The following is a 41,341-nucleotide window of genomic DNA, read 5'->3' on the forward strand; positions in this document are numbered from 1 at the left end:
CTTTTCTCTTATTAGTGGGTATTTCGTTATTCATCGTTACAAAACAACGGAAACCTGAACCACTTGAAATCCGTTATTTTGATGACGCTGTTGTTAAAGATCCATTAACAGGTTTGTATAATCACAGATCTTTTCACAATACGACTGAAAAACTCGTGCAGAACGAACGGAAATTCGCTCTTGTGTTAATGGATATTGATGACTTTAATGAAATCAATCAGAAATATGGTTATATCATTGGCGACCATGTCCTTACAGCATTGGGTCATACACTTAGGAATTCCATATCACGTAATGACGGTTATTGTTTTCGCTATCGCGGCGAAGACTTCGCCGTGCTTGCATTTTCAACTGATTTGCATGAGATCCAGAAAGCAATTACTTTCTGGAACAATGACTTCAACACGAACTTGGATTCCATTATAGAGCTTGAGGATGAATGGATTACACTCAGTTACGGCATAGCTTTCCATAGAAAAGACGAGTCGAAGGAAGAACTTCTGAACCGAGCAACTAACCATTTACGTCTTGCTAAAGAGAAAGGTAAGAACCAAATCGTTCATGATTGAATGCTGAAATCAATGTAGAAATACTACAAGACTAGGGAGATCGAGAAAATGAGCAAGCAAGTAAAGAATAAACCGAATTGGATTAACTTCGATCCATTGATGAATTTATTATCAAAAAGTGACCACCATCAACTCAGTGATAAAGTGATCGACTTATATGAAAAGTGGCAAAAAAAAGAAGTGACCATTGGGTTTACTGGCCATTTTTCAGCCGGTAAATCTTCAATGATCAATGCGTTGTTAGGTGAAACGATTTTACCTTCCAGTCCAATTCCTACGAGTGCGAATATTGTAGAGATCAGGGCAGGGAAAGATAAAGCGATTTATCAATTAAACGATGGCAGTTATACAGAAGACGACCATGTTGATGAGCAACGAATAAAGCAACTTTCTAAAAATGGGGAAGTCGTGCAAGCAGTTCAAATCTATAAGCAAAACGATTTTTTGCATCATCAAGTAACGATAATGGACACACCGGGAATTGACTCTTCAGACGATGCAGAATTTGATCGTACGTTAAATCAAATCCATTTAATTGATTTATTTGTTTACGTTATGGATTATAATCACGTTTTATCTGAGGTCAATTTTCGATTTCTAAAAGAATTACAGCGACGAGAAGTTCCATTCATCATTGTCATTAACCAAATTGATAAGCATCGTGAGAAAGAATTGCTGTTTGATTCTTATAAACAACGTTTACGCGTCAGTTATGAAGAATGGGACTTATATCCAGATGCTATGTTTTTCACCTCATTGAAGGATTCAGATTCCCCATTGAACCAATTCAATTTGTTCAAAAAAACTTTACAAAAACGGATGGAAGAGCTACCGAATCAATTGGATTCAAAAATCAAACGGGAACTGGACTTGGTTATTGAAAAATGGGAGAGCGACCAAACAGGCAATACAGGTCAAGAGCAATTGTTGAACCGGCTAGAGTTGATTGAAGAACAAAAAGAAAACATTCAGCAAAAAATTGGCTCTGTTAAACAATCGCTTCAGCAAGAATTGGGTGCCATTTTATCCAATGCGTATTTAATGACCTTTGAAACACGTGAGTTGGCAAAGGAATTTTTAACTTCACAACAACAAAATTTTAAAGTTGGTAGTCTTTTTACCAAGAAAAAAACAGAGGCAGCAAAACAAGAACGAATGACTAATTTCCTCCAACAATTAAATAGCCGAATTCAATCGGAAATGGTTTGGGCTGTGCGTTCTCATTTAGAAGAGCATGTTCGAGAAATGACCAATGAAAAAGAACTTTTACAACAAGTTCAAACGGTCTCTTTTCAAGCAGATAAAGAATTAATACAAAACAACGTAAATCCTTCTGCTCAGGTGACTGGTGATTATGTATTGATTTATACAAAATCATTACATCAATCCATTCAATCGAAGTTGATCCAAGAAATCTATCCGCTAATCGAAGCCATTAGCGATAAAAAGTCCATCGAATTAAAGCGTCAATTAGATGAGCTTGTCAAAGAAGAAGAAGCGATTCGGTCAGAGACCAACCAAGACTTCGCTGAAGAAATCAAACAAGTCATCCATCGATTGCGAAATCAAATGTTTAATCCTGCAGATGCACAGCAAATCAATCAGGAAATAGAACGTTCTTGGCAAGATAAGTCAATTCAACGAAAAAAGAAGAGTCTTGAGCAACTGATTCAAGCAGCAGATGAAAAAGAAAAAGATGAATCAATCACAAATGCTGACCCTTTTATGAAAGAAATCTCGGATCAATCATTAGATTACACACAGATTGAATCGGATGCTGAATTAGTCATCCGTCAAGCTGAACAATTACCGATCGTTGACCAACTGACGACTAAATTAAAAGCTCGCTATAAGCAAGTTCAAGAAAAAGAGTATACGGTTGCATTATTCGGAGCTTTCAGTGCAGGTAAATCATCGTTCGCCAATGTATTGCTCGGGAATCCATTATTGCCGGTTTCACCAAATCCGACAACCGCTGCAATCAATAAAATTAGACCTGTATCGGAAGAAAATGAGCATGGAAAAGTTATCGTACGGTTTAAATCGGATGAAATGCTTCAAGAGCAATTACAGTTAATTCTTGAACCATATACACGAAAGAAATTCACTAGCATTCCAGAAATTACAAAATACTTAAAAAAAGAATGGAATACATTAAGAGCTTACTTCGAACGGACGGAAGCTTCCTTTATTGATGCATTTTTGCAAGGAATTCAACAAGCTAAGACATGGCTCAGTCAAACAAAAGTAGAGACATTGAATACGTTTTCGGACTATGTGACGAAAGAACACATTTCTTGTTTCGTCAACGAAGTAGAAATTTTTTATGATTGTGCGTTAACACAAGAAGGGATCACTCTTGTGGACACGCCTGGAGCTGATTCGATCCATGCACGACATACGAACGTTTCACTTCAATACATTAAGCAAGCCGATGTTATTTTATATGTAAATTATTATAACCATGCTTTTTCACGTGCTGACCGTGAATTTTTAAGACAATTAGGTAGACTGAGCGAAACCATAACCGCTGGAAAAATGTTCTTTGTCTTAAATGCCGCCGATTTAGCTGATTCCGACCAAGAATTAGATGATGTGAAAGGTTATTTGCAAGCACAGCTAAAACAATACGGAATCCGCCAGCCAGCGATTTTTCCTATCTCCAGTAAAGAGCTTTTGACTGAACAACCAGCAGATCTCGCTATCAAACAGTTAGATCAGCTTCAAACCGTGTTTTATCAATTCATGGACTTAGGCGCGAAAGGAATTGTCTTTCAAAACCTGATTGGAGAGCTGAATCATTTAGAACAATTTATTGCAGGAACGATCCATGAAGCGAGCTTGAACGAAGAAGAAAAACAAGAAAAACTGTCGAAAGAGCTAGAAGAAAGAAACAAACTTGAAACGAAACTACGCAGTTTTGATGTTGGTGTATTAGAAAATCAGCTCACGCAAGAAGCAACTGAATTGACACACTATTTAGCAGAACGAATCGATATTCAGTCAATTGAATGGCTGAAGGCAACGATCAATCCAGCAGTTATCCAATCAAACGGCAAAAAAGGAAAAGAAGAGCTTGCGAATGCATTACAACAAACCGTCCAATCCATTCAACACAAGCTCTCAAAAGAATGGTATGAGATTGATTTATTATTGGATGATCAAATGAATCGAATCAAAAATCAACTGATTGATGAATTCAATGAATTCATTGAAGAAAGCTTTCCACAAGAAAAGCTATTTTTTGAAACAGAGGATTATACGGGGACAGAGCTGCCAGCTTTCTCGTTCCAAATGACGGATGATGAACAAAAACACTTCTTAAAATACTTTAAAAATAAAAAGGACTTTTTTGAAGAAAACACGCGGAGCGAACTGTTCGAAGAAATCACTCGGTGGATCGGTAACAAGAAAACAGATGTCATTAAACAATTTAACGATACATTGCACACTTCCTTTGTGAAGAAGTTACACACAACTAAAGATGCGTTGATGGATGAGATCTTGGCGAATATCGATTTAGAACGGAAACACAAACAATTGATTTTTGAAAGTAAAGAAGTCATCTCATCACTAGAACAGCTTCAGATAAAGCTGAATGAAATTCTTGCCGAACATCAGGTGAAATAATTTATAATCGACAAAAATTATCTTTTAATTTATAATAATCTTAATCTATCAAAGCTAGTAGAGATCATTCTACTAGCTTTTCACTTTCTAGGGGGGTACATATGGCTGAGAAAAAACTTATGCAAGCAGATGATCTGTTTCATATTTCGTCGATTTCCGATCCACGATTTTCACCAGACGGAAGTGAAGCACTCTTCATCCGAACAGAAATGGATAAAGAGAAGAATACGTATGTTTCAAACTTATATCATTGGGATCGAGCGACAAATAAAACAGGTGCTTGGACCCATGGTAAAGACAGAGTATCCGGTATCCAGTGGGCACCAAATGGAGAAGAATTTCTATTTTTATCAACTAGAAATGAGAAAAACCAAGTATTTTTGATGTCCAAGAATGGCGGGGAAGCGAAGCAGATCACCGACGAAGAAAAAGGTGTAAATAACGCGATCTTTTCTCCAGACGGAAAAAAAGTAATCTATCATGTTTCTGCAGACAAAGAAGAATATAAAAACGATGATGAAAAGGCGGAAGAAAAAGATGAAAAAGATCTTCCAAAGCCTAAAGTCATTGAACGGATGAAATATAAAGCAGATAGTGTTGGATTATTAGAAGAGAGCTTTCAACAGGTCAAACTAGTTAACCTTGAAGACGAAAAAGTTGAGACCTTATTAAGTGGCAAGCAAAATTTCAATGTCCTGGATTGGATACCTAATGGGCAATCTTTCTTCTATGTAACTGATGAAGAAGTCGATCAAGACTTTAATTTTAATATGAATCTTTATCGGTATGATCTGGACAGCAAGCAATCCAGTTTAATCGAAACAGAGGATGGATATGTATCAGGTTTACGGGTTTCCCCAGACGGAAAACAATTGTTATTTGTTGAAATGGGAAGAACCTATGAAAATGCAACCCATACAGAGTTATATCATTATGACCTTGAAACAGGGATTAAAACGTGCTTGACAGAAGGGTTAGACGCACCTGTTGGAGATTTTGTCGTGGCTGATATTCAACAGCAACCCGTCTTACAATTGGTAGTCTGGGCTAGCAATCGTGATTTTTATTTCCCAGTTTCGACACAAGGAAATATCGTTCTTTATTATGGAAATGTCGATGGTGAATTGTACCCAGCATTACAAGATGACTTTCATATCTATGGTTTTGATGTGAATGGCGAAAACCAACAAGCATTGTTGACGATCAGTACCCCGACAAGTCCAAGCGAGCTTTATTCCTTGGATATTCCATCGGGTGAGTTAACGCAAGTCACTCATTTCCATCAATCCTTTTTGGAAAATACGGAAGTAGTTAAACCTGAAGCCATATCTTATACAAGTAAAGATGATTGGACAGTTCATGGGTGGTTTATGAAGCCGGCTGGCTACGAAGAAGGAAAGAAATACCCGATGATCGTGAATATTCACGGTGGGCCACACGCTTTTTACGCCAATACATTCTTTCATGAAATGCAATTATTGGCTGCAAAAGGCTATGCTGTTCTCTATGTTAACCCGCGCGGCAGTCACAGTTATAGCCAAGAATTCGTCGATGCGGTAAGAGGCGATTATGGAAATGGTGATTATGAAGATATCATGAACGGTGTTGACTATATTACAAATCGATACGATTGGATTGATCAAGAACGATTAGGAGTGACTGGAGGCAGTTATGGTGGTTTCATGACAAACTGGATTGTTGGTCATACAAATCGCTTTAAAGCTGCTGTTACACAGCGAAGTATTTCCAACTGGATTAGTTTCCGTGGCGTCAGTGATATCGGTTACTATTTCAGCGATTGGCAAATCCAAGCGGAATTTTCGGATGTAGAAAAGTTATGGAAGCACTCACCGATTGCTTATGTCGACAAAATGGAAACTCCTTTATTGATTATTCATAACGAAAATGATTTTCGCTGTCCAATCGAACAAGCGGAACAGTTGTTCGTTGCATTAAAATATCGTCAGCAAAAAACGAAGTTCGTTCGTTTCCCTGAAGCTGATCACAACTTATCACGAACAGGAAAACCAAACCTCCGTCTGGAACGGTTAAATCACATTGTTGGTTGGTTTGATGAACATTTAGCGTAAGTCATTCAATAGAGGCTGGGACAAATAACATTTAGTTAAAGAAAAATCCAAACTACTATTCATAAATATCGAATCGGTTCGGATTTTCTATTAGCGTAGGAAAAACACGAAGACTCCTGCGGGATGAAAAGCCTAGGTGAGACCCCGCAGTACGATAGTACGAGGAGGCTCAACAGCGCCCGCGGAAAGCGTAGTGTTTTTCTGAAGCGGTGGATGACGATTCAAATATATCGTTCGTATTAAAGAGTGAATTTTAGTTATGTCCCAGCCTCTTTTTTAATTCCAATTTTGGTCGATAAATTCATCTCGACCCGATTTTTCTCGATCTTTCAAATAATATTCCTCATTTTTTTTATAAAAGTCTTGATGTTCATCTTCTGCAGGATAAAAGGTAGAGGCTTTTAAAATTTCTGTGACAATCGGTTGGCTAAAACGACCGGATTGCTCCAGCTCACGTTTCGATTGTTCAGCCAACCGTTTTTGTTGCTCGTTCTGGTAAAATATCGCAGTCCGATACTGTGGTCCACGGTCATGAAACTGACCACCTGGGTCCGTCGGATCAATTTGTTTCCAGTAGAGGTCCAAAATAAATTCATAAGAAACTTTACTTGGATCAAAGACAATCTCTACCGCTTCATAATGACCTGAATTTCCTTCTTTCACTTGTTCATATGTAGGATTTGTTACATGTCCACCTGTGTAGCCGGAAGTAACAGAATAAACACCATCCCATTGATCAAATGGCTTTACCATACACCAAAAACATCCGCCTGCAAACACGGCTTTTTCTTTATGTTCAGTCAATGCACTACACCCCTTTCACAATACACTGAATTATAACAGTTGAAGGGCTTTTGCAAAATAAAAAAGCCTTGAGTGTTGATGCACACCCAAGACTCATCAGTCATAATTTTCTTTTTCCCGTAATCAATTGGAAGACAAATACAATTCCTGCGACGATCAATAATAAGTGAATGAGTCCCCCAGCGATGTCCAATATAAAACCAATTAACCAGATCGCGAGTATAATCCCTATAATCCACCAGAGCATTTTCTTCACCTCTTCATTTTTCTATTTATTAGTAACGTACCCATGCGACACGGTATTCAAACTTCAGTTCTATCGAAACGTTGAATATTTGTTATAATGAAATAAGTAATAAATAATAGGGGATGATGAGATGAGAGAGACTTTACAAAAATTAGTTGATAAAATGAATGAAGATCCAAGTGGATTAGATCATTTGTCGGCTACTTACAATTTATTTGAGTGAAGGAGAACAATACTCCATTGAATTTTTTGACCAAGGTGTGGAATTGAGTGAAGAAGCAACCGATCATGCTAAATGTAGCTTGCGTTTGAAAAAAGAAAACTTACATAAGTTGATCGATGGGCAATTGAATGCCACCTCTGCTTTTATGATGGGGAAAATTAAAGTAGATGGAAACATTGGTCTCGCGTTAAAACTACAGAATGTGCTAAACAACTATCGTTAATCATTAAAATTTGAAGCTAATGAATTTGATTAGAGAAGCTAGGAGGTCAATAATGAAAAAAGCGGTTGTTTTATTTCTGGCGACAGTTTTATTTTTGACTGCGTGTTCAGAAGAGGAGACACAATATCCGAATCCAAACGATACAGCTGATGAATACATGGAACAATGGATGGAACATGACTTTGAAACGTTATATGAAAACTATTTGAGCGAGGAAACAAAATCAACTTTTTCTCATGAGGATTTTGTAGAACGTTATAATCATTTATATGAAGCTCTTTCTGTAGATCAAGTTTCCATTGAGCGTAAAGAGCCGGTAGAAGAGCTGAAAAATGAGGATCTCGAGACGATGACGGAATATGAGGTACCTATTCAAATCTCATTTAATACATTAGCTGGTGAAATTCAATATGAAAATACATTACAGTTAACACGCCCGTTGAATGAAAATGAAGAAAAAGAAGAAGAAAATGAAGAAGATCGCTGGTTTGTTGAATGGGATACAACTTTCATCATGCCTGGAATGCAAGCAGAAGATGAGGTGCGATATCAAACAACACTGGCATCACGGGGAGAGATTTTAGACCGAAATGGCAACCACATCGCAGCGAATGGTGAAGTATATGAAGTAGGAATAACACCTATGGACTTCAATGAAAATGCACTTTCAGAATTAGCGAATATCTTAAAAGTTTCACCAGAATCCATTAAAGAAAAGTATACACAAAGCTGGGTCGATGAAGATCATTTCGTACCCGTCAAGAAATTCATGTTAGACGATAAAGACATCGTTCAGAATGCTGTATCAATAGGAGGCGTATCCTCCCGAGTTGAGGTTGACCGAATATACCCATATAAAGATGTGTTAGGGCACTTAACAGGTTACATTGGCCAAGTAACAGCTGAAGACTTGGAAGAGCTTGAAGGAAAAGGATATTCATCAAGTGATGTTGTAGGGAAAAGAGGACTTGAACAGTTATATGAAGACCAACTACGGGGGATTAATGGTATTGAGCTTTATATAGAAAAGCCGGATGGCTCCAAAACACCTGTAGTTGAACAAGAGGCAAAAGATGGTGAAGATATAAAGATTACCATTGATGCTGAACTTCAATCGAAATTATACTCCGTTTTAGAAGGAGAGAAGGGAACTGCTACAACCATCGATCCTGAGACTGGAGAAGTAACGAGTTTAGTTAGTTTGCCTAGTTTTGACCCTAATTTATTCGTTCACGGAATCACCGATGAACAATATAGCCAGTTATCTGAAAATCCTGATCAACCATTAATTAATCGTTTCTCTTCTACTTATTCACCTGGTTCAACAATGAAGCTTCTAACGACGGTTGCGGGATTAAATGCAGGTACACTTGATCCAAATGAAGCATTGGAGATCGAAGGGAAACGCTGGCAAAAAGATGACTCATGGGGTGATTTCAAAGTAACCCGTGTCAGTACGAATCATACCAATGTTGACTTAGAAACAGGCTTCAAGCATTCTGATAATATTTACTTTGCGATGCAAGGATTAAAAATGGGTGGCGAAACATTCCAAGAAGAATTAGAAGCCTTAGGATTTGCAGAATCCATTCCATTCGCATATCCAATGGCTACATCTCAAGTATCTAACAGTGGAGAATTCAGCTCTGAAGGTCAATTAGCTGATTCAGCTTACGGTCAAGGAGAAGTTTTAATCAATATCGTTCATCTGTCATCCATGTATGGCGGAATTGCAAACGATGGAAACATCCAGAAACCATTATTGCTCGCATCAGAATCTCCAGAGGTGTGGCTGAGCGAAATCACTACGGGTGAGAACGTAGAACGATTACAAAACTTATTGCGAAAAGTTGTAACGGAAGGGACAGCAACATCTGCCGAAATCGAAGGAAGAGCGATTGCTGGAAAAACAGGAACAGCTGAGTTAAAAGCTAGTCATGAGGATGAAAATGATGAGCAGAATGGTCTATTCATTTCTTATGATCAAAATCAACCCGATTTCGTGTTAGGAATTCTTTTGGAAGGTGTGCAGAATCAAGGCGGCAGTGGATATGCTGTTAAGAAAGCGAAAATGTTTTATGAAAAAATGAGTCAATAATAGTAAAAGACTGCATGGAGGCGGATCACTTCCATGCAGTCTTTTTTGTTGTCAGTAACCTAATTGGTTTAATAATTCAATCAATAGATCAGGTCGATCGGTAATAATGCCATCAGCCCCGTTTTCGATCAATCTTCGCATATCATCCGGATCATTAATCGTCCAATAGTGAAGGTTCATGCCAATTCGTTCAGCACCTTCAACAATAGATTTTGTCGTTAAATCAAAGCCGCTTTCTGATTGAGGAATTTGCAGTGCTTCTACTTGAGGGCGATAGAAATTCTTTAAAAAGAATTTGTTCAAGATGACAAATTTCGTCACTTCACCTCTGCCGCCTGATGTAACTACTCCAGGACCTGCTTGACTTCGAAATTGATCGACTACTTCTTGATCAAATGATCCAATGAGTACTTTCTCTCTCATTCCATAAGTATCAATTAAGTGAACCAACTGATTGATGAGCGGGTCGATCTTCTCACTTGGATTTGTATTTTTAATTTCCAATATGAACCGCATATCAGGAAAATGTTGAAATAATTCTTCGATGGTAACCAATTGAATCCCTTGATTTCGATAAGGATGTTTACCGTTCTTCTCGAAATAATAGCCTGCATCTAATTGCTTCAACTCATCTAAGTTGAAATCAACAACCTTACCACTACCATCTGTCGTCCGGTCGACGGTCGGATCATGAATGGCGATTAAATAACCATCCTTGGATATATGGATATCCGTTTCTATTGCATCCACACCAAGTTCCTTTGCATGTTCAAAAGCAACCATTGTGTTTGAAGGTCTTAAATGCTCCCCACCCTGATGTGCAACAACCAATGGCTTGTCTCCATTTTCGAAAAAAGGATGAGCTTCTACGTGGTGAACCGGTAATATATTTAAGAATATGTAGATTGCACCTAAAATCAGTAACAGCGTACGTAATGCTCTAAATGGATTTCGCTTTCTTTTTCTCAAGTTAAAGGCCTCCTTTTCTTTTGAAATTATATCATTCTATTAAATCTATAAAAGGTGATTTTTATACCTTTAAAAAATTACCTTCTACTTAATTATGTGTTTAATAGCGGGACCAAATGTTTAGTCGGGTTTATGATAGGTAATATGTTTATTGAGTCATTATTTAATGATAAAGGAGAGTGGAGAAATGAATAACATTAGCGATTCTTTTCAATCAATGTTAACTCAATTGATCCAAGCCATTCCGAATGTCATTTATGCATTACTACTTCTTTTATTAGCTTGGATTATTGCCAAGGGTGTCAAAGCACTCATCACAAAGGGCTTTGTAAAGATGGGCTTCCATAAAGCTCTTAGCAAAGCACCGATTATTCAAAATAAAGAGCAAGGCGAAGATATTCTAAGTATAATCGGCAACATTGTTTACTACCTCATATTCATCCTATTCTTACCTTCAATTCTTAATGCATTAGGGATGAATTCCGTATCTGAACCGATTACCAACATGATGGACCGGATGCTATCGTTTATTCCAAACTTGATCGCAGCGGCAATCATCCTCGTTTTAGGTGTATTTATTGCCAGACTCATTAAAGATTTGGTATTTAAATTCCTACAAAGTTTACACATCGATAGTTGGTATCAAAAGCTAAATCCAGATTCAGCGGGTGAGGCACCTAATCAATACGCTTTATCCAATGTTTTGGCAAACATTGTTTACGTTTTCGTATTGATTCCAGTTATCACGATGGCTTTGGATGCATTAAACATCCAATCGATAACAGAACCGGTAACAGCTGTTCTAAATAGTGTTCTGAATATGATTCCGAACATTTTCGTTGCAATCATACTAGCCGTATTAGGCTATTACATTGCAAAATTCGTCGGCAACTTACTATTCAGTGTACTCAAAGGTGCTGGTATCGATCGAATTTATCGAGCTGTTGGGTTGAGTGAAAGTGAAGAGCCATCCTTTGATTTGTCGAAAGTAATCACCAATGTGGTTAAATTCATCATTATCTTATTCTTTACTGTCGAGGCGTTAAATGTCTTACAGTTAGAGGTATTGAATAACATTGGTAGTGCCATTCTTGAATACCTACCATTATTAGTAAGTGCTTTATTGATCTTAGGTATTGGATTCTTCTTGGCGAACCTCTTGGATAAATGGATTCGTCGATACACTGGAAGCAAAGCATCTGCAACGATCATCAAATATGTGATCATTGTATTTGCAGTATTTATGACACTTGATCAGTTGAAATTCGCAACTTCCATTGTGAATCTAGGTTTCCTATTGATTCTTGGCGGTCTCATGACAGCCTTTGCGATTTCCTTTGGTATTGGCGGTAGAGAATTTGCCAAAAATCAATTAAGCAAAGCTGAAAAGAAAATGAATAAGAAAACACAACAAAATCAGCCTGGTTCCAATGATGAACCACCAACTTTATAAACGTGAAATGCCGTCCACATGACCCAACAGGGTAGTGGACGGCATTTTTTTAAAACGAACCTTTTTTAATGTTGATGGATGAAATTTAATAAGGTTGCCAAGTCACTCTTTTTGCTTGGTCAAATCGTTTAGCAACCGAATCCCAGCAAACTACATTCCACCAATTGTCTACATACTCATCTCGATTATTTTTGTATTGTAAGTAATAAGCATGTTCCCATACATCCAATACAAGTAGCGGAATGACATCCCACTGAGTTAGGACTTGGTGTTTTTCTGATTGTAAGATTTCTAACCGATGTGAACGGGGGGACCAAACGAGTATTGCCCAGCCAACACCTTCCACATTTTTAGCCGCTTCAGAAAAATGTTTCTTGAATGCATCAAAGCTATAAAAAGACTTCTTGATCTCTTTCAGTAAATCTCCTTTAGGCTTTCCGCCACCTTTCGGATTCATGATGTTCCAAAAAATCGTATGCAAATAATGACCTGCACCATGAAAAGCCGCTTCTCGTTCCCAATGCTTAATCAGATGATAGTCATTATTCCTTCTTGCTTTCTCCATCTCTCGTTCAGCCTTATTCAAGCCATCAACATAACTTTGATGATGTTTTTGATGATGTAACTTCATGATTTCGTTATCTATATAAGGCTCCAAAGCGTCGTATGAATAGGGTAGGGGAGGGAGTTTATGTTCTCCAATGGGAACGAACCCAGATGGTTTTTCTGAGATCTCCTTAGGGTTTGTTTTCATTTTCTTTTCTTTCATTGATTTTTGCTGCTCTTTCTTTGAATTCGATTGAAGGAGTGATCGATATCCATTATATAAAGCAGATGCCTCTTTTTGTAAGTCATTCATCAAATCTTTGTGTAGTTCTTGAGGGCTGTTTTTATAATAATTTACATCAGTCACTAGTTTATTGAACTGTTTTTGTATATTCGGGAGCGTATCGTTGTTGAGCACCACACTTGGATCTTTCTCAAGCTCTTGCATAGTATTATGAAATTGCTCGAGCCACTTTTCCATATCTACGACGTATTGATAAAGCGAATTACGGTCTTCCATGTTTTATACCTCCTTATGTCATCGTTTTATTGTATGTATGACATAGGTGAATGGTTATAGGAAAAAATCACTCCTGTTTTCTAGGAACAGAAGTGATTATCCTTTATTATTAATCAGTCCGATCCTCATCATCAATGAGTGGGTCAATTTCTTCTGAAACCTCTGTTTGTAAATTATATCTCCGTCTGTCTACATTGTTTTCTTCTTCCATTTGAGTCTGTACTGAGTTATGGAAAAACACTTCGAACAAAGTGACCCCAATTGCAGATAGCAGGCTTGCCGTAAATAAGTTTCCTTCAAATGCGTATGCATCCACTAAAAAGTAAATCAACGCAAAGCTCATAACGAAATCTACAACTGATGCAACCATATTATTGGTTCTTGGTAAAATGAGCAAATCGCCAATTAAATAAGAAGCAATCGAAAGAATCAAAGTGACCCAAAAAACACTCATGAAATTCACACCGAATATGATTCCGAGGATAATATACAGTAAAACTAACGTCGCAACGAATTTGCTTAAAATTAAACTGAAATGATTCATTTAGCTAACTCCTTCCCGATATTTACCTATAGCTTTTGAAATTCATCAAAAGTTATTCTTTCAATAGCATGGAAAAATCAATATCTACTTTAGATGATCAGGAGACTGTGGTGTTTCGACATTCTTTTTCATTTCATCAAAAATATTGGTTGTTTGTTGATGATTATTTTGATTTTGCTGAACTTGTAAACCTGTATACAAACTCATTAATTCCTTAAACTCTCTGACGGTAATTGGTTTTGCATCCGGAAACAATTCATAGCCGAGCTGTCCATTGGGTTCAAGGGTCGCTGTTTTCACATCACTAATCCGGGTGATTCCTTGTTGACGCAATCGCATTTCCAACTGATCGGCAGTAAAACGTAATTTTTTCATGTTTTTCGTTTTTAATTCACCTTGCTCAATCACGATTTTTGATTTACCTGTAATGAAGTTTTCCATGAAATTGAATTTTACTTGTAAATACTCCATCACGATTAACGCCAATATAAACATTGAAGCAGCTAACAACGTCCGCCAAACACTCGACTCTACAATGGGTTGAATAATAATGGACCCTATCGAAATCATGACAACTGTTTGAGCGAGTGACATTTGTGATATAGATTTTCTGCCGGCAAAACGCAACAAAAATAATCCTGCAACAACCATCAGAAGCGATTCCCAGACAACAACCATTCAACCACCTACTTTTGTATTGTTGGTTATATTTTGGATGTACAAGCGCATCTTATACCAATTGAATCAGATTGTAATAATCTAAATTTCCTTGATAAGCAATTGCACAATATGTTTTGATTCCTTATACTTTTAGTAGATGAAAACGACAAAAATCGATAAAATTTAGGAGCCTTCTGATGAATATACTGAGAATCATTTCAATAGTAATGATCATTTCCTTGTTGTTTTGTAGTAGTCCTGTTTATGCGCAGACTGAAGAAGAACTTGAATTATACAGTGAGTCAGCCATTTTAATGGATGCCAACTCAGGCGTTATCCTCTATGAAAAACAAAAAGACAAAGAAATGTACCCGGCCAGCATCACAAAAATCATTAGTGGATTGATCGCGATTGAAGAAGGCAACTTGGAAGACATCGTAACCGTCAGCCAAAAAGCACGGGAAGCCGAAGGGACACGCGTTTATTTGGAAGAGGGGGAAGAGGTAACACTGGAAAAACTTATCCAGGGGTTGCTTATTAATTCAGGAAATGATGCAGGAATTGCCATTGCTGAACATATCGATGGTTCAGAAGAGGCGTTCGCTGAGCGGATGACTGAGTTTGTCCAAGAAAAGGTTGGAGTAACCGACTCTACGTTTAAAAACCCACATGGACTTCCGGACCCCGAACATGTAACAACTGCTCATGATATGGCAAGGATTACTGCCTATGCGATGGAGAATCAAACATTCCGAGAAATCGTCGGGACAAAAGAATTAAAATGGGTAGGGGAAAGCTGGGATACAACCCTACGAAATCACCACCAGCTTGTTTTGCAGCGAGATGATGTGACAGGAGTGAAAAATGGCTATACAGATGATGCTGGATTTACTCTGTCAACAACTGCTGAAAATGATGAGATTGAGTTAGTCGTAGTCACACTTAATGCAGAACATCCGAGGCAAGCTTATATGGATACTGAGCGATTGATTGAATATGGATATCAATTCCAGACAGAAACAATACCAGCCGGTAAGGAATTCACGGATGAAGAGGGCGAGCAATATATTTTAGATGAAACAATCACTTTTACTGTTAAAAAGGGACAAGATTGGACAACTCAGATCAACACAGACGGCCTTTTGTCCATTAAAAATAAAGCCGATGAACTGATTTTTGAATATCAATTTCCATTAGAAGAAACCATGACGGATGATAAACCAGTGTACGGTTCAACAGCAGGAGGGGAGTTCAACCCAAATCCAACAGATTCTGATGGACCTGGATTATGGCGAATCATTATGTACACTATACTCTTTAGCAGCATACTGATTGTTGCTGGGTTGTTGTTTATGCGATTTAAGAAGAAAAGAACGACGAAACCAGAACAATCACCAATCGTTATCGAATCATACAAAGACCCTCGTCCTTGGCGGAAAAATTGGTGAGTGAAGAAAAAGAAGTTGAGAATAGGTTAGGGTGTTTGAGCGGTTAAGACACATTTTATAGATCGGACCAGAAATAAATATATTTTGTCATATGAATTTAACACGATAAATCGTTATTTCCACCATTTGAACGGGAAAATAATAAATATCATCATAAAAATGAGGTGAAGGATTATGGCAAATAACAATCCAACCGTTCACACAGTGCCGAATGGTAGTGAGTGGAAAAACGTTCAAGATGGTAAAACGATAGATTTATATGAAACAAAAGGGTTAGCTGTTGAAGCAGGACGTGAAAAAGCTAAAAATGATGAAACAGAACACGTCATTCATAACCGCAATGGAAAAATCAGCGAATCAAATAGCTACGGCAACGATCCATTTCCACCTAGAGGATAGTATTTTAAATAACTCTAATTAAACGTGATTGGATTCTTCTAGCAAAATACAGAACTTCTATCCATAATAAATAGAAGTTCTGTTTTATCTAAATTTAATGTATGAATTAAGATATTTCTTTAGCTTGAATTTATTTGATGTTATGATTAGATAAGTAAGGATAAGAATACGTCATTTCAGCAAGAGAGGTGTAATAAATGGGATTCACTCAAATTGGTATACCGGGATTAATTTTGATCGTTATTATATTATTAGTTATATTCGGACCGAAAAAATTACCTGAATTCGGTAAAGCAGCGGGTCAAACATTGAAAGAATTCAAAAACTCCACGAATGACTTAATAAGTGAACATGAAAAAGACGAAAAAGATGCAAAAGATGAAACTGAAGAAGATCAGTCCTCTGAAAATGTCGATCAAAAAACAGACAACCATTCATAAGATAGACTTTGATTATACAGAACGAGCAAATAATAAGAGGCTGGGACTAAACCTTCAAAGTTGACTCAGATACGAATAATATAATTTAGTAATCCGGAAATATCCGCTTCGGAAATATACTCCGCTTTTCGCGGGCAGCTGTTGAGCCTCCTCGTGCTTCGCACTGCGGGGTCTCACCTAGGCTTTTGCTCCCGCAGAAGTCTCCGTATATTTCCTACGCTAAGTTAGATTGCTATTCGTGTTTCTGAGTGTAAAACTTTAATTTGTCCCAGCCTCTTATTTTTTTGAAAACATTTTTAGTACCGACTGTTATACTGGTTTCATCAAGGGAGTAACAAGCTTACAAATAAAGGTAATATAATATTAGTGAATCAAAAGGTTCTACTTGGAGAACCACATACTTACAGTGTGATTACATACATTGCGATAATGAATGGTTCACATGATTTAAGTGAGGTGACTTATGGGAGACGTAAGTGTTATAACAACTATATTTACGATAATTTCTTGGATTTCTATTCTTGTGATTGCTTATTTCGTATATAAGAAATTACAAGAGAAACCTGCTTTTTGGAGGGTTTTAGTAGTTACTTTTATCGGTATATTTGCTTTTACGATCAACTTAGAGGTATTCGATTCCTGGATTCGGCTGCCAATCCTGCCGTTAGGTGTCTGGATTTTGATGGTCGTTTTTATAGGAAAGGAAAAGAGATGGGAAATTTATCGTCCTTTTGCTTGGATTGGATTTGCAGGTCAATTCATCTTTCTCTTCACTTCTTTGTTGACTATTCCACTCAATCATCTCGTTTATCCGGAAGATCAACTCTCTACATACATAGCGAATGCCGACCATTCTTCAGTCATCTCAACCCATCCATCGGCTGAAAAATTTTCATTTGATAAAAATGAGTTTGTTGAGCAATTGAAGGACTTGAAAAGGGAGACGATTTACAGCGACAAGTGGTATGAGGAAGTAACAATCAGTATGACTCCAGATGGTGAAGCTGTGGATGAACGGTTTCCATACTTTCTGACAGGAATCGATTCAAAGTGGGGAAGTGGAGTGAGTTCAGCTATTTACATAGAGAATGATGGAAGGGGTCTACTAATAACCACTCCAGAGAGTCAATACTATTTTCGATCAGATGAATTATTATTAAAGGTGGAGGACCAATGACAAAAAGAAAATTATTTATAATCACAGCTCCGGTCTTTATTCTGATGATCCTTTTCTTCATCTATTGGTTCTATTTTTCCAAGCCAACTGGGTTCCTATCAGATGAGCAATTAGTCAAGCAGATCAATGAAACGCTTCCTCAAGCTGAAGTAGACCGAATTCAGGACACCATCCAGTTGGATCGTGAGCACGTTTTTGTTCCATTTATATCTAAATCTGAAAAATACGGAGTCAGCTACTGGGAGTGGGGCAATAGAAAGTGGAAACCTATTCGCATAGATACAAACGGAGAACCTCTTATGTGGAAGATAGACGCTGAAAAACCGTCTACGTTCCATATTCTATGGAATTTTAACCCAAAAGACGGACTAAGCTCTCTGAAGTACTACATCATTCGAAACCGTAATTACCAAATTTCCGGTGGTAATCATAAGTACACACCACGGGTTCAAATTGAGCAAGAGATTCCTATAGGAGAGGATTCCTTTGGCGTGTTTGCCTTGCCTGATGATTGGCAATCGTTCTATAAAGATACTGCGAAGTTAGCCATTCCAAACAGACAAGGGTTGAATTTGTTTAATCACATGGACTTGAATCATTTAATCTATTTTGGCTGGACATCTTACAATGAATCTGATGAAGAAACCTTTCCGAAAAACTCGTTAGACGGACACGGACACGGATTCAGCAGTGGAGCTACGACGGATTTTGTCCGGTGGATTCATGAGAGTGATCTTGAGAAGTAACCACCTGAAAGTGATAGAGCAAGGTAGATAATAGTGCATCTGATGACTTTTTCCTTGTCAATTTTATATGATTCATAACAAAAATGGTTTCATCATACACATTACAGAAGACATCATAAGTATCACTGAACTTATGATGATTGAACGTATGATGAAGGGGAGAGTTTATGCCATTTTTGAATGAAGAATATAATAATCCTAATGAGATAATATTTTTAGATACTTATTATCCCTATCGGATTAAAGATGAGTGGGGTAAGTTAGTCAGAAATCCAAATTTCAATCCCTTTTCTGGCCTAGTGTTAGATTTAAAAGAAGGAAAACCCGGAGCAATTAACCATTTCTTTAATCTATTAAATCCCCATTTAAAAGATAATATTTTATTAACATACGTACCTTCTCACGATCCAGCTAATAAATACTCCGGTGTAAAAAGATTAGCCACAAAGCTCGCTTCACAAAACAATAGAGTTGATGCAACCTCTTGTTTAGTTAGACACTCTAAAATTGCAAAATTAACAAACGGAGGAGACAGACATCAAGAGGTTCATTTGCAATCGATTCATTTAGAGAATTCACATTTGATTGAAGGAAAAACAGTTCTTATTTTAGATGATGTAACGACAACAAATAACTCTTTGTTTGCTTGTCAAAAGATCCTCTTAGATAATGGCGCAAAGAAGGTCAATTGTTTAGCAATTGGTGAGACAGGAGGATACTAGTATAGATGTTACATACAGAACATATTCTTACTTTGTTAAAATTACCTGGTATCGGGAGAGTAAAAGTTACTGAAATAATCCATTCCGCTTATGAAACTCCTAGAAAATTAAATGAATTATGGGGATTAATCAAGCACACAAATAATAACAACGCTAAGATTAAAGTTCCTGAATGGGAAACGTTAGAAAAGTCTTACGAAAATGCAAAGCTCGAAATTGAACAATGCGAAAAATTAAACATTCATATTATTGGCATTTGCGATGATCTATATCCTAAACGTTTGAAACTAACCCAGGATGCGCCGGTATTAATCTATGCAAAAGGGAATCTTCATTGTTTAAATGATCAAAAGCTAGTAGCAATTGTAGGAACTCGTAAACCTTCAAAGTATGGAAGTACGTGTAGTCACTTATTTGGGAAGAATTTTGCAGAAGAAGGAATAGTTGTAGTAAGTGGCTTAGCAAAAGGAATAGATACTTCAGCCCATGAAGGTTGTATAGAAGTTAACGGGAAAACGATAGCAGTTCTAGCGCAGGGTTTAGATACTCCTATATACCCTAAGGAAAACCGGCCGCTTGCGGATAAAATAATAGCAGCGGGTGGATGTTTAATTAGTGAATATGGCTTAGGTGTGAGAGGAAGACCAAATTATTTCGTTGAGAGAAATAGAATCCAAAGTGGAATAAGTGATGGGGTAGCTGTAATTGAAACAGATGTTAAAGGCGGGACTATGCACACGGTGGGTTTTTGTCTTAAACAAGAAAAACCACTTGGTTGTTTAAATCATCCGAATAAATTTCTTGTAAATAATGATAAGGCTAGTGGCAACCAATTATTATTAGAAAAGAAACAAGCAATGCCTTTATTTACTCCAAAAGACTTTGAGAAATTTATTCAATGTTTTAAATATGTAGGAGAATCCAGTGAGGATTTGTGTTCCAAAAAAAATAAAAGTCATTCTACTCCTGATCAGGATGATGAGCAGTTATCTTTATTCTGATTCAACAGCGGGTAACTTCCAAAGCATTGTTTGACGGTGAAGAAACGTTAACTATATCGACACTTATCACATAGCTAGGACCAAAAAACTCGTTTCGATGAATGATATGACAAATTACCAAACTCGATATAGAAACATGCTTTATAGATCATTATCGGGACGAAAGCACTTGTTGTAGAATAAATTTATTTGGTAGTTTACATAATATATATTATCGGAAGTTAAATTAAAACAAATCATTAAGCAGCTTCAGTGTTTATTTCAAATCCTTCAGTGTTAATTGAGCTTGCTTCAGTGTTCATTTCATATCCTTCAGTGTTAATTGAGCCTGCTTCAGTGTACATTTCATAATCTTCAGTGTTAATTCCAAATCCTTCAGCGTTAACATTCAATCCTTCAAAGTTCATTTAAATTCCTTCCGACGTTCATACGTATTTGACAAATATTCATTAATCAGCAAATATATAAGTAATAATATTCAGATAAGTGAGGTGTTTTTATGTTGACAATTAATTGGTTTGACTTTATCACACCGACTACACCCTTTGCATCTATTATTTTCGGACTTGTATTTACGTTAATCATTGGTTTGCTCGTTTGGTTTGATACAAAAGAAATGAAAATGACGTCTATAGTCACCGTTGGATCTTTGTTGGTTGTTTTTACCGGCGTATATTTATTAAAAGCAATTGGTTTCTATGGATAAATCCCCTCCCCTCTCGATAAGTCTTTCCTTCTCAACAATGCGCATCTAAGTTATAATAAACATATATTCAGAATATTCTACACCGAATGCAGGAGGGATTTTGTGACAAAAGCAGTTTGGAATCCAAGTTCAGATTATGTAAAAAACACACGTCTTTATCAATTTATGCAACGGTTTAATCACGAAAATTATGATGAATTCTTTCAGGAAAGCATACAAGACATCGGACGATTTTGGGGTGAAGTTGACCTCGAATTAAACTTACAATGGTTTGAACCATATCAAAGTGTCTTAAATCTTGAAAACGGTAACAAATATCCCAAATGGTTTGATGGCGGTAAAATGAATGTTGCTTATAATGCCCTTGATCGCTTCGCAAATGATGTGGAAACACAAAACAATCAAGCAATTATTTGGGAAGGCGATAACGGAGAGGTTATCACGTATACTTATAAAGATCTTCAAGATCAAGTAAACCAAGTTGCCAACGGATTGGTTGCTCAAGGAGCTAAATCTGGGGATCGGTTTACAATATTTATGCCGATGATTCCTGAAACGGTCATCGCGATGCTCGCGGTTTCAAAGATTGGTGCTATCTTTTGTCCAGCATTTTCCGGTTATAAGTCTGAAGCGATTGCTACGAGAATCAATGGCGCTCAGGCCAGATATTTAATTACAGCAGATGGTTTTTATCGTGGCGGCAAACAAATCAATCTAAAGGAAGAAGCAGATCAAGCAGTCGCCGACTCCTCTTCCATCGAGAAGGTGTTTGTCGTACGTCGAACAAATGAAGAAGTTTCATGGAATGCGGATAAAGATGTTGACTGGGAACAATTAAAAACGTTAGATACTCATTTCGAAAGTGTTCATACAAATGGTGATGACCCTTATATGATCATCTTCACTTCTGGTACAACGGGTAAACCAAAAGGGACATTGCATACACATCATGGATTTCCAGTTAAAGCAGCGTTTGATGCGGGTGTCATGATGGATGTCACTGAACAAGACAATATTTTCTGGTATACAGATATGGGCTGGATGATGGGGCCTTTCTTAGTTTATGGTGGATTAATGAATGGTGCGACCATTACTGTTTTCGAAGGCACGCCAACCTATCCAGAACCTAGTCGGATTTGGGAGTTAGTTGAAAAGCATCAAGTGACTCATTTAGGAATCTCCCCTACTTTAATTCGTACGTTAATGACAATGGATGAATCGTATGCGACAAAGCATGATTTATCGACGTTGAAAATGGTCGGATCGACAGGTGAACCTTGGAACGACGAGCCTTGGATGTGGCTATTTGAAAAGGTTCTCAATCGCAAGGTTCCGATTATCAACTACTCAGGAGGAACGGAGATTTCTGGGGGTATCTTAACAAATGTGCTCGTTAAACCGATCGCTCCGGTGGCTTTTAATGCTGCTGTTCCTGGAATGGATGTAGATATTTATGATGAAAACGGCCAATCCGTAAAAAATGAAGTTGGTGAATTAGTCATTAAACAACCGTGGGTAGGCATGACGAAAGGATTCTATCAAGATAATGAACGCTATGAAAAAACGTATTGGAACCGTTATCCGGATACGTGGTGTCATGGTGATTGGGTCATTTGTGATGAGGAAGGTTTTTATACGATTACTGGACGGTCAGATGATACGTTGAATGTCGCTGGTAAACGGATCGGACCGGCTGAGTTGGAGTCCATTTATGTAGAACATGAAGCTGTTGTCGAAGCTGGTGTGATCGGAGTTCCACATGAAGTCAAAGGTGAATCTCCTATTGCCTTCGTCGTTATAAAAGAAAATCGCAAACCCGAAAGCGAATTGATTGAAGAGTTAACGAGCCATGCGATTCATCGATTAGGGAAAGCAATTGCACCTCGAGAAGTATATATTGTTGAGGATTTACCAAAAACGCGCAATGCGAAAGTGATGCGCCGCGCCATTCGGACGGCATATCTTGGTGAAGATGCCGGTGACTTGTCTGCTTTGGAGAACCCCGAATCAGTGGATTATATTAAAAGACTAAATACAGTAAAATAATAGTCAAAGCCCACTTTACGTGGGCTTTTCCAATGTAGGTGATTAAAATGAAAAAACAGTATCGATTAAGAGATTATGAGATAAAAATTGGACAGCTGCAACCAGGAAAAAAGAATGCGATAACAGACGTGAAAGGCGTACAAGTAGGTCATTCGACAATCAGAGAAGGAGCTATTCAAACAGGGGTGACGTCCATCCTGCCCCATTCTGGAAATCTATTTAAAGAAAAAGTCATAGGTGCTTCTCATGTTATCAACGGATTCGGAAAAACAATTGGACTTACCCAGTTGGATGAACTTGGCACAATCGAAACACCGATCTTACTGACAAACACATTAAGTGCCGGAATAACTGCGAACCACCTGGTCGATTATATGCTTGAGTCCAATCCTGAAATTGGCCGAACAACTGGTACGATCAATCCTATTGTCGGTGAATGTAATGATATGATTTTAAATGATATCCGACAGAAAGCGATATCGAAGCAACATGTTTTGGCAGCCATTGACAATGCAACTGATCACTTTGAAGAAGGTGCGGTCGGTGCTGGTAGAGGAATGGTTTGTTATTCCTTAAAAGGCGGTATTGGCTCTGCGTCAAGACTGATGACTATTGGGGAAAAACAATATACATTAGGTGTCTTAATTTTATCCAATTTTGGCAATCTAGGTGATTTAACGATGGATGGTCGAGCGATTGGCATGGAACTAGACAAACATTTAAATGATTCAAAATCACCTGATAAAGGCTCAATCATGATTATTTTAGCAACCGACCTTCCAGTATTCGACCGACAGCTGAAGCGCATTTTGAAGCGAACAGTTACGGGTCTCTCTAGAACAGGCTCAATCATCGGACACGGGAGTGGTGATATCGCGATTGGTTTTTCAACAGCAACAAAAATCCCACATTCACCGGTTCCTGAACCGTTAGCCTTTTCCTTTATTCATGAAGAATTGCTTGAAGATGCTTTCAGAGCTGCTGGTGAAGCAACTGAAGAGGCTATTTTAAATTCATTAGTGACAGCTAACACCGTGACAGGTAGAGATAAGAACACACGTTACGGAATCATTGATCTTTTAAATAAATATGGAATGAGCTTATAATTAAAAACTATTTATTGGTCTAAATCCAATGGTTGTCCGCCCTCGATCGTACCTTTTTCATAACCTTCTTGAAACCATGTACGCCGTTGTTCGGCTGTTCCGTGTGTGAAACTATCGGGGACGACATACCCTTGGGTCCTTTTTTGAATGGTGTCATCTCCAACAGCAGTAGCTGCGTTTAATGCCTCTTCGATATCACCCTGTTCCAAATAACCTAAATCTTCAACGTGATGCGCCCAAACCCCAGCGTAATAATCCGCTTGCAATTCAAAACGAACGGAATACTCATTGAATTCATTTTGACTAAGTTCCTGTCGCAATTGATTTAATTGCTTACTTTTACCAAGCAATGTTTGTACATGATGACCCACCTCATGCGCAATGACATATGCCATCGCAAAATCACCTGATGCGTTGAATTCCGTTTTCAACTGGTTATAGAAGCTTAAATCAATATATAACTTTTGATCGCCAGGACAATAAAAAGGACCTACTGCAGAGCTCGAAAATCCACAGGCTGTTTGAACTGCGTCCGTATACAGTACTAATGTCGGCTCCTTATAAGTCATGCCATTTTCTTCGAATCGTTCAGACCAGACTGCTTCTGTATCGTTTAACACCACCGAAACAAAATCTGCAAGTTCCTGATCTTCTTCTGTTTCTGTATAAGGAGCTGTCGTAGATTGTTGTTCCCCTTGGATGCCGAGTAATTGCTCTAAAATCATTGTCGGATTTCCGGTAATCAGTGCAATTGCCACCATAATAATGATTCCGACTCCACCAAGTCCGGCAATTCCCTTACCAGATATACTTTTCCCACGACGATCTTCTACGTTGCTACTCTTTTTCCTTCCTCGCCATTTCATATGTGAATCCCTCACCTTGCTATGTTCTATTTATTCACTTCCCCTTTCTGTAAATAGATATTCCTCAACAACTCGCTGGTTAAGTTATAGGCTCTGTTAAAGATTTGTGTTGGTTTTCAAATAATATAGAGCTGAGTAGTTGAATTTGAATCACATCGGTGACGATATCTAGCGGGCAAAATGAAAGATTTTCCGATAAAACCACACGTCCCATGGGGTAACATCGTTCTGCCGATAAACCATGTGAAGCCGTCGAAAAACTGAACGAAGCCATCGAAAAACCGAGTGAAGCCGTCGATAAATTGGACAAAGCCATCGAAAAACCGTGCGAAGCCGTCGATAAATCAGGGAGAAATCAATACTTAATCATCAACAGCGAACTTTAACAAAGCCAAGTTATAAACCAATCAACAAAAAAGCTTGGTGATATTCCACCAAGCTTTCGATTCAGATAATACCTAAGTTTTTCATACCATGATAAATGCCATCATCATCGACTGAGTGTGTCACATGTCGCGCAGCGGCTTTAACCTCTGTTAATGCATTCCCCATAGCCACACCATGTTCCACGTCCGTTAACATTTCAATATCATTCAGCCCATCACCAAAGGCATAAATGTTTTCACTCGGTACATCTAGGTGACTTAACATTTTTTGAATACCAAGCGATTTGGATCCGCCTTTTGGCAAGACATCCACGGACAATGGGTGCCAACGAATAAAATCAAAGTCTGTGAATTTTTCTTCGTATCTCGCTTCTTCCCCTTCTTCACAGAACAATAATGTTTGATATAAATCCCTACCTTTATAGTAGTACGGATCATGGGTAGGAAAATGATTGATTTTTAACGTCATTATACTCTCTTCGATAAAAGGATGTTCAGGTACATTTGCTTTCATATCCTCATGGTCCATAAATACAACAGGATGATTATGGTGAAGTGCATCATTTGTTAACTCAATTAATGAATCAATATTTAAAGGATTTGTAAAAATTACTTCTCCGTTTAGAACAACAAATTGACCGTTATAGCTCACGAACGAATCTAGAGCAAGCTCTTTCAGTAAATCTGTAAACATAAAAGGTGCCCGCCCAGTCGCTATAATAACATGATGACCTTGGCGTTTAGCTTCTTGAATGGCTTCCTTTGTAGATTGAGGTATTTCTTTATCCGAATTCAGGATCGTTCCGTCGATATCGATAAAAATAACTTTTTGATCTTTCATGTCAGTCACTCTTTTCTATTTATCAAAATGCTAGCTCTATTATATCGAGGAATATTAAAAACGCCAAATTATCACGAACCTAGTTTACATAAGAGTAATATGGTCACCTGTTCAGTTTACATAATAAAATTATACTCAACTATTCGGTTAACATAATAAGTTTATGATAATCTAGATTTCTAGAAGTTCCCAATTGTAGTGCCTGCGACTTTACCAGTGAATAAACAGCCACCCAGAAAGGTTCCTTCGAGTGCTCGGTAGCCATGGATCCCTCCTCCACCAAACCCGCTAGCTTCTCCAGCAGCATACAAGCCTTTCAATGAATTACCATCTTCACCCAAAACACGTCCTGATAAATCAGTTTGCAATCCGCCCAGAGTTTTCCGGCTCAGAATATTTAATCGGACAGCAATCAAGGGACCATTTTTAGGATCTAAAATTTTATGTGGTTTTGCTGTCCGGATGATCCGGTCTCCACGAAAAAATCGAGAACCTCTAAGAGCAGCTACTTGAAGATCTTTCGTAAATTTATGATCGATTTGTCGATCCCTTGCTACCAACTGGTGCTTAACTTTCTCATAATCGAGTAATTCCTCTCCACTCAATGCGTTCATTTTGTCCACTAAGGTTTCTAAGTCATCTTCAACAATGAAGTCTTCACCGTGTTTTTTAAACGCTTCTACAGGCTCTGGAGCACCAGAACCCAAACGCTTTAACAGTTGCTTAATGCTTTTACCGGTTAAATCCGGGTTTTGTTCGGAACCGGACAAGGCAAATTCCTTTTCAATAATTTTTTGCGTTAAAATAAACCAAGAATAATCATAGCCTGTTTTCATAATGGCTTCAAGTGTGCTTAATGTATCAAATCCTGGATAATTCGGAGCGTCGAATCGATTCCCTTCTGCATCTAACCAAATGGATGAGGGTCCAGGTAATATGCGAATGCCATGTGCAGACCAGACGGGATTCCAATTTTTTATCCCTTCTGTATAATGCCACATGCGGTCACGGTTAACGATTCGAGCACCTGCTTCCTCTGCAATTTCTATCATTTTACCATCTACATAATCGGGAACGCCTGAAAGCATACTCTTCGGTGGATTCCCTAGTCGCTTGGGCCAATTCCGACGAATCAAATCAAAGTTTGCTCCCACTCCACCACTTGCAACGAGTATTGATTCGGCGTTATATTGAAATTCGCCTGCCGGTTTTCTTGAACTTTTTTCTCCTCGATTAACGGGATCATCTATTAAAATAGTACCGGATACTCCATTAACTTCATTATTTTGGACAATTAACGTATCGACTCGGTGACGTGGCTTGTATGTAACGTTTCCTTTTTGAATATGTTCTTGGATACGTTTTTCAAATGGTGCTACTACTCCAGGACCTGTTCCCCATGTAATATGAAAACGAGGAACTGAATTTCCATGTCCATCCGCTAAGCCACCACCTCGTTCAGCCCAACCGAGGACCGGAAAGAATTTGATGCCCATCTTACGTAACCAAGAGCGTTTTTCACCTGCTGCGAAGTTTAAATATGCTTCTGCCCATTGTTTTCCCCAATAATCCTCGATATCTCGGTCAAAGTTCGCTGAGCCGAACCAATCCTGTCTAGCCAATTCATACGAGTCATGAACCCCCATTCGTCTCTGTTCAGGTGAATCAATCAAGAACAATCCGCCAAAGGACCACCAAGCTTGGCCACCGAATGAGCTTTCTGGTTCTTGGTCCAATAACAATACTTTCTTTCCTCGGTCAGCAATCTCGGCCGTCGCTACTAACCCAGACAACCCTGCTCCAATAACAATTGCATCAAACTTCATATAAATCTCCTCCTAAGTGAAAAACCAGCAGCCGTTTGTCATCAGCTGCTGGTTCTATTACTATGAAATATTAAACTGGATAAACACCATGTTTTCTTTCGGTAAAGTGAAGATTTTTAGATTGATAGGCATCTAACCGAAGTTCTAACGCTTTTCTTAGATTGTCCGGTTCGACAATATCATCAATAACCATTTCAGAAGCTAATCGATATATATCGATATTCTCTTGGTATTCCTTATGTTTTTCTTGGATGAATGCTGGTCGCTCTTCTTCTGGAAGTTCGGCAATCTTATTCGCATATACAGCATTTACTGCAGCCTCTGGTCCCATGACGGCAATTTGGGCTGTTGGTAAGGCAATCGTTACATCCGGTTCAAACGCTGGTCCAGCCATAGCGTAAAGTCCTGCACCGTAAGCTTTGCGAACAACAACAGAGATTTTCGGTACGGTTGCTTCACTCATTGCAGAAATCATTTTTGCTCCATGGCGAATGATTCCAGCTTGCTCAACTCGTGTTCCGATCATGAATCCTGGAATATCAGCTAAGAACACTAGCGGTATATTGAATGCATCACATAATTGAATGAATTTTGCTGCTTTATCGGCGGAGTCATGGAATAATACGCCACCTTTCATTCGTGGTTGGTTGGCGATGATGCCCACGGCTTTTCCATCGATTCGTGCGAGACCGGTAATCAATTCTTTCGCAAAGTTTTTCTTTATTTCACAGAAACTATCCGCATCAATCAAACGTTTGATTAACTGGTGCATATCAAATGGAGCGTTTTGATTTTCCGGAATTATTTCACTGATGGTCTTTTCGAATGAAGCTGGCGATTTAGTTTCAGCTACTGGTGGTTTGCTTCTAAAGTTCTCAGGAAAATACGTTAAATACTTTTGTGTATATGCAATTGCTTCAGACTCGTCTTTTACTAACACATCACCTACACCAGAAACGGATGTGTGCATTTTAGCTCCGCCCATTTCCTCGAGGCTTACTTTTTCACCAATGACCTTTTCTGCCATTCTTGGTGAACCGAGATACATGGAAGCATTGCCATCAACCATAATAACAACATCGCAAAACGCCGGTATGTAGGCGCCGCCTGCAGCAGATGGACCGAATAATAAACAAACCTGTGGCACTCTTCCAGAAAGTTTCACTTGATTGTAAAAAATTCGTCCGGCTCCCCTTCTATTTGGAAACATGTCGATTTGATCAGTAATACGAGCACCTGCCGAATCGACTAAGTAAAGCATAGGCAGCTCTAATTTCATCGCGGTTTCTTGGATTCGAAGAATTTTTTCGACGGTTCGCTTACCCCAAGACCCCGCTTTTACCGTTGAATCATTCGCCATGATACAAACACGTTGGCCATTCACTTTTCCAATGCCAGTGACAACGCCATCTGCCGGAAGTGATCCATCCATGCAGTTAGCAAAAAAGGCATCTTCAACATTAAGATCGTCATCCAGCAGTTTTTTTAATCGATCACGGACAAACATTTTCCCTTTTTCTTTATTTTTTTCATGATATTTTTCCGCACCGCCGGACTCAATATTTCGACGTAATTCTTCATGATTTTCTGTCGTCATGTCGTTACACCCTTTCTGTCTCTTTACAACCTATTTCCCTTGATACTGTGGTTTTCGTTTTTCTTTGAATGCTTGCAATCCTTCTAATCGATCTTCCGTCGGAATCGTTTCTAAATAACACTCTCGCTCGACTTTCAATCCATCAATTTTAGATAGTTCATAACCTTTGTCGATTGCTTTTTTGGCCATTTTGACACCGATTGGTCCATTGCCAGCAATCTGTTTGGCCATCGATAATGCTTGTTCTTCAAGATCCGTTGGTTCAAAAATCTCTTGAACCAAACCGATTTGTTTAGCTTCATCACTTCCAAATCGCTTCGCTGTCAAAATATAATATTTAGCGTTCGCAAGTCCAATGAGTCTTGAAAGACGTTGGGTTCCACCTGCCCCTGGAATAATAGCTAATGATGTTTCAGTCAATCCCATTTTCGCTGAACGGCTCGCTATACGAATATCGCAGCCAAGCGTTAGCTCTAATCCTCCACCGAAAGCAGCACCATTAATAGCCGCAATCGTCGGAATCTTAAGCTGTTCAACCCGTGAGACGAGGTCGCCAATTTTCCCTACAGTTTTAACAACTTCTTCTTCACTCATCGATGCTCGCTCTTTCAAATCCGCGCCTGCACAAAACACTTTTTCGCCGACGGCTGTAATGATTAGTACACGCAGCTGGTCATTTTGCTCAATTTCATCTAATTGCTGATTAAAGTCATCCAGCAATTTCAATGAAAAAGCATTAGCGGCATTCGGTCGATTCAGCTTTAAAATTCCGATCGTTTCATCGACAATCTGAAAATCAATTGTATCCATTGTTTCTCACACCTTTTATTCTTTTGCTCTTACTTGCATTTGCTTACTTGGTAATGCCTGACCAATTTTATCCTGGATAAAGAACCCCGCGTCCGTCAGTCTGTCTAGATCAACACCTGTATCAATGCCCATTTCATGAATCATATGGACAAGGTCGTCCGTTGCAAGGTTTCCTGTAGCCCCTTTGGCATATGGACATCCACCAAGGCCACCCAGTGAACCGTCAAAGGTATGATATCCTAACTGTAAGGCAGTTACCGTGTTTGCTAGCGCCATACCTCTCGTGTCGTGAAAATGCAATGCAATCTGATCTTTTAAAAGAATATGTTCCATTTTGCACAAGAAATCGTGAACTTGACGAGGGTTTGCCACACCTATCGTGTCACCAAGTGAAAGCTCGTCAATTCCCATATCAAAAAGACGCTGACAAACGTCGACTACTTGATTTTCATCTACTGAACCTTCATAAGGGCAACCAAATACAGTTGATACATAGCCTCTGACTGTTTTTCCGGCTTCTTTAGCACCAGTGACAACTTCCTGCAATACTGGATAAGTCTCTTCAATGGATTTATTAATGTTTTTCTTATTATGCGTTTCGCTGGCTGACATGAAAATCGATACTTCATCTACGTCAGCTTCCAATGCTCGCTCCAGCCCCTTCATGTTTGGGACTAGAGCTGCATACGTAACGCCTTCTTTACGTTTGATGGACTGGGCAACCTCAACGGCGTCCTTTAGTTGTGGAATCCACTTCGGGTGTACAAATGAAGTGATCTCAATATAGGATAAGCCTGACTCAGAGAGTTGATTGATCCATGCAATTTTATCTTCCGTAGATATTTCCTTCTTTTCATTTTGCAAGCCATCGCGTGGGCCGACTTCTTTAATCGTAACTTGTTCTGGTAAATCCATAAATGTTCGGTGCCTCCCTAGCTTATTCAATGACAGCGAGAACATCTCCTTCGTTTACAAAGTCACCTTCCGATACTTTTAATTCTTTAATCGTGCCAGCTGATTCTGCCGGAATTGGAATTTCCATTTTCATAGATTCTAAGATAACTACGTCTTGATCCTCTTCTACTTGGTCACCTTCATTTAAAACAATTTTCCATACGTTTCCTGCCATTGATGATTTTAATTCCATTTTATATTCCTCCTATTTGTTTGTTATGTGTTCTTGGATAAATGATGTTTGTGTATTACCATCTTGAAATGCTTGATTAGCAGCTATATTTAACAATAGTGGGATGTTCGTCTTTATTCCTTCTACTTTGTACATGGATAGGGCCGTCTCTAATCGACTGATCGCTTCGTTTCGGTCTTTGCCTTTAACAATCAACTTCGCAACCATTGGATCGTAAAAAGGTGTGATTTTAAATCCTTTTTTTATGGATTGATCATTCCGAATGAATTCCTCTTTTGGAATGATTAAGTCTTCGATTGTACCTGGAGACGGAAAAAACGTCTTCGGATCCTCTGCATAAATGCGGGCTTCAATTGCATGACCCTGGATTTGTACCAGCCCTTGATTAATCGCGAGTTCTTCACCACTGGCAATACGAATCTGTTGTTCAACAAGATCGATGCCTGTGATCTCTTCGGTAACTGGGTGTTCCACTTGAAGTCTTGTATTCATTTCAAGAAAATAATAGTTTTGATCTTCGTCTACTAAAAATTCAAGTGTCCCGGCATTCCGATAGCCTAAGGATTTGACGGCTTGCACCGCCTTTTCACCCATTTCACGTCTTGTTTCTTCCGTTAAAAGTGGTGATGGTGCTTCTTCAATGACTTTCTGATGTCGACGTTGAATGGAACACTCACGATCATATAAATGAACCGCATTTCCGTGATGGTCACCTAGCACTTGGATTTCAACATGGTGGGCATCTTCTATGACTTTTTCAATAAATAGAGTGCCGTTACCGAAAAATTGTTCCGCACGGTGTGCATTGGATTCAATCGCTTTTTCCAGCTCCGATTCGCTTTTCACAATCTCCATTCCAATACCGCCACCGCCGTATGACGCCTTTACCATTACAGGGTAACCGATCTCATTCGCAACCTCTTTTGCCGCGTCAACTGTTTCAACGGGTTCGTTTGTACCCGGAATAATGGGAACTCCCGCTTCTTCCATCGCTTTTCTTGCGGATAATTTACTGCCCATTTTTTCAATCACATCTGGTGTCGGTCCAATAAAGGTAATGCCCTCTTCCTCGCAACGTCTAGCAAATGAAGCATTTTCACTTAATAGTCCATACCCTGGGTGAATCGCTTCTACTTCGGCTTCTTTGGCAATTTCGAAGATTTTATCCATGTTTAAATAGCTTTCATTGACACGTGATCCCCCAAGAGGATAAGCAACATCTGCTTCTTCCACATACGGTGAGTCTTCATCCGGGTCGGAATATACGGCCACGGACTTAATGTTTAATTGCTTACATGTTTTGATGATACGTGAAGCTATTTCTCCTCTGTTTGCGATTAGAATAGATTGAAACATAATAACCTCCTGTAACTGTGACTTAGTCGATTTGAATTAAATCTTTTGCTTGTTCTCTTAATCGGTATTTTTGAACTTTCCCACTTGCTGTCATTGGGTATTCTTCTGTCAACTCAATGTATTTCGGAATTTTATGATGCGAGATTTTACCTTTACAGAACGATTTGATGTTTTCTTCTGTTAAATTGGCACCTTCTTTTGGAATGATCCAGGCCATTAACTCTTCACCGTATTTTGGATCTGGTACACCGACGACTTGAACATCCAACACATCCGGATGTGTAATGATGAATTCTTCAATCTCCCGTGGGTAAATATTTTCTCCACCACGGATGACCATGTCTTTCATTCTACCAGTCACTTGGAAATAACCATCTTCATCCATGATTCCGATATCACCCGTATGCAGCCATCCATCCTCATCAATCGTCGCATTCGTCTCTTCTTCATTTTTATAATAACCTGCCATGACGTGGTAACCACGAGTCACGATTTCACCAGGTTCATTTGGAGGAAGTGTTTGATTTGTACCTGGTTCAACGATCTTTGCTTCGACATTCGGATGAACTTTTCCAACGGATGTCGTTCGGATTTCTATTGAATCAGTCGGTCGAGTTTGTGTAAAAACGGGCGATGTTTCTGTTTGTCCGTAACAGATGGTTACTTCAGAAGCACCCATTTTATGAATGACATCATTCATGACTTCTTTCGGACAATTGGAACCGGCCATGATTCCTGTACGAAGTGACGAGAGATCAAATTGGTCAAATTCAGGATGATTCAACTCTCCAATGAACATTGTCGGAACACCGTGTAATGCTGTACATTTTTCATCTTGAACAGCTTGTAAAACAACTTCAGGATTGTATTGTTCAATCATCACCATTGTGCCTCCTTTGGAGACTGTTGCTAACGTACTCATCACACAGCCGAAACAGTGAAAGAGTGGCACTGGCACACATAAACGATCTTCACCTGTAAAATTCATTCCCTCGGCAACCTGTTTTCCGTTGTTGACGATATTATAGTGGGTCAACATCACACCTTTAGGAAAACCGGTTGTACCTGAAGTGTATTGCATGTTGATAATGTCATCGTGATGAAGTGATTCTTTTCTTTTTCGTAGATCTTCATCTGAAACATCTTTTGCTTTTTGCAGTAACTCATCCCATGTGTAGCAGCCTGCAATTTGTTTTTCCCCTAGAACGATGACTCGTTTTAATTTCGGAACTTTATCACTGTTCAGTTGCCCCGGTTCACTGTTTTTCAGTTCGGGAGCTACTTCATTAACGATATCTACATAGGATGTTCCTTTAAAATTTTCTGCTAGAATTAATGTTGTTGTGTCTGATTGATTCAGTAAATATTCCAATTCTGCTGCTTGATAACTGGTATTCACCGTCACTAATACAGCGCCCATTTTTCCTGTAGCAAACTGAGTCAAGACCCATTCCGGTTTATTGTCAGCCCAAATTGCGATATGCTCACCTTTTTCAACACCGAGAGCCATAAGCGCTTTAGCTGTCTCATTCACTTTTTCATCGAACTCTTGATAAGTCCAACGAATACCCTTCTCAGGATAAACGACAGCTTCATGGTTTGGTCTCTCATCCACTTTTTCTTCTAGCAATTCGCCAATGGTTGACGTCAGTAGACTCATATGCAATCCTCCTTTTTAATCTAGCATCCTAATTGCCGAGCGATCACCATTCGTTGAATTTCTGAGGTTCCCTCACCGATTTCCAACAGCTTGGCATCCCGTAAAAATCGTTCAACTTCGTATTCTCTCATGTAACCATAACCACCAAGTATTTGAATTGCTTGGTTTGCTGATCGCGTCGCCGTTTCTGTTGCAAACAATTTTGCATAAGCAGCTTCTTTCGTAAACGGCTTTCCGTTATCTTTCAGCCATGCGGCTTTCATAACCATATTGCGAGCCAATTCGACTTCCATAGCCATATCGGCCAATTTAAATTGAATCGCTTGGAAGGAAGAAATTGGTTTCCCAAACTGTTTCCTTTCCTTCGCATAAGCCAACGCGCGGTCCAGCGAAGCTTGAGCAATTCCGACACCTAACGCTGCAATTGAAATTCTTCCGCCATCTAACGTACGCAAAAATTGCTTGAAGCCAGCGTCAGGATCACCTAATAGATTCTCTTTTGGAACTCTTACATCTTCTAATACAATTTCAGCTGTGTTAGAACCTCTGACACCCATTTTATCGTAATTATCAGAAATTTTTAAGCCTGGACTATCGGTTGGAACGATAATTGCTGAAATGATATTTTTACCTCGAGAATCTTTTCCGGTAACGGCCGTTACAATAATTTGCTTGGCATAGGAAGCATTTGTAATAAAGCACTTCTCTCCGTTGATTACGTATTCGTCACCTTCCAGGTTGGCTGTTGTTTTTGTCCCACCGGCATCAGAGCCTGCATTTGGCTCCGTCAATCCGAATGATCCTAGCGCTTCCCCTTCTGCAAGCGGTTTCAAAAATTTCTTTCTTTGTTCGTCCGTTCCAAACATATAAATCGGACTGGAACCAAGTGAAACAGCTGCCGCATAGCTTAGTCCTGTACTCCCACATACACGACCAATTTCTTCAACGGCTAGTGCATAGGTTACAGTATCGCCGCCAGAACCACCCTCTTCTTCCGGAAAAGGAATTCCCAGTAACCCTAGTTCACCCATTTCTTTAAATAGATCTTCGGGAAAATCAGCCTTTGTGTCAATATCAATTGCCCTTGGCTTGATTTTGTCTACCGCAAAATCGCGAACCATCTTTCTCGTCATTTCCTGTTCTTTCGTCAATTCGAAATTCATGAACATTCCTCCCTTAATTGCTTTTATTGAATTTCAAAGCCACACACTATTGAGACCGACTGGTTGGTCTGTAAACTCTTAAATAAAAACGCTTTGAATTAAGCGATTGTTAGATACTTCAAAAATTCAATTCGACGTATAATGAAGAAGCTTCATACTCTTTTAGGGCTTCATCTGTCAGTAAGCCATGCATTAAAAGGTCTATATAGACAGATGACACTTGTTCAATATCCTTCTCACCATCTCGTTGATACCATTTATACGTCCAGTTGACCATGCCTAGAATTGACATCGTGGTGATCGTTGGAGGTAAACTTCCTCTGAAATCTCCAGATTGCTGACCATCATTGATCACTTCATAGATGATTCGTTTGAACTCATTCCGTTTTTGTTTAATGATTTCTTCATATTCTTGTTTTAAATACTTATTTTCTTGATAAAAAACGGTAATATGTTCATTGTACAGGTCAAACACACGAACAAAAGACTTTAAAATTTCATGCAACTGTTTCATTGGGCGGTCATATTTTTCTTTTGCCGAGTGTGCTTCACTTAGAACATATGTAATAAACTTATCGTGGATGACATATAAAAGTTCATCTTTTGATGAAAAATGATGATAAAATCCGCCTTTTGATGTCGCAGAATCATTCACTAAATCTTGAACGCTCACACCGTGGAAGCCTTTCTCAGAAAATAACTTCAATGATGAAGCGATGATTTTCTCACGTAAACTCATGACCCCTCCCCACCTTTTTTATCATATTATCACATTTGTTAAAAAAGTAAAACAATTCACTTATTTTTTTAATGATAAAGAGGCTGAGATCACATTGTTGTCATCTCAGCCTCTTTTAAATAACACTGTATTTTGTTTAGATTGATTTTTTTCTCTACCGATTAAAATCAATGAAATAAACCGGCGTCCTTAGATTTTTTCATCAATTTGTCTGTATGTTTGTTAATTACATTTTTCAGTAACGTTCCGAATAACAAGGCTCCGATCCCAAATAAACTGAGAATAATCATGTCGTGAATTGCCGACTCCCATATAATGCCCCCGACCGCTTCACGCATTAAATCAATTGCATAGGTGAAAGGAAGGAATGGGCTAATTGCCTGGAACAGTTTTGGTAATAAAATAACTGGGTACGTACCACCTGCACCAGCAATTTGCAGAACGAGTAAAACAATGACCATTGCTTTTCCGACATCGCCAAAGACCGATACGAGTGTATAGATCAATGTCATAAAAACGATACTAATTATCAATCCGAATAAGACAAACCAAACAGGATGTGCAATATACGAACCAATCAATAACCAGTCACCTAACGTTACGACAAGAGTTTGCAATAATCCGATTGTAAGGAAGGTAAACATCCTACCAAAGTAACGTTCTCGGCCAGTTAGACCTTCTCTATCATGTACATCAACGGCCAGTAATGAAATCAGCAACAAACCACCGACCCATATAGCTAAAACAGTATAAAATGGCGTCATTCCTGAACCATAGTTTGGAATTGGGAAGAGCTCATTTTTGCTCAACTTGACAGGTTCCTCAAAAAAGTTTTTTTCTGCTTCAGGATCATTCCGTAATAATTCGATCATTTCATTAATATCTGTTTCACCCTGAATTTCTCGAATTCGATCCGCGAGTTCATTGATTTTACTATTCACATATGGATATTCACCAAGAATCGTATTCAACATTCCTTGACCATCACCAATATGGGTTTCAGTACTGGACAAGACTTCTTTAACTTCCGGAATTGTTGACTTGATCTCTGACAAAATATCATCTGCACTCGTTAACGTTTGTTGAGCATCGCTAATTTTTTGTTTCACTACCGGCTCAATATTTTCTTTATAGTATTTCAAAAAATCCCCTATTTTATTTGCTGTGTTAGCAGATAACTCCTCTAAGTCTGTGACAACAGAGTCGACTTCCTGTTTTTTATCCTCAATAAATGCAGTGATATTTTGACCATTATCTTGCACTTCCTCAAGCGCCTCACGTAATATGCTTAGTCGTTCCAATGCATCATCAATCACTTGATCATTATCACTGTTGTTATTTTGGATGTCCTGTTGGTTACCATTTTGCTCATGATTTTCCTGATCTGTTGAACCGTCTCCATTGCTCTCATTTTCTTGCTCACTGTCTTTATTTTGTTGTGCTTGATTCATTTCTTTCAGCTGTTTTAAATCACTTTCAATTTCATCCAAACGACTAGTCGCATCATCCAATGAACGATCAATGCTTTGTTGCAGCTCTTTCCCTTCACTGAAGTCAATATTCATATTTTTTGCATCTTGAAGTAGTTTGTTAATATCTTCCGCGGTGTTTTGAGCCTTCTCCAAATCCGTTTCAATTTGGGGTGCCATTTCATTTAACCGATCTTCAGCTTTTGATAATAAATCAGCTGTTTCATTCACAGTTTGAAGACCATCATTTGTTGTCCGTTCAGCTTTTGGCAATTTGTTTTGGGCTTTATTAATAATCGATTGTGCATTTTTCGTGTCTTCAAGTCCGTTCGAGACCAACTCGTATATTTCTGGTAACTGTTTCTCCATCTCAAAAATATAATTTTCAAACTGCTTGATATCTGGTAACTTATCGTTCAACTCTATGCCAATATCATCAAACATCTCAAAAATAACGCCATTCACTGCAGAAATAAAATTACTGCTAACCTGTTGTACTATCGTGCTAGCACCTTTATCCGTTATTTTTGGTGAAACAGCATTAATTTTTTCGTTTACGTAATATTCCATCTCGCTCTTTTTAGGTTCATTGGATATAACCGATGATAAATTTTCCGAGAAATCCTCTGGTATGACAATAACCGCGAAATAATCACCATATTTTAAATTTTTCATTGCTTTTTCTCGGTTCGTGAAATGCCAATCCATTGACTGATTGTTTTCAAGTGTTTCGACTAGGTCTGTACCCACATTAATTTTGTTTTCCTTAATCTCGCCTCCTGAATCTTCATTGACAACACCGATTGGAATTTGATTGGTTTGACTATAGGGATCCCATGAGGCTTCTATATTAAACCACGCGTATAAAGAGGGTAATAAAATAAGTCCGCCAATTAAAATAGCAGCGACCCAATTACGTGATATATTCTTCAAATCTTGGAAGTAAATTTTCCAGCTGTTCTTCATGTATATACCTTCTTTACTTTTGATCGTTTAGGTTTTGCTCTTATTTAGGATGATCAAAATCGCTAGAATATTTTGTTATGAATAATCAAGGGTCTCCATGCCTTTACTTCTTACTACATACTAACCCATTTTAAGACCTCACAGAAATGCCCGTGATAACGGAGTATCATGGACAAGATATTGTTTCTTCATTAAGAATTTTCTCCAGGATCAATGAGATTACTCACCCGAAGTGAAATACTCCCGGTAACGAGCCTCTACTTGCGTATCGATCACTGGTCCGGTTTGATCTGTGTCTACCACAAATGACCCATTACTGTACCTGTCGGCTGTTTTTAGGTTCAATGGCATAACTGTTTCAATTATACCTTTCTCTGTTCGTAGCTGGACGGTTGTGTCTTCGCTAACTAAATGGAAACCAACAAGCTGATGTGCATTCCGCTTCAGTTCTCTCAGCATCGCTAACCCACGTTTCGCTCGAGTGCTTTGCTCGAACTGTGACAGATTCATTCGTTTACATGCACCACGATGTGTGACGACAAAAAGTGACGGATCACTTAAGTCATCAAAAATCTCACCATTAATAATGTATTCGTCTTTCTTCAGCTGCATGGATTTTACACCACCGGCTTTAATTCCTATAGGGTTAACTTCTGACTCATGGAACCAGAGACCAAACCCTTTATTGTTAGCAATGAATATCTCTTGATTTCCATCCGTCAAATGTACATTGATCACTTCATCTTCTTTTTTCAGATTCATTCCATTAATCGGTCGTGAATACCGCTGAACTTTATACAGATTTAATGAAGTCTTTTTGATCATGCCATTTTTCGTGACCGATAAAATATATTGCGTCTCAGTAAATTCTCGTACTGGAATGGCTTTGATCACTTTTTCATCACTAGGAATAGAAATGATGTTCGCTACGTGTTGTCCCATATCTTTCCATTTTATATCTGGAAGTTCATGGATGGGGATGTACAAGTAGTTACCTTTGTTTGTGAACACAAGTAACGTATCAGTTGTGTTAACCTCCATTAATTGAATGAGTTCATCTCCCTCTTTTCGCTGGAGATCTTCAATGCTTGAGGCACCAAATGAACGAGTGCTTGTCCGCTTGATATAACCATCCCGCGTCAAGGACACAACGATATCTTCTGAAGGGACCAAAACTTCTAAATTGATGGTTAAGTCTTCTATCTCATCTTCAATCCGAGTACGTCGCTCATCATTATGATTTTTCTTGACTAGTCGAAGCTCGTCCTTGATGACTTTCTTCAGAACTTCTTCATTACCGAGAATCTCTTGTAAGCGAGCAATCGTTTCTCTCAACTTACTTGCTTCTTCTTCCAAGTCGGTTACATCAGTGTTGGTCAATCGATAAAGTTGAAGCATGACAATGGCTTCAGCTTGTTTTTCTGTAAAGTTATAAGCGGCGATTAACCGTTCTTTTGCATCTTTTTTGTTTTGCGAGGCACGGATGGTCGCGATGACATCGTCTAAAATTGAAATAGCGTAAATTAAACCTTCAACGATATGTGCTCTTGCTTGGGCTTTATTTAAATCATATTCAGATTGGCGTATAACAACGTCTCTTTGGTGATTGATATAAGCATCTAATAAACCCGGTAAGCTCATAAGTGTCGGTGTGCGATCAGAAATGGCAATCATATTGAAATTGTAGTTCACTTGAAGGTCCGTATTTTTATAAAGGTAATTTAAGACCCCTTGACTATCAGCATCTTTCCTAAGTTCAACGACAATTCGTAAGCCCGTTCGATCTGTTTCATCGCGAATTTCGTTGATGCCTTCGACTTTCCGGTCAATGCGAAGTTCATCCATCCGTTTGACTAAGTTGGCTTTATTCACCTCATAGGGGATCTCTGTAATGACAATTTGCTCCCGGCCGCCCCTTAGCTCTTCTATTTCAGCCAACCCTCGAACGACTACTCTTCCTCTTCCGGTTTCATAAGCTTTTTTAATTCCTGCTTTACCTTGAATGATTCCACCGGTCGGAAAGTCAGGTGCAGGCATTTTTTCCATTAATTTATCCAGCGAGGCATTCGGATGGTCAATTTTGTAAATGACTGCATCGATGACTTCTCCTAGGTTATGAGGAGGAATATCAGTTGCATAACCGGAAGA

Annotated in this window: 36 protein-coding genes (1 of these 36 running past the window's edge); 16 read left to right on the forward strand and 20 right to left on the reverse strand. The window is 38.6% G+C overall.

What is annotated here, in order from left to right:
- The 3 genes from FPQ10_RS01175 to FPQ10_RS01185 form a co-directional block, all read left to right on the forward strand.
- Positions 1-569: the 3' portion of a GGDEF domain-containing protein gene (locus FPQ10_RS01175; RefSeq protein WP_144158993.1), read on the forward strand. It extends 469 nt beyond the left edge of the window; 569 of the gene's 1,038 nt are visible here — the last part of the coding sequence; its start codon lies beyond the left edge, outside the window; it ends in the stop codon at positions 567-569.
- A 48-nt stretch (positions 570-617) separates the two neighbouring features.
- Positions 618-4,199, forward strand: a complete 3,582-nt coding sequence (locus tag FPQ10_RS01180) for a dynamin family protein (protein ID WP_144158996.1) — start codon at positions 618-620, stop codon at positions 4,197-4,199.
- 101 nt (positions 4,200-4,300) lie between these two features.
- Positions 4,301-6,289 (forward strand): S9 family peptidase, encoded by a 1,989-nt coding sequence (locus FPQ10_RS01185; protein WP_144158998.1) that lies wholly within the window; start codon positions 4,301-4,303, stop codon positions 6,287-6,289.
- 276 nt (positions 6,290-6,565) lie between these two features.
- Here FPQ10_RS01185 and msrA read toward each other — a convergent pair whose 3' ends face one another.
- Together msrA and FPQ10_RS01195 are read right to left on the reverse strand one after the other, a co-directional pair.
- Positions 6,566-7,093 carry a peptide-methionine (S)-S-oxide reductase MsrA gene (gene msrA / locus FPQ10_RS01190; protein ID WP_144159001.1) on the reverse strand — a complete coding sequence of 176 codons (528 nt, stop codon included), beginning with the start codon at positions 7,091-7,093 and terminating at the stop codon, positions 6,566-6,568.
- Between the two features lie 100 nt (positions 7,094-7,193).
- The gene (locus FPQ10_RS01195; protein ID WP_186278488.1) at positions 7,194-7,340 is read right to left on the reverse strand and encodes a lmo0937 family membrane protein; all 147 of its coding nucleotides are present in this window, start codon (positions 7,338-7,340) and stop codon (positions 7,194-7,196) included.
- 215 nt (positions 7,341-7,555) lie between these two features.
- On the opposite strand from FPQ10_RS01195, the gene FPQ10_RS01200 reads away from it, so the two are divergent.
- On the forward strand, positions 7,556-7,786 hold the full coding sequence (locus tag FPQ10_RS01200; RefSeq protein ID WP_186278489.1) for an SCP2 sterol-binding domain-containing protein: 231 nt from the start codon (positions 7,556-7,558) through the stop codon (positions 7,784-7,786).
- 52 nt (positions 7,787-7,838) lie between these two features.
- A complete protein-coding gene (locus FPQ10_RS01205; protein WP_186278490.1) occupies positions 7,839-9,884 on the forward strand; it encodes a penicillin-binding transpeptidase domain-containing protein in 2,046 nt (681 codons plus the stop codon).
- A 51-nt stretch (positions 9,885-9,935) separates the two neighbouring features.
- On the opposite strand, the gene FPQ10_RS01210 is transcribed toward FPQ10_RS01205, so the two are convergent.
- Entirely contained in the window at positions 9,936-10,853 is a 918-nt protein-coding gene (locus FPQ10_RS01210; protein ID WP_144159013.1) for a glycerophosphodiester phosphodiesterase family protein, read from the reverse strand.
- Between the two features lie 187 nt (positions 10,854-11,040).
- Here FPQ10_RS01210 and FPQ10_RS01215 point away from each other — a divergent pair, with 187 nt between their 5' ends.
- The gene (locus FPQ10_RS01215; RefSeq protein ID WP_144159016.1) at positions 11,041-12,306 is read left to right on the forward strand and encodes a mechanosensitive ion channel; all 1,266 of its coding nucleotides are present in this window, start codon (positions 11,041-11,043) and stop codon (positions 12,304-12,306) included.
- 85 nt (positions 12,307-12,391) lie between these two features.
- Here FPQ10_RS01215 and FPQ10_RS01220 read toward each other — a convergent pair whose 3' ends face one another.
- From FPQ10_RS01220 to FPQ10_RS01230, 3 genes are all read right to left on the reverse strand, one after another.
- Positions 12,392-13,372, reverse strand: a complete 981-nt coding sequence (locus FPQ10_RS01220; RefSeq protein ID WP_186278491.1) for a superoxide dismutase — start codon at positions 13,370-13,372, stop codon at positions 12,392-12,394.
- Positions 13,373-13,481: 109 nt separating this feature from the next.
- Positions 13,482-13,916, reverse strand: a complete 435-nt coding sequence (locus FPQ10_RS01225) for a YndM family protein (protein WP_144159019.1) — start codon at positions 13,914-13,916, stop codon at positions 13,482-13,484.
- 84 nt (positions 13,917-14,000) lie between these two features.
- The gene (locus FPQ10_RS01230) at positions 14,001-14,594 is read right to left on the reverse strand and encodes a DUF421 domain-containing protein (RefSeq protein WP_144159022.1); all 594 of its coding nucleotides are present in this window, start codon (positions 14,592-14,594) and stop codon (positions 14,001-14,003) included.
- A gap of 179 nt (positions 14,595-14,773) precedes the next feature.
- On the opposite strand from FPQ10_RS01230, the gene FPQ10_RS01235 reads away from it, so the two are divergent.
- The 7 genes from FPQ10_RS01235 to FPQ10_RS01265 all read left to right on the forward strand — a co-directional run bounded on the left by FPQ10_RS01235 (position 14,774) and on the right by FPQ10_RS01265 (position 20,509).
- Positions 14,774-16,024, forward strand: coding sequence for a D-alanyl-D-alanine carboxypeptidase family protein (locus FPQ10_RS01235; RefSeq protein WP_144159025.1), 1,251 nt, complete (start codon positions 14,774-14,776; stop codon positions 16,022-16,024).
- A 174-nt stretch (positions 16,025-16,198) separates the two neighbouring features.
- Positions 16,199-16,423 (forward strand): DUF2188 domain-containing protein, encoded by a 225-nt coding sequence (locus FPQ10_RS01240; protein ID WP_144159028.1) that lies wholly within the window; start codon positions 16,199-16,201, stop codon positions 16,421-16,423.
- A 197-nt stretch (positions 16,424-16,620) separates the two neighbouring features.
- Positions 16,621-16,863, forward strand: a complete 243-nt coding sequence (gene tatA / locus FPQ10_RS01245) for a twin-arginine translocase TatA/TatE family subunit (RefSeq protein WP_144159031.1) — start codon at positions 16,621-16,623, stop codon at positions 16,861-16,863.
- Positions 16,864-17,326: 463 nt separating this feature from the next.
- Entirely contained in the window at positions 17,327-18,040 is a 714-nt protein-coding gene (locus FPQ10_RS01250; RefSeq protein ID WP_144159034.1) for a hypothetical protein, read from the forward strand.
- Positions 18,037-18,786 carry a hypothetical protein gene (locus FPQ10_RS01255; RefSeq protein WP_144159037.1) on the forward strand — a complete coding sequence of 250 codons (750 nt, stop codon included), beginning with the start codon at positions 18,037-18,039 and terminating at the stop codon, positions 18,784-18,786. The genes FPQ10_RS01250 and FPQ10_RS01255 overlap by 4 nt, the downstream gene beginning before the upstream one ends.
- Before the next feature lie 167 nt (positions 18,787-18,953).
- Positions 18,954-19,508 carry a phosphoribosyltransferase gene (locus FPQ10_RS01260; RefSeq protein ID WP_144159040.1) on the forward strand — a complete coding sequence of 185 codons (555 nt, stop codon included), beginning with the start codon at positions 18,954-18,956 and terminating at the stop codon, positions 19,506-19,508.
- A gap of 5 nt (positions 19,509-19,513) precedes the next feature.
- The gene (locus FPQ10_RS01265; protein ID WP_144159043.1) at positions 19,514-20,509 is read left to right on the forward strand and encodes a DNA-processing protein DprA; all 996 of its coding nucleotides are present in this window, start codon (positions 19,514-19,516) and stop codon (positions 20,507-20,509) included.
- A 239-nt stretch (positions 20,510-20,748) separates the two neighbouring features.
- Here FPQ10_RS01265 and FPQ10_RS12905 read toward each other — a convergent pair whose 3' ends face one another.
- Positions 20,749-20,916: a hypothetical protein gene (locus FPQ10_RS12905; protein WP_186278492.1), complete on the reverse strand. Its 168-nt coding sequence runs from the start codon at positions 20,914-20,916 to the stop codon at positions 20,749-20,751.
- Between the two features lie 92 nt (positions 20,917-21,008).
- Here FPQ10_RS12905 and FPQ10_RS01270 point away from each other — a divergent pair, with 92 nt between their 5' ends.
- The 3 genes from FPQ10_RS01270 to FPQ10_RS01280 all read left to right on the forward strand — a co-directional run bounded on the left by FPQ10_RS01270 (position 21,009) and on the right by FPQ10_RS01280 (position 24,367).
- The gene (locus tag FPQ10_RS01270) at positions 21,009-21,215 is read left to right on the forward strand and encodes a hypothetical protein (protein WP_144159046.1); all 207 of its coding nucleotides are present in this window, start codon (positions 21,009-21,011) and stop codon (positions 21,213-21,215) included.
- A gap of 102 nt (positions 21,216-21,317) precedes the next feature.
- The gene (locus FPQ10_RS01275; protein WP_255439605.1) at positions 21,318-23,261 is read left to right on the forward strand and encodes an AMP-binding protein; all 1,944 of its coding nucleotides are present in this window, start codon (positions 21,318-21,320) and stop codon (positions 23,259-23,261) included.
- Positions 23,262-23,308: 47 nt separating this feature from the next.
- Entirely contained in the window at positions 23,309-24,367 is a 1,059-nt protein-coding gene (locus FPQ10_RS01280) for a DmpA family aminopeptidase (protein ID WP_144159049.1), read from the forward strand.
- An 11-nt stretch (positions 24,368-24,378) separates the two neighbouring features.
- On the opposite strand, the gene ypfJ is transcribed toward FPQ10_RS01280, so the two are convergent.
- From ypfJ to FPQ10_RS01345, 13 genes are all read right to left on the reverse strand, one after another.
- Complete coding sequence (ypfJ, locus tag FPQ10_RS01285; RefSeq protein WP_144159052.1) at positions 24,379-25,233, reverse strand: KPN_02809 family neutral zinc metallopeptidase; 855 nt, start codon at positions 25,231-25,233, stop codon at positions 24,379-24,381.
- Positions 25,234-25,680: 447 nt separating this feature from the next.
- Positions 25,681-26,460: a Cof-type HAD-IIB family hydrolase gene (locus FPQ10_RS01290; protein ID WP_144159055.1), complete on the reverse strand. Its 780-nt coding sequence runs from the start codon at positions 26,458-26,460 to the stop codon at positions 25,681-25,683.
- A 179-nt stretch (positions 26,461-26,639) separates the two neighbouring features.
- Positions 26,640-28,286: an FAD-binding dehydrogenase gene (locus FPQ10_RS01295; protein ID WP_144159058.1), complete on the reverse strand. Its 1,647-nt coding sequence runs from the start codon at positions 28,284-28,286 to the stop codon at positions 26,640-26,642.
- A 70-nt stretch (positions 28,287-28,356) separates the two neighbouring features.
- Positions 28,357-29,883 carry an acyl-CoA carboxylase subunit beta gene (locus FPQ10_RS01300; RefSeq protein WP_144159061.1) on the reverse strand — a complete coding sequence of 509 codons (1,527 nt, stop codon included), beginning with the start codon at positions 29,881-29,883 and terminating at the stop codon, positions 28,357-28,359.
- Positions 29,884-29,913: 30 nt separating this feature from the next.
- Positions 29,914-30,693 carry an enoyl-CoA hydratase-related protein gene (locus tag FPQ10_RS01305; RefSeq protein ID WP_144159064.1) on the reverse strand — a complete coding sequence of 260 codons (780 nt, stop codon included), beginning with the start codon at positions 30,691-30,693 and terminating at the stop codon, positions 29,914-29,916.
- A gap of 15 nt (positions 30,694-30,708) precedes the next feature.
- Positions 30,709-31,608, reverse strand: a complete 900-nt coding sequence (locus FPQ10_RS01310; protein WP_144159067.1) for a hydroxymethylglutaryl-CoA lyase — start codon at positions 31,606-31,608, stop codon at positions 30,709-30,711.
- A gap of 22 nt (positions 31,609-31,630) precedes the next feature.
- Entirely contained in the window at positions 31,631-31,840 is a 210-nt protein-coding gene (locus tag FPQ10_RS01315; RefSeq protein ID WP_144087855.1) for an acetyl-CoA carboxylase biotin carboxyl carrier protein subunit, read from the reverse strand.
- Between the two features lie 12 nt (positions 31,841-31,852).
- A complete protein-coding gene (locus FPQ10_RS01320; protein WP_144159070.1) occupies positions 31,853-33,196 on the reverse strand; it encodes an acetyl-CoA carboxylase biotin carboxylase subunit in 1,344 nt (447 codons plus the stop codon).
- 22 nt (positions 33,197-33,218) lie between these two features.
- The gene (locus FPQ10_RS01325; RefSeq protein ID WP_144159073.1) at positions 33,219-34,856 is read right to left on the reverse strand and encodes an AMP-binding protein; all 1,638 of its coding nucleotides are present in this window, start codon (positions 34,854-34,856) and stop codon (positions 33,219-33,221) included.
- 20 nt (positions 34,857-34,876) lie between these two features.
- Entirely contained in the window at positions 34,877-36,019 is a 1,143-nt protein-coding gene (locus FPQ10_RS01330) for an acyl-CoA dehydrogenase (protein WP_144159076.1), read from the reverse strand.
- A gap of 118 nt (positions 36,020-36,137) precedes the next feature.
- Positions 36,138-36,758 carry a TetR/AcrR family transcriptional regulator gene (locus FPQ10_RS01335; protein WP_144159079.1) on the reverse strand — a complete coding sequence of 207 codons (621 nt, stop codon included), beginning with the start codon at positions 36,756-36,758 and terminating at the stop codon, positions 36,138-36,140.
- 167 nt (positions 36,759-36,925) lie between these two features.
- Positions 36,926-39,193 (reverse strand): YhgE/Pip domain-containing protein, encoded by a 2,268-nt coding sequence (locus tag FPQ10_RS01340; RefSeq protein WP_144159082.1) that lies wholly within the window; start codon positions 39,191-39,193, stop codon positions 36,926-36,928.
- 219 nt (positions 39,194-39,412) lie between these two features.
- Positions 39,413-41,341 (reverse strand): DNA gyrase/topoisomerase IV subunit A (locus FPQ10_RS01345; protein ID WP_255439607.1); only part of this gene is annotated, 1,929 nt, incomplete at its 5' end.

This window comes from Allobacillus sp. SKP2-8 (assembly GCF_007559355.1).
Lineage (GTDB): Bacteria > Bacillota > Bacilli > Bacillales > Alkalibacillaceae > Allobacillus > Allobacillus halotolerans.

Excerpts from the sequence above, each read along its gene's own strand:
- FPQ10_RS01180 (WP_144158996.1), top strand. The coding sequence starts at position 618 with ATGAGCAAGCAAGTAAAGAATAAACCGAATTGGATTAACTTCGATCCA.
- FPQ10_RS01185 (WP_144158998.1), top strand. The coding sequence starts at position 4,301 with ATGGCTGAGAAAAAACTTATGCAAGCAGATGATCTGTTTCATATTTCG.
- FPQ10_RS01195 (WP_186278488.1), bottom strand. The coding sequence starts at position 7,340 with ATGCTCTGGTGGATTATAGGGATTATACTCGCGATCTGGTTAATTGGT.
- FPQ10_RS01205 (WP_186278490.1), top strand. The coding sequence starts at position 7,839 with ATGAAAAAAGCGGTTGTTTTATTTCTGGCGACAGTTTTATTTTTGACT.
- FPQ10_RS01215 (WP_144159016.1), top strand. The coding sequence starts at position 11,041 with ATGAATAACATTAGCGATTCTTTTCAATCAATGTTAACTCAATTGATC.
- FPQ10_RS01220 (WP_186278491.1), bottom strand. The coding sequence starts at position 13,372 with ATGGAAGACCGTAATTCGCTTTATCAATACGTCGTAGATATGGAAAAG.
- FPQ10_RS01225 (WP_144159019.1), bottom strand. The coding sequence starts at position 13,916 with ATGAATCATTTCAGTTTAATTTTAAGCAAATTCGTTGCGACGTTAGTT.
- FPQ10_RS01230 (WP_144159022.1), bottom strand. The coding sequence starts at position 14,594 with ATGGTTGTTGTCTGGGAATCGCTTCTGATGGTTGTTGCAGGATTATTT.
- FPQ10_RS01235 (WP_144159025.1), top strand. The coding sequence starts at position 14,774 with ATGAATATACTGAGAATCATTTCAATAGTAATGATCATTTCCTTGTTG.
- FPQ10_RS01240 (WP_144159028.1), top strand. The coding sequence starts at position 16,199 with ATGGCAAATAACAATCCAACCGTTCACACAGTGCCGAATGGTAGTGAG.
- tatA (WP_144159031.1), top strand. The coding sequence starts at position 16,621 with ATGGGATTCACTCAAATTGGTATACCGGGATTAATTTTGATCGTTATT.
- FPQ10_RS01250 (WP_144159034.1), top strand. The coding sequence starts at position 17,327 with ATGGGAGACGTAAGTGTTATAACAACTATATTTACGATAATTTCTTGG.
- FPQ10_RS01255 (WP_144159037.1), top strand. The coding sequence starts at position 18,037 with ATGACAAAAAGAAAATTATTTATAATCACAGCTCCGGTCTTTATTCTG.
- FPQ10_RS01260 (WP_144159040.1), top strand. The coding sequence starts at position 18,954 with ATGCCATTTTTGAATGAAGAATATAATAATCCTAATGAGATAATATTT.
- FPQ10_RS01265 (WP_144159043.1), top strand. The coding sequence starts at position 19,514 with ATGTTACATACAGAACATATTCTTACTTTGTTAAAATTACCTGGTATC.
- FPQ10_RS12905 (WP_186278492.1), bottom strand. The coding sequence starts at position 20,916 with ATGAACTTTGAAGGATTGAATGTTAACGCTGAAGGATTTGGAATTAAC.
- FPQ10_RS01270 (WP_144159046.1), top strand. The coding sequence starts at position 21,009 with ATGTTGACAATTAATTGGTTTGACTTTATCACACCGACTACACCCTTT.
- FPQ10_RS01280 (WP_144159049.1), top strand. The coding sequence starts at position 23,309 with ATGAAAAAACAGTATCGATTAAGAGATTATGAGATAAAAATTGGACAG.
- ypfJ (WP_144159052.1), bottom strand. The coding sequence starts at position 25,233 with ATGAAATGGCGAGGAAGGAAAAAGAGTAGCAACGTAGAAGATCGTCGT.
- FPQ10_RS01290 (WP_144159055.1), bottom strand. The coding sequence starts at position 26,460 with ATGAAAGATCAAAAAGTTATTTTTATCGATATCGACGGAACGATCCTG.
- FPQ10_RS01295 (WP_144159058.1), bottom strand. The coding sequence starts at position 28,286 with ATGAAGTTTGATGCAATTGTTATTGGAGCAGGGTTGTCTGGGTTAGTA.
- FPQ10_RS01300 (WP_144159061.1), bottom strand. The coding sequence starts at position 29,883 with ATGACGACAGAAAATCATGAAGAATTACGTCGAAATATTGAGTCCGGC.
- FPQ10_RS01305 (WP_144159064.1), bottom strand. The coding sequence starts at position 30,693 with ATGGATACAATTGATTTTCAGATTGTCGATGAAACGATCGGAATTTTA.
- FPQ10_RS01310 (WP_144159067.1), bottom strand. The coding sequence starts at position 31,608 with ATGGATTTACCAGAACAAGTTACGATTAAAGAAGTCGGCCCACGCGAT.
- FPQ10_RS01315 (WP_144087855.1), bottom strand. The coding sequence starts at position 31,840 with ATGGAATTAAAATCATCAATGGCAGGAAACGTATGGAAAATTGTTTTA.
- FPQ10_RS01320 (WP_144159070.1), bottom strand. The coding sequence starts at position 33,196 with ATGTTTCAATCTATTCTAATCGCAAACAGAGGAGAAATAGCTTCACGT.
- FPQ10_RS01325 (WP_144159073.1), bottom strand. The coding sequence starts at position 34,856 with ATGAGTCTACTGACGTCAACCATTGGCGAATTGCTAGAAGAAAAAGTG.
- FPQ10_RS01330 (WP_144159076.1), bottom strand. The coding sequence starts at position 36,019 with ATGAATTTCGAATTGACGAAAGAACAGGAAATGACGAGAAAGATGGTT.
- FPQ10_RS01335 (WP_144159079.1), bottom strand. The coding sequence starts at position 36,758 with ATGAGTTTACGTGAGAAAATCATCGCTTCATCATTGAAGTTATTTTCT.
- FPQ10_RS01340 (WP_144159082.1), bottom strand. The coding sequence starts at position 39,193 with ATGAAGAACAGCTGGAAAATTTACTTCCAAGATTTGAAGAATATATCA.